The sequence below is a fragment of the Mycobacterium sp. UM_11 genome (assembly GCF_001414075.1).
Lineage (GTDB): Bacteria > Actinomycetota > Actinomycetes > Mycobacteriales > Mycobacteriaceae > Mycobacterium.
Window position 1 is genome coordinate 1 of sequence record NZ_LATC01000033.1, and the last position, 47,807, is coordinate 47,807.

General features: G+C 67.3%; 48 protein-coding genes and 1 pseudogene. 34 read left to right on the forward strand and 15 right to left on the reverse strand.

What is annotated here, in order from left to right; translation table 11 throughout:
• Positions 1–72: 72 nt before the first annotated feature.
• The 7 genes from WU80_RS10845 to WU80_RS10875 all read left to right on the forward strand — a co-directional run bounded on the left by WU80_RS10845 (position 73) and on the right by WU80_RS10875 (position 6,709).
• Positions 73–1,308: a cytochrome P450 gene (locus tag WU80_RS10845; RefSeq protein ID WP_055402432.1), complete on the forward strand. Its 1,236-nt coding sequence runs from the start codon at positions 73–75 to the stop codon at positions 1,306–1,308.
• 48 nt (positions 1,309–1,356) lie between these two features.
• Complete coding sequence (locus WU80_RS10850; RefSeq protein ID WP_055402434.1) at positions 1,357–2,181, forward strand: SDR family NAD(P)-dependent oxidoreductase; 825 nt, start codon at positions 1,357–1,359, stop codon at positions 2,179–2,181.
• Between the two features lie 56 nt (positions 2,182–2,237).
• The gene (locus WU80_RS10855) at positions 2,238–2,855 is read left to right on the forward strand and encodes a TetR/AcrR family transcriptional regulator (RefSeq protein ID WP_055402436.1); all 618 of its coding nucleotides are present in this window, start codon (positions 2,238–2,240) and stop codon (positions 2,853–2,855) included.
• Between the two features lie 5 nt (positions 2,856–2,860).
• Positions 2,861–3,556: a hypothetical protein gene (locus tag WU80_RS10860; RefSeq protein WP_369808511.1), complete on the forward strand. Its 696-nt coding sequence runs from the start codon at positions 2,861–2,863 to the stop codon at positions 3,554–3,556.
• Between the two features lie 2 nt (positions 3,557–3,558).
• On the forward strand, positions 3,559–5,463 hold the full coding sequence (locus WU80_RS10865; RefSeq protein WP_055402440.1) for a YhgE/Pip domain-containing protein: 1,905 nt from the start codon (positions 3,559–3,561) through the stop codon (positions 5,461–5,463).
• Between the two features lie 68 nt (positions 5,464–5,531).
• A complete protein-coding gene (locus WU80_RS10870; RefSeq protein ID WP_082459817.1) occupies positions 5,532–5,972 on the forward strand; it encodes a VOC family protein in 441 nt (146 codons plus the stop codon).
• A complete protein-coding gene (locus tag WU80_RS10875) occupies positions 5,969–6,709 on the forward strand; it encodes an SDR family NAD(P)-dependent oxidoreductase (protein ID WP_055402444.1) in 741 nt (246 codons plus the stop codon). Before WU80_RS10870 ends, WU80_RS10875 begins: the two co-directional genes overlap by 4 nt.
• Here WU80_RS10875 and WU80_RS10880 read toward each other — a convergent pair.
• Both WU80_RS10880 and WU80_RS10885 read right to left on the reverse strand, forming a co-directional pair.
• On the reverse strand, positions 6,702–7,859 hold the full coding sequence (locus WU80_RS10880) for a Zn-dependent alcohol dehydrogenase (RefSeq protein WP_055402446.1): 1,158 nt from the start codon (positions 7,857–7,859) through the stop codon (positions 6,702–6,704). The genes WU80_RS10875 and WU80_RS10880 overlap by 8 nt on opposite strands.
• Positions 7,860–7,868: 9 nt before the next feature.
• Positions 7,869–9,095, reverse strand: a complete 1,227-nt coding sequence (locus tag WU80_RS10885) for a cytochrome P450 (RefSeq protein ID WP_055402448.1) — start codon at positions 9,093–9,095, stop codon at positions 7,869–7,871.
• A 126-nt stretch (positions 9,096–9,221) separates the two neighbouring features.
• Here WU80_RS10885 and WU80_RS10890 point away from each other — a divergent pair, with 126 nt between their 5' ends.
• From WU80_RS10890 to WU80_RS10915, 6 genes are all read left to right on the forward strand, one after another.
• On the forward strand, positions 9,222–9,605 hold the full coding sequence (locus WU80_RS10890; RefSeq protein WP_231633796.1) for a Rieske (2Fe-2S) protein: 384 nt from the start codon (positions 9,222–9,224) through the stop codon (positions 9,603–9,605).
• Positions 9,602–10,642: an amidohydrolase family protein gene (locus WU80_RS10895; RefSeq protein ID WP_055402450.1), complete on the forward strand. Its 1,041-nt coding sequence runs from the start codon at positions 9,602–9,604 to the stop codon at positions 10,640–10,642. The genes WU80_RS10890 and WU80_RS10895 overlap by 4 nt, the downstream gene beginning before the upstream one ends.
• Positions 10,639–11,787 carry an amidohydrolase family protein gene (locus WU80_RS10900; RefSeq protein ID WP_055402452.1) on the forward strand — a complete coding sequence of 383 codons (1,149 nt, stop codon included), beginning with the start codon at positions 10,639–10,641 and terminating at the stop codon, positions 11,785–11,787. Before WU80_RS10895 ends, WU80_RS10900 begins: the two co-directional genes overlap by 4 nt.
• Positions 11,788–11,923: 136 nt before the next feature.
• Complete coding sequence (locus WU80_RS10905) at positions 11,924–12,895, forward strand: alpha/beta hydrolase (protein WP_055402454.1); 972 nt, start codon at positions 11,924–11,926, stop codon at positions 12,893–12,895.
• A gap of 95 nt (positions 12,896–12,990) precedes the next feature.
• Positions 12,991–14,133, forward strand: coding sequence for an acyl-CoA dehydrogenase family protein (locus WU80_RS10910; RefSeq protein ID WP_055402456.1), 1,143 nt, complete (start codon positions 12,991–12,993; stop codon positions 14,131–14,133).
• Positions 14,130–15,374, forward strand: a complete 1,245-nt coding sequence (locus WU80_RS10915; protein WP_055402458.1) for an acyl-CoA dehydrogenase family protein — start codon at positions 14,130–14,132, stop codon at positions 15,372–15,374. The genes WU80_RS10910 and WU80_RS10915 overlap by 4 nt, the downstream gene beginning before the upstream one ends.
• Here WU80_RS10915 and WU80_RS10920 read toward each other — a convergent pair.
• Positions 15,371–17,338 carry a SpoIIE family protein phosphatase gene (locus tag WU80_RS10920; protein ID WP_055402460.1) on the reverse strand — a complete coding sequence of 656 codons (1,968 nt, stop codon included), beginning with the start codon at positions 17,336–17,338 and terminating at the stop codon, positions 15,371–15,373. The genes WU80_RS10915 and WU80_RS10920 overlap by 4 nt on opposite strands.
• Positions 17,339–17,555: 217 nt before the next feature.
• Between WU80_RS10920 and WU80_RS10925 the strand changes: the two genes are divergently transcribed.
• Genes WU80_RS10925 through WU80_RS10935 form a run of 3 tightly spaced genes read left to right on the forward strand, consistent with a single transcriptional unit; the run spans position 17,556 to position 19,885 of the window.
• Positions 17,556–18,056 (forward strand): hypothetical protein, encoded by a 501-nt coding sequence (locus tag WU80_RS10925; RefSeq protein ID WP_055402462.1) that lies wholly within the window; start codon positions 17,556–17,558, stop codon positions 18,054–18,056.
• Between the two features lie 13 nt (positions 18,057–18,069).
• Positions 18,070–19,560 (forward strand): molybdopterin-dependent oxidoreductase, encoded by a 1,491-nt coding sequence (locus WU80_RS10930; RefSeq protein ID WP_055402464.1) that lies wholly within the window; start codon positions 18,070–18,072, stop codon positions 19,558–19,560.
• 1 nt (position 19,561) lies between these two features.
• On the forward strand, positions 19,562–19,885 hold the full coding sequence (locus WU80_RS10935) for a hypothetical protein (RefSeq protein ID WP_055402466.1): 324 nt from the start codon (positions 19,562–19,564) through the stop codon (positions 19,883–19,885).
• A gap of 5 nt (positions 19,886–19,890) precedes the next feature.
• Here WU80_RS10935 and WU80_RS10940 read toward each other — a convergent pair whose 3' ends face one another.
• The gene (locus WU80_RS10940; protein WP_231633797.1) at positions 19,891–20,292 is read right to left on the reverse strand and encodes a hypothetical protein; all 402 of its coding nucleotides are present in this window, start codon (positions 20,290–20,292) and stop codon (positions 19,891–19,893) included.
• A 153-nt stretch (positions 20,293–20,445) separates the two neighbouring features.
• Between WU80_RS10940 and WU80_RS10945 the strand changes: the two genes are divergently transcribed.
• On the forward strand, positions 20,446–20,925 hold the full coding sequence (locus WU80_RS10945; RefSeq protein WP_231633798.1) for a DUF421 domain-containing protein: 480 nt from the start codon (positions 20,446–20,448) through the stop codon (positions 20,923–20,925).
• On the opposite strand, the gene WU80_RS10950 is transcribed toward WU80_RS10945, so the two are convergent.
• Positions 20,917–22,122, reverse strand: a complete 1,206-nt coding sequence (locus WU80_RS10950; RefSeq protein WP_055402470.1) for an amidohydrolase family protein — start codon at positions 22,120–22,122, stop codon at positions 20,917–20,919. The genes WU80_RS10945 and WU80_RS10950 overlap by 9 nt on opposite strands.
• Before the next feature lie 81 nt (positions 22,123–22,203).
• Positions 22,204–23,229 (reverse strand): hotdog fold thioesterase, encoded by a 1,026-nt coding sequence (locus WU80_RS10955; protein ID WP_055402472.1) that lies wholly within the window; start codon positions 23,227–23,229, stop codon positions 22,204–22,206.
• Between the two features lie 194 nt (positions 23,230–23,423).
• Between WU80_RS10955 and WU80_RS10960 the strand changes: the two genes are divergently transcribed.
• A complete protein-coding gene (locus WU80_RS10960) occupies positions 23,424–24,281 on the forward strand; it encodes an SDR family oxidoreductase (protein ID WP_055402474.1) in 858 nt (285 codons plus the stop codon).
• Between the two features lie 75 nt (positions 24,282–24,356).
• On the opposite strand, the gene WU80_RS10965 is transcribed toward WU80_RS10960, so the two are convergent.
• Positions 24,357–25,796, reverse strand: coding sequence for an aldehyde dehydrogenase (locus WU80_RS10965; RefSeq protein WP_082459818.1), 1,440 nt, complete (start codon positions 25,794–25,796; stop codon positions 24,357–24,359).
• Positions 25,797–25,922: 126 nt separating this feature from the next.
• Here WU80_RS10965 and WU80_RS10970 point away from each other — a divergent pair, with 126 nt between their 5' ends.
• The 11 genes and pseudogenes from WU80_RS10970 to WU80_RS11020 all read left to right on the forward strand — a co-directional run bounded on the left by WU80_RS10970 (position 25,923) and on the right by WU80_RS11020 (position 33,824).
• Positions 25,923–27,191 carry an aromatic ring-hydroxylating dioxygenase subunit alpha gene (locus tag WU80_RS10970; protein ID WP_055402476.1) on the forward strand — a complete coding sequence of 423 codons (1,269 nt, stop codon included), beginning with the start codon at positions 25,923–25,925 and terminating at the stop codon, positions 27,189–27,191.
• Positions 27,188–27,526, forward strand: coding sequence for a hypothetical protein (locus WU80_RS10975; protein WP_197281196.1), 339 nt, complete (start codon positions 27,188–27,190; stop codon positions 27,524–27,526). Before WU80_RS10970 ends, WU80_RS10975 begins: the two co-directional genes overlap by 4 nt.
• Complete coding sequence (locus WU80_RS10980; RefSeq protein ID WP_055402479.1) at positions 27,523–28,785, forward strand: amidohydrolase family protein; 1,263 nt, start codon at positions 27,523–27,525, stop codon at positions 28,783–28,785. Before WU80_RS10975 ends, WU80_RS10980 begins: the two co-directional genes overlap by 4 nt.
• Complete coding sequence (locus WU80_RS10985; RefSeq protein WP_055402481.1) at positions 28,769–29,221, forward strand: MarR family winged helix-turn-helix transcriptional regulator; 453 nt, start codon at positions 28,769–28,771, stop codon at positions 29,219–29,221. The genes WU80_RS10980 and WU80_RS10985 overlap by 17 nt, the downstream gene beginning before the upstream one ends.
• Positions 29,222–29,327: 106 nt before the next feature.
• Positions 29,328–29,606: pseudogene (locus WU80_RS10990) on the forward strand (2Fe-2S iron-sulfur cluster-binding protein); the annotation flags it as partial.
• A gap of 17 nt (positions 29,607–29,623) precedes the next feature.
• Positions 29,624–30,367, forward strand: coding sequence for an SDR family NAD(P)-dependent oxidoreductase (locus WU80_RS10995; protein WP_055402524.1), 744 nt, complete (start codon positions 29,624–29,626; stop codon positions 30,365–30,367).
• Positions 30,368–30,386: 19 nt separating this feature from the next.
• Positions 30,387–31,655 carry an aromatic ring-hydroxylating dioxygenase subunit alpha gene (locus tag WU80_RS11000; protein WP_055402485.1) on the forward strand — a complete coding sequence of 423 codons (1,269 nt, stop codon included), beginning with the start codon at positions 30,387–30,389 and terminating at the stop codon, positions 31,653–31,655.
• Between the two features lie 4 nt (positions 31,656–31,659).
• The gene (locus WU80_RS11005) at positions 31,660–31,995 is read left to right on the forward strand and encodes a hypothetical protein (RefSeq protein WP_055402487.1); all 336 of its coding nucleotides are present in this window, start codon (positions 31,660–31,662) and stop codon (positions 31,993–31,995) included.
• 28 nt (positions 31,996–32,023) lie between these two features.
• A complete protein-coding gene (locus WU80_RS11010; RefSeq protein ID WP_055402489.1) occupies positions 32,024–32,863 on the forward strand; it encodes a TauD/TfdA family dioxygenase in 840 nt (279 codons plus the stop codon).
• A 2-nt stretch (positions 32,864–32,865) separates the two neighbouring features.
• The gene (locus WU80_RS11015) at positions 32,866–33,408 is read left to right on the forward strand and encodes a carboxymuconolactone decarboxylase family protein (RefSeq protein ID WP_231633799.1); all 543 of its coding nucleotides are present in this window, start codon (positions 32,866–32,868) and stop codon (positions 33,406–33,408) included.
• A gap of 11 nt (positions 33,409–33,419) precedes the next feature.
• Complete coding sequence (locus WU80_RS11020; protein ID WP_231633800.1) at positions 33,420–33,824, forward strand: hypothetical protein; 405 nt, start codon at positions 33,420–33,422, stop codon at positions 33,822–33,824.
• A 10-nt stretch (positions 33,825–33,834) separates the two neighbouring features.
• Here WU80_RS11020 and WU80_RS11025 read toward each other — a convergent pair whose 3' ends face one another.
• Genes WU80_RS11025 through WU80_RS11045 form a run of 5 tightly spaced genes read right to left on the reverse strand, consistent with a single transcriptional unit; the run spans position 33,835 to position 39,588 of the window.
• On the reverse strand, positions 33,835–35,337 hold the full coding sequence (locus WU80_RS11025; RefSeq protein WP_055402493.1) for a class I adenylate-forming enzyme family protein: 1,503 nt from the start codon (positions 35,335–35,337) through the stop codon (positions 33,835–33,837).
• Positions 35,334–36,269, reverse strand: coding sequence for an acyl-CoA dehydrogenase family protein (locus WU80_RS11030; protein WP_055402494.1), 936 nt, complete (start codon positions 36,267–36,269; stop codon positions 35,334–35,336). Before WU80_RS11030 ends, WU80_RS11025 begins: the two co-directional genes overlap by 4 nt.
• The gene (locus WU80_RS11035; RefSeq protein ID WP_055402496.1) at positions 36,266–37,414 is read right to left on the reverse strand and encodes an acyl-CoA dehydrogenase family protein; all 1,149 of its coding nucleotides are present in this window, start codon (positions 37,412–37,414) and stop codon (positions 36,266–36,268) included. Before WU80_RS11035 ends, WU80_RS11030 begins: the two co-directional genes overlap by 4 nt.
• Before the next feature lie 6 nt (positions 37,415–37,420).
• Complete coding sequence (locus WU80_RS11040) at positions 37,421–38,527, reverse strand: acyl-CoA dehydrogenase family protein (protein WP_055402498.1); 1,107 nt, start codon at positions 38,525–38,527, stop codon at positions 37,421–37,423.
• Complete coding sequence (locus WU80_RS11045; protein WP_055402500.1) at positions 38,524–39,588, reverse strand: acyl-CoA dehydrogenase family protein; 1,065 nt, start codon at positions 39,586–39,588, stop codon at positions 38,524–38,526. Before WU80_RS11045 ends, WU80_RS11040 begins: the two co-directional genes overlap by 4 nt.
• Before the next feature lie 76 nt (positions 39,589–39,664).
• Here WU80_RS11045 and WU80_RS11050 point away from each other — a divergent pair, with 76 nt between their 5' ends.
• Positions 39,665–40,534: an LLM class flavin-dependent oxidoreductase gene (locus WU80_RS11050; protein WP_055402502.1), complete on the forward strand. Its 870-nt coding sequence runs from the start codon at positions 39,665–39,667 to the stop codon at positions 40,532–40,534.
• Here the strand turns inward: WU80_RS11050 and WU80_RS11055 are convergent.
• Both WU80_RS11055 and WU80_RS11060 read right to left on the reverse strand, forming a co-directional pair.
• A complete protein-coding gene (locus WU80_RS11055) occupies positions 40,497–41,216 on the reverse strand; it encodes an SDR family oxidoreductase (protein WP_055402504.1) in 720 nt (239 codons plus the stop codon). The genes WU80_RS11050 and WU80_RS11055 overlap by 38 nt on opposite strands.
• 10 nt (positions 41,217–41,226) lie before the next feature.
• Positions 41,227–42,048: a FadR/GntR family transcriptional regulator gene (locus WU80_RS11060; protein WP_055402506.1), complete on the reverse strand. Its 822-nt coding sequence runs from the start codon at positions 42,046–42,048 to the stop codon at positions 41,227–41,229.
• 98 nt (positions 42,049–42,146) lie between these two features.
• On the opposite strand from WU80_RS11060, the gene WU80_RS11065 reads away from it, so the two are divergent.
• Positions 42,147–44,531 carry a CoA transferase gene (locus WU80_RS11065; RefSeq protein ID WP_055402508.1) on the forward strand — a complete coding sequence of 795 codons (2,385 nt, stop codon included), beginning with the start codon at positions 42,147–42,149 and terminating at the stop codon, positions 44,529–44,531.
• Between the two features lie 17 nt (positions 44,532–44,548).
• Positions 44,549–44,740, forward strand: coding sequence for a ferredoxin (locus tag WU80_RS11070; protein WP_055402510.1), 192 nt, complete (start codon positions 44,549–44,551; stop codon positions 44,738–44,740).
• Positions 44,741–44,744: 4 nt separating this feature from the next.
• Here WU80_RS11070 and WU80_RS11075 read toward each other — a convergent pair whose 3' ends face one another.
• A complete protein-coding gene (locus WU80_RS11075) occupies positions 44,745–46,031 on the reverse strand; it encodes a cytochrome P450 (RefSeq protein WP_369808512.1) in 1,287 nt (428 codons plus the stop codon).
• A 103-nt stretch (positions 46,032–46,134) separates the two neighbouring features.
• Here WU80_RS11075 and WU80_RS11080 point away from each other — a divergent pair, with 103 nt between their 5' ends.
• Together WU80_RS11080 and WU80_RS11085 are read left to right on the forward strand one after the other, a co-directional pair.
• Positions 46,135–47,262: an aromatic ring-hydroxylating dioxygenase subunit alpha gene (locus WU80_RS11080; protein WP_055402513.1), complete on the forward strand. Its 1,128-nt coding sequence runs from the start codon at positions 46,135–46,137 to the stop codon at positions 47,260–47,262.
• A gap of 11 nt (positions 47,263–47,273) precedes the next feature.
• A partial coding sequence (locus WU80_RS11085) for a class I adenylate-forming enzyme family protein (protein ID WP_156371787.1) occupies positions 47,274–47,807 on the forward strand: 534 nt, incomplete at its 3' end.

Sequence of the window (47,807 nt, forward strand, 5' to 3'; positions counted from 1 at the left end):
CGGCAGCGTCAGATGTGTATAAGAGACAGCCTCCGCGTCGTGTATCAGGTCCGCAATGAAGGAGTTTCGCGAGTGAGCACAACCACGGTAGACGAGTCCGCCAAGCTGTTGGCCGACCCCTTGGCCTACACCGACGAGCGGCGACTGCACGCGGCGCTGACTCACCTGCGCACCAGCGCACCGGTGTCCTGGGTCGAGGTGCCCAACTACCGTCCGTTTTGGGCGATCACCAAGCACGCCGACATCATGGACATCGAGCGCGAGAACATGCTCTTCACCAACTGGCCACGGCCCGTCCTGACGACCGCCGAGGGCGACGAGATGCAGGCCGCCGCGGGCGTGCGCACCCTGATCCACCTCGACGACCCCCAGCATCGAGTGGTCCGCGCGATCGGCTCCGATTGGTTCCGCCCAAAGGCGATGCGGGCGTTGAAGGTTCGCGTCGACGAGCTGGCCAAGATCTACGTCGACAAGATGATGGCCGCGAGCCCGGAATGCGATTTCGTCCAGGAGGTGGCGGTCAACTACCCGCTCTTCGTGATCATGTCGCTGCTGGGACTGCCCGAGGCCGACTTCCCCAGGATGCTCAAGCTGACCCAGGAGTTGTTCGGCAGCGACGACTCCGAATTCAAACGGGGGACCACCAACGAGGACCAGCTGCCCGCGTTGTTCGACATGTTCCAGTACTTCAACGGGGTAACCACCGCGCGCCGCGAGCACCCAACCGAGGACTTGGCGTCCGCCATCGCCAACGCCCGCGTCGACGGGGAGCCGCTGTCCGACATCGACACGGTGTCCTACTACCTCATCGTCGCGACCGCCGGCCACGACACCACCAGCGCCACCATCTCCGGTGGGCTGCAGGCACTCATCGAGAACCCCGACCAGCTCGAGCGGTTGCGCGACAACCTCGACCTGATGCCGCTGGCCACCGAGGAGATGATCCGCTGGGTCACCCCGGTCAAGGAATTCATGCGTACCGCCACCGCGGACACCACCGTGCGCGGGGTGCCCATCGCGGCGGGTGATTCGGTGCTGCTGTCCTACGTCTCGGGCAACCGTGACGAGGATGTCTTCGTCGACCCGTTCCGCTTCGACGTCGGGCGCGACCCCAACAAGCACTTGGCGTTCGGCTACGGGGTGCACTTCTGCATGGGCGCGGCGTTGGCCCGCATGGAGGTCAACAGCTTCTTCACCGAGTTGCTGCCCAGGCTCAAATCCATTGAGCTGACCGGTGATCCGGAGTTGGTCGCTACCACGTTCGTCGGCGGCCTCAAGCATCTGCCGGTGCGTTATTCGCTGGCCTGAGCGGCCCGCTTAGCGCGTGATCGCTACACTCCGTGCGGAGGTCTCGCAATGAGGCGCAGGACGATCGTCATCACGGGCGCCAGCGACGGCATCGGCGCGGCCGCGGCCCGTCGCCTCAGCCGCACCGGCGATCGGATCGTCGTGGTGGGCCGCTCGGAAACCAAGACCGCCGCGGTGGCCGCCGAGTTGGACGCGGACTACTTTGTCGTCGACTACGCCGACCTTTCCCAGGTGCGCGCGCTGGCGGACAAATTGCGTTCGCAATACCCGCGCATCGACGTTTTGCTCAACAATGCGGGCAGGATGGCCAGCAAGATCGAGCTGACGCCCGACGGCTACGAACGCACCTATCAGGTCAACTACCTGGCGCCGTTCCTGTTGACCACCCGATTGCTGGATGTGCTGCTGGAGTCCCGCGCGACGATCGTCAACACGACCAGCTCGTCGCACAAGCTGATCTTCCGTGCCACCGTCGACGACCTGGAGAACACCGCCGGCCGCAGGCCCGCCGCAGCCTACGCGTTGTCGAAGCTCGCAATCGTGTTGTTCACCAAGGAGTTACACCGGCGCTACCATGCCGGCGGCCTTTCCGTCGCGGCGGTGCATCCCGGCAATGTCAACTCCAACATCGGCATTGCCTCGGGTTCGCGATTTCTGGTGTTCATGCAGCGGTACACCCCGGCGGTGCTGTTCATTTCGAGCCCGGACCAGGGCGCCGAGCAGTTGGTGCGGCTGGCGTCGAGCACGCCCATTTCCCAGTGGACGCCCGGCGCGTACTACGCCAAGCGCAAGATCGCCAACACCAGTCGCCTGGCGGACAACCCACGATTGGCCGCCGAACTGTGGGAGCGGACGGCGTCAAGGCTGGGCTGACGCCACCCGGGGGGTGATCTTCGATACCCGCTAGTATCTAACCGATACTGAAGGGTATGCTGCTGCACATGTCGCCTGTCAAACCGCTGCGCACCCGCCCCACCCGCGGCGAGGTCCGCGACCGGATCCTCGATGCGGCGTCGAAGGTGTTCGCGGCCGAGGGGTTCGCCGGCGCCACCATCGACGCGATCGGGCAGGCCGCGGGCTTCACCAAGGGCGCGGTCTATTCCAACTTCGAGTCGAAGGACGAGCTGTTCCTGGCCCTGCTCGACCGCGAGTTCGAGCTGCGCGGCGAGCAGATCGCGATAGCGCTGGACCGCAGCGACGGTGACACCGCCGCGGCCGCGCGCGAGGTGAGCCGGTCGGTGCTCGACTCGGTCCGCGACCATTCCGACTACTACGTGCTGCTGGTCGAGTACTGGCTGCGCGCTCAGCGCGATCCGCAGCTTCGGGAACGCCTGATCGAGCGCCGCCGCGCCGCGGCCGACCAGGCGCTGCACATCGTCGAATCGACCGACACCGTGCCGGGCGACCGGCGGCTGACCGACATCGCCCAGCTCGTCGTCACCCTCAACCTGGGCGTCGCGATGGAGGAGGTGCTGCGTCCGGGAACGATCAACCCCGATCTGCTCGCGCAACTGATCACCGCACTGCTGGAATCGATTCCGGTTTGAAGGCGATGAGGGAAAGCCACACCATGGATGCCAACGACGAACCGGACGACGTCGCACCGGTGATCACCGCCGCCGGATTGGGGGTCGACGGTGAGCACGGGCCACTGTTCTCGGGGGTCGACCTCGCCCTGACGCCGGGTTTTCACGCGATTCAGATGCCCGGGGGTCCGGGTCAGACAACGCTGTTGTTGACGCTCGCGGGCCGATTCAAGGCGACTCACGGCTCGTTGACCGTGCTCGGCGAGACGACGCCGCGCGCGATCCGCCGCCTGTGCGCGATCGCGGCCTTCGACGACATCGACGAACTCGAAGAGTCGGTGACCGTGGCGACCGTACTCGCCGAGCAACGCCGGTGGCTGGCGCCGTGGTATTCGCTGGTGCCGCTGCAAGCCGGCCAGGCCGAGCTGACGGAGGTCTTCGGCGACATACCGACGCCGTCCTCGGACACCTACATCGTCGAATTGTCCGACCTGGAACTGTTTTTGCTGCGCATCACGCTTGCGCTGCTGTCGAATCGTCCGATTCTGGTGGTCGGCGATCTCGAGCAGGTGCGCGACAACTCCCGGCGAGCGATCGCGGTGGATCGGCTGGGTGTGATCGCGAGAGAGCGCACCGTCGTCGTCGGAGTCACCAACCCGCTCGGCACCGACGCACCCGAGCACGAGCTTCACGATCGCCGCGTTTTGACCGGAGGAGATTGACGATGTTGGCTGGACTCGCATTCGGCTCGGAGATCAAGCGTTTCGGTCGCAGCCGTTTGACGCGCGTGGCGATCGTCGTGCTGATCTTGCTGCCGCTGGTGTACGGGGCGCTGTACCTGTGGGCGTTCTGGGATCCCTTCGGCCACACCAACAAAATGCCGGTGGCGTTGGTCAATTCCGACCGCGGTGCCGTCGTCTCCGGTGAGCAGTTCAACGCCGGCGATGAGATTGCCAAGAGCCTCACCGCGGACGGCGGGTTGGACTGGCACGTCGTAAACCTGGCCGAAGCGCGCAACGGAGTCGACCACGGCAAGTACTACTTCATGGTCGAGTTGCCCCCGGACTTCAGCGCGGCGATCTCGTCGCCGGTGACGGGACAGCCGAAGAAGGCCAACCTGATCGCCGTCTACAACGACGCCAACAACTACATCTCCACCAGCATCGGCCGCACCGCCATCACTCAGGTGCTCAACGCGGTGTCCAGCCGGATCTCCGGCCAGGCCGTCAATCACATGCTGTCGGTGGTGGTTTCGTCGGGCGCGGGCATCAAGCAGGCCGCCGACGGCGCGGCCCGACTCGACGACGGTGCCGGGCAGCTGGCCGCCGGCCTCGACACGGCCCGGTCCGGCTCGGCGCGCCTCGCCGCCGGGGCCCAGCAATTGTCCGACGGAATCAACCAGGCCACCGACCCGCTGCTCACGGTGACCCGGGCCCTGTCACAGATCGGCGGCGACACGCAGCAATTGCAGCAGGGCGCGGCCGCGCTGCAGCAGGCCAACGACCAGATCGGCACCATCGCCACGGCACAGGACGGCGCCGCGGATGCGTTGTCGCTGGTGATCGACCAGCTCGCCGCGCGCCAGGATCCGTTGGCGAACAACCTGCGCGGCATCCAGGATCAGCTGCGGGGCCATCAGTTCACGCCGCAGATCCGCCAGCGTCTCACCGACGCGCAAAACGCCGCGATCGCGATGACCTCCGCCATGCGCACGCCCGGCAGCCCGCTGGGTTCGGCCCTCGACCAGGTCGGCACCAAGGGGCAGGAGCTGACGAGCAAGCTCACCCAGCTCCGTGACGGCGCCCAGCAGCTGGCCGCCGGCAACGCCGAGTTGGCAAGCGGCATGGTCAAACTCGACGACGGGGCACACCAACTCAAGGCGGGGTCGGCCGAGCTGGCCGGCAAGCTCGGCGAGGGGGCGAGCCAGCTGCCCAACTGGACGACTCAGCAAAAGGACGCGGTCGCCGACACCATCGGCGGGCCGGTGCAGCTCGCAGCCTCGCACGAGAACGCCGCGCCCAACTTCGGCACCGGCATGGCCCCGTTCTTCCTGACGCTGGCGCTGTTCTTCGGCGCATTGGTGCTGTGGATGATTTTGCGGCCCTTGCAGAGTCGTGCGATCGCCGCGGAGGTGCTGGAAATCCGGGTGGTGCTCGCCAGCTATTTGCCTGCGGCCGCGATCGCGCTGTTCCAGGCGATCATTCTCTACTGCGTGGTCCGGTTCGCCCTCGGCATGCACGCCGTGCATCCCGTCGCGATGCTGGGGTTCATGATCCTCATCTCCGCGGCATTCGTGGCCGCCACCCAGGCGATCAACGCGCTTGTCGGCCCGGCGGTGGGACGCGTGCTGATCATGGCCCTGCTGATGCTGCAGCTGGTCAGCGCCGGCGGCATGTACCCCGTGGAGACCACGTCGCGGCCCTTCCAGGTCCTGCATCGTTTCGACCCGATGACCTACGGCGTCAACGGGCTGCGCCAGCTCATCCTCGGCGGCATCGACGGGCGGCTCTGGCAGGCGATCACCGTGCTGGTTGCGATAACGGCTGTCGCGCTGGCAATCTCATCGCTGTCCGCACGACGAGATCGCCTGTGGAACCTCAGCAGGCTGATCCCGGCGATCAAGATGTAGGCAAACGTTCCGCGTCAACGATCGACGCTGCATGATGGTGGGCAAGCTCTGCAATCGAGAGGAAGCCCATGTTAGGTGTGCATCATTCGGCGATTTGCACCTCCGATGTTGAACGGTCGCTCCGATTCTGGTGCGAAGGCCTGGGACTGAGCCAGTTGATGGATTACGACTTCGTCGGCGATTGGCCGGGACTGTTCGGGGCCGGCAGCGATCGGCTGCGATCGGTGTTTCTCGGCGATCCGCAGACATCGGGCAGCGGGTTTGTCGAACTGGTGGAGGTGACCGGTGCCCTTGAGGCACTGCCGGATTCGACCGCGTTACGGCACGGGTTCATGTTGCTCTCATTGCAGCGTGAAGTCGACGAAACGCTCGCCGCTTTGGCCGCGTTGGGTTTCACCGACGGCGTGCGGCGCATCGACGTCGTGGCCCCGGACGGAAGGACCGTCGCGATGGCGGTGATCGAAGCGCCGGACGGGGTACTCGTTGAGCTGATCGGCCGCGCGAAATGAGCACCGCGCTGGTCACCGGCGGCGCGTCCGGAATCGGGCGTGAAGTGGCCGGCCGGTTGCGCGCCGCGGGGCACGGCGTCGTGGTGTGGGACCTGTCCAACGCCGACATCGCCTGCGACGTCAGCGATCCCGACGCGGTGATGGCCGCGATGGACCAAACCGTCCGCGAGCACGGCGCGCCCACCCGCGTCGTCACGTGCGCGGGAGTTGGGGCCTCCGGGCTGCTGCTCGACCAGTCGCCCGCGGAATGGAACCGGGTGCTGGCCGTCAATCTGACGGGCACGTGGCTGACGATCCGGGCGGCGGCGCGGGCGATGATCGACGCGGGGGTGGGCGGCTCGATCGTCGCCGTCTCCAGCATCAGCGGCACCCTGGCCGACCGCGACATGGGCGCCTACTGCGTGTCCAAGGCGGGAGTGGACATGCTGGTGAAGGTGGCCGCCGCGGAGTGGGGTGCGCACGGCATCCGGGTCAACGCCGTCGGGCCGGGCGTGACGCGCACGCCCATGCTGGCCAAACCCGAGCAGCTGCCCGGCTGGGTGGAAGCCCTGTCCGAACGCACGGCCCTGGGCGGCCTGGGAGCCGCGACCGACGTGGCCGCAGCCATCGTCGGTGTCCTCGAATTGCCCTGGGTGACAGGTCAAGTCGTGCATGCCGACGGCGGGCTGGCGTTGCACAGCCCCATCGACGCGTACGGCCAGCTGCAGCGGGTGATGGGCGGAAAAGGCCTCAGCTGATGCCGTAATCGATGATGCCGCGGATGATCTTGCCGTTGCGGAGGTCGTCGTACGCGTCGTTGATCTCGTCGAGGCGATAGCGCCGGGTGATCATCTCGTCGAGCTGAAGCTGCCCGGTTTGATAGAGCCTGGCCAGCCGGGCGATGTCCGCCTTGGGATTGCACGAGCCGAATATCGTCCCGGCCAGCGTCTTGTTCATCAGGATGAAGTCCTGCAGGTCGATCTTCACCGACCGGGTCAGCTGCGAGGTCATGCCGGTAAGCACGCACGTGCCGCCCTTGCGCGTCAGTTGCAGGGCGTCGCGGACGTCGGCGGGCGTGATCAGCGACGGCGAAACCACCACCGCGTCGGCCATGACCCCGTAGGTCAAGTCCCGCACCATCTCCTGCGCCTCGGCGATCGTGGCCGCGCTGTGGGTGGCGCCGAACTGCAGCGCCGATTTCTGCTTGAAGTCCACCGGGTCGACGGCGACGATCTGCGCGGCGCCGCTGATCCGCGCGCCCTGGATCGCGCCCGTCCCGATCCCGCCGACCCCGACGACGACGACGGTGTCACCGCCGCGCACGCCGGCGCGGTTGGCCGCCGAACCGTAACCGGTGGGAATGGCGCACGACAGCAGCGCGCTCGGCGCGAGCGGCAGGTGCGGCTCGATCTTCACCAGCGACCTGGTCGACACCACGGTGTGTTCGGCGAACGCCCCCACCTTGGCCAGATGGCCCAGGGGCCGGCCGTCGGCGGTGTGATGACGGAAGGTGCCGTCGGTCGGCATTCCCGGGGTCAGCGTGAAAGCGCCGACGTCGCAGATGTATTCCATGCCCGACGCGCACCAGCGGCACTGTCCGCACACCGCGACGAACGACATCACCACATGGTCGCCGGGCGCGAAATCCGTTACGCCGTCGCCGACTTCGCGCACGATGCCGGAGCCCTCGTGGCCCCCGATCATCGGGAACATGGTCGGCAGGCCGAGGGACCGCATCACCTCGTTGGGCGCCGACATGTCGCCGTTGAGGATGTGGTCGTCGGAGTGGCACAGCCCGGCCGCCGCCATCTCGACGAGGACTTCGCCGGCGCGGGGCGGGTCGAGTTCGAATTCCTCGACGGACCAGGGCCCGCCGACGTCGTGCAGAATCGCTCCCTTGGTTTTCAAGCGGCTTCCCTATGCGGCCGGGGCGAACGTGACCGGAAGCTTGTTGGGGGAACGGAAGGTCAGCCCCACGATCTTGGACTCCTGGCCGGTTCCGTCGTCGGCCACGAAGGCCAGATCCTTGACGCGGTCGAACAGGCTGTTCAGCATGACCCGGGTCTCGAGGCGGGCCAGATGCATGCCGAGGCACATGTGGATGCCGCCGGCGAACGCGATGTGCGCCTGGCGCGGCCGGTGGATGTCGAAGGCGTTGGCGTTGGTCCAGCGGCTCTCGTCGCGATTGGCCGAGCCCATGCACATGTCGATCTGCGCGTCGGGTGGGATTGTCTTGCCGCCGATTTCGACCTCCTGGGTGGTGGTTCGCATGACCATCGTCAGCGGGGTTTCGAAGCGCAGCCCCTCCTCGATCGCCATCGGTATCAGCGAGCGGTCGTGATAGACCTGCGCCAGCTGCTCGGGATGGGTCAGCAGCAGGTACAGCAGGTTGCCCGACGATCGGTAGGTGGTTTCCAGTCCGGCGGGCAGCAGCAGCCGCAAAAACGCGATGATGGCCTCGTCGGAAAGCTTTTCGCCGTCGATCTCCGCGGCCACCAGGTCGCCGATGATGTCATCGGTGAGTTTGCGCCGACGCTGCTCGACCTGCTCGAGGAAGTAGCCGTGCAACTCCGCCGCCGCGTTCAGCCCGGCGACGATGTCGGTCGGGATGGAGATGAGGTCCAGGGACAACCGCCGGAAGAAGTCGAGATCCTCGGGCGGGAGGCCGAGCAGCGTGGAGATGATCCGGGTGGGGAACTCGAACGTCACCGCCTTGACCAGGTCGGCGTGCCCGTCGTCCTTGATCTCGTCGACCAGTCGGTCGCACACCGGTCCGATGACCGAGGGCTCCCAGCGTTCCAGCGCGGTGGCGCGGAAGGCCTTGGCCACCAGATTGCGGTGGTCGTGGTGTTCCCGGCCGCCCATCGCCAGGATGGTGTGGCCCATCACCAACCCGATGGTCTCGTCGTATTTGTGTGAGCTGAAGATCCGGTCGTCGCGGAACGCCTGGAACAACGGGTCGTAACCGAACAGCACCCACTCGTCGTTTGGCCGCATCTCTTCGGGCATCTGCGAGTGGTCCGCCAGCGCGCCATGCCAAACCGGGTCCGTGCGCCGCATGTATTCGAAGAACGGATACGGGCTGGTTTCGCCGGTGAAGTCGAGGGTGACGGGCTGGTTGGCGGGGTCGGTGCTGAGCGTCATCAGCGCTCCTCCTGAACAGCCGCTGAGCGGATCGGTACGCGGGGAATATCGCTATCATAGTATAGATAGCAACTAAGCCCAACGGGCTTGTCGTGGTTACCGTAACGGGCACAGTATTGATGCTGCGTGGCGTCGGAGGCGGTGATGCAAATGCCGGAGCGGCGATTTGTGTGCGCACAGGACGAGCTGCCGCCTGGCGGAATGAAGCTCGTCGACGTCGGGAAGTTCGGCGTCGGCGTGTACAACGTGCGCGGCGAGTTCTACGCGATCGTGAATTACTGCTCGCACGAGGGCGCCCCGCTGTGCCTCGGCCTGCTCGGCGGCACCAACGAGTTCGACCCGGACGAACCCGGTGGGCTGCGGCGCGTCCGCGACGGGCAGATCGTCCGATGCCCTTGGCACAACTGGGAATTCGACATCACCACCGGGCAAAACCTGGCCGATCCGACGCGGCGCATCCGCACCTACCGCGTCGACGTCACCGACGGGGAGGTGTACCTCACCGCATGATCATCGATGCAAACGTGCAACCGCACTTCCGCTCCAACGCCGAGATCCGGCGTTACCTGCCCGCCGCGCACCAGCTGCGGGCGATCCCCGACGTCGAACAACAGTGGTACTCCGCGCCGGGCGGCGACTATCGGCAGGACCTCTACGGCGAGCACTACCCGGGATCGGACCCCGAGACCGTCGGCCGGCACCTCTTCGACGACGCCGGTGTCGACTACGCCATCCTCAACCCGCTGACCCGCGGGAACATCGCCGACTACCTGCTCAACAGCCGGATCTGCGCGGCGGTCAACGACTGGCTGCTCGACCGCTGGCTCGAGCCCGACCCCGCCGATCGGTTCCGGGGCACCATCCGCGTCAATCCGGAAGACCCCAGGGGCGCCGTCGCCGAGATCGAGCGGCTGGCCGCCCACCCGAAGCTGGTGCAGGTCGGCGTCCCGATGCAGTCACGGGAGCCGTATGGCAAACCGATGTTCGAGCCGATCTGGGAGGCCGCCGCCGCCCACGGGCTGCCGGTGGCGGTGCACATCAACGGCGGCAACGGCGTCGATTACCCGCCCACCTTCGCCGGGCACGCCCACACCTATCCGGGATACGCGGCGTTCATGCCGCTGAATTACTTCGTGCACCTGGCCACCCTGATCATCGAGGGCGTGTTCGGCAGGCACCCCGGCCTCAAATTCGTCTTCGCCGACGGCGGATACGACATCCTCACCCCGTTCATCTGGCGGCTGGACACCTTCTGGGTGTCGATGCGCGATCAGACGCCCTGGGTCGACCGCTACCCGAGCGAATACCTGCCCGACCACGTCAGGTTCTGCTCCTCGGCGTTCGACGGGCCGACGGATGCCGCCGACGTGCGGCGCTGGATGGACTTCACCGACAAGACCGACCTGCTGATGTACGGGTCGGCGTATCCCCATTGGTCCACCTCAACCCCGGAGGGCGCCGCCGAGGGCCTCGACGCCACCCAGCGCGACAAGGTGTTGTGGCGAAACGCCAGCGAGCTGTACGGACTGAAGGAGCGTGTCCGATGACCACGATCGAACGAGTCGCTTCACCGACGGGCCAACACGACGAGATAGCGGTCAGCATCGTCGACACCGACGTGCACCCCTTGCCCGTCTCGACCGACGTGCTCAAGTCGTACGCGGCGCCCGAATGGGTGGACAAGATCTGGCCGACCGGCAACGCGGTCACCCCGGTGCCGCATTTCTACGACACACCGGATTCGTACAAGACGTCGTCGCTGCGTATGGACGCGTGGCCGCCCAACGGCGGGGTCGCGGGCAGCGACCCGGACTTCGCCGCCAAGCAGTTGCTGATCGACGCCGGCGTCAGCATCGCGACGCTCGAGCCGATGTGTGACGCCCAACTGCCCCAAGCCGAACACGCGCTGAAGTCGGCCTACAACGATTGGCTTGCCGACGTGTGGCTCGACACCAACAACGCGCACGGCCGCTGGCGCGGATCGATCAGCGTCAGCGCGCAGACGCCCGAGCAGGCGGCGCGCGAGGTCGAGCGCTGGGCGGGGCATCCGTACATGGCGCAGGTCCTGATGACGCCGCAGACCCGCGGAATCCCTTTCGGCAACCCGCATTTCGACCCGCTCTATGAAGCCGCGTCGCGCAACGGTTTCCCGGTGGCCACGCACCTGATGGGGCAGACGCCGTTCGAGCTGATCCCGCTGTACCCGGTCGGCAACCCGGCGCACTGGCACGACTTCTTCGCCGCCTGGCCGCTGCTTTACGTCTCGCACCTGATGAGCCTGGTGTTCGACGGCGCATTCGACCGCCACCCCGACCTGCGGATCGTGTTCGTCGAGGGCGGCTTCACGTGGGCGATGCCGGTGATGTCGAGGATGGACCGGATTTGGGAGGCCCGCCGCGGCGACTTGCCGAACGTGCGGCGCCGCCCGTCGGAGTACGTGCGCGAACACGTCCGGTTCACCACCCAGCCGCTGGAAGACACGGACACCGTGCAGTTTCGGCAATACCTGGAAATGATGGACCTGGGCGACAACCTGATGTTTTCGACGGACTACCCGCATTGGAGCTACGACTCGCCGGACTACGCGATCAACCGATTCCCGGCCGACCAGCGCGAGCGGATCATGCGCGGCAACGCGACCGCTCTCTACGGGCTTCCGCCGACGGTCAAGGCGCTCCCCGGAGAACGCTGAGCTTGGTTACCACCCCGGCAACGAGCACCGCGTCATTTGCGGCGCGCAATCGCAGGTCTACCTTGAAGAGGGTCTCGTGCGCGGCCCGCGCCGCGACCGGCCGAGCAAGCATGACCAGCCCGGAAGATGAGAGGGTATGACACAAACGAATCTGACGCGGCCGCAGGGCCTTACCCGCATCGACCCGGTGCTCCGGGAGGCCGCCGCCGCGCTGGGCGTCGCCGAATTCCGCGCCGAGACCCTGCCCGCCGAACGGGAACACGCCAACCGGCTCGCCGCCGAGCGCGCCGCGGAGGTCGACACCGCCGGCGTCTCGGTCGAAACGCGCACCATCACCGGACCGGGTGGACACCAGCTGAGTCTGCGCATCTACCGGGGTCCCGACGTTGATGGGGCCGCGTCGGGTTCGCCCCTGGTCTTGTACGCGCACGGCGGTGGCTTTGTGACCGGGAACCTGGACACCGACCACGCGCGCTGCGTGGAGCTGGCCAGGGCAGCGGGTTGCCTGCTGATCTCGGTCGACTACCGGCTCGCGCCGGAGCACCCGTGCCCGGCGGCCCTGGACGACGTCGAGGCCGGCTTTTACTACGCCATCCGCAATTGCGCCGAGCTGAACGTGGACGTGAACCGGATCGCGGTGATGGGCCGCGACGCGGGTGCGGCGCTGGTCGCGGGCCTGAGTCAGCGCATGTTCGACGACGAGGGCCCGCAGATCCTGGTGCAGATCCTGCATCAGCCGATGCTCGACTCCGACGCCACCCAATCGCGGCGCGAGTTCCAGCGCACACCGGGCCTCAACGGGCCGGCGGTGAGCCGGGCGTGGGGTCATTACCTCGGGCACGCCAGCGCCAGCGGTCAACACGTTCCCGCGCACCGGGCGAACCTCGAGGGCCTGCCGCCCACCTTCATCAGCTGCGCGGAGATCGACCCGTGCCGCGACGAAGCCATCGACTACGCGAACAGACTGTTGCACGCGTATGTGCACACCGAATTGCACGTCATCGCAGCGGCATTCAACGGGTTCGACTCGGTGGTCCCGGATTGGCTTGTTTCTCAGGAGAACCGGGCCCTGCACGCGCGTTCGCTGCGCCGCGTGTTCGCCATGTAGCGGCGAGCTTCGCTATCGACGCAACTCCGGTATCTCTTACCGTAGTGCCCGTTGCTACCATCGAAAACGCCGGTGAACTCTCCCCGAGAGGCAGCATGACCACAGTCGACTCTCCCGAAAAGACGCTGTTCACCTCCACGACCCAAGCCTTTCTGGAGAAGGAAGCGCCGCTGCGCCGGGTGCGGGAGTTGCACGCCGCCGGGGTGTCGTTCGACCCGGCCTGGTGGCGGCGCGCCGCGGAGCTCGGTTGGACGGGCCTGTTGGTGCCCGAGGAGTTGGGCGGCGGCAGCGTCTCCGACAGCGGCGTGGTGGACCTGGCCATGGTCGCCGAGCAGCTCGGCAAGACGGTGGCCCCCGGGCCGTTGTATCCCGTCAGCGTGGTGCTGTCCGCGCTCGTCGAATGCTCAGACCGCGAGCCGCACGCGGCCACCGTCGAGGCGCTGATGTCCGGTGAAGCGGTGGCGTCGTGGGCGGTCTCGGAGCCGGGCCAGGGCTGGGCGCCGCTGAATCCGTCGGTGACGGCCACCCCGACCGATTCGGGCTACCGGATCGACGGCACCAAGGACCGGGTCGAGGCGGGCGCGCAGAGCGCGGTGCTACTCGTGGTGGCGCGCTGCGGCGACGAGCTCCGCCAGTTCCTGGTTCCCACGGATGCGGCGGGCGTGACGATCGAGCCGCAGCAGTCGGTCGATTTGGTCAAGCAGTACGCCCGGGTCCGTTTCGACGGTGCGGTGGTGCAGCGATCGGCGGCCGTCGGCACGGCCGCCGAGACCTCCGCGCTGATCGAGCGCCAGAGCCAAATCGCCCAGATCCTGCAGTGTGCCGAGGTGGTCGGCGTTCTGCAGACGGTGTTCGACCTGACCGTCCAGTGGGCCCTGGACCGCCACACGTTCGGGCGGCCGCTGGCGTCCTATCAGGCCCTCAAGCACAAGTTCGCCGACATGAAGCTGTGGCTGGAGGCATGCCGCGCCACCACGGCCGCGGCGGTCGCCGACGTCGCCGCCCACGCGCCCGGTGCCGGCCTGTCGGCCAGCATCGCCAAGTCCTACGTGGGCGAGATGGCCGGCCAGATCGTGCAGGCCTGCGTGCAGATGCACGGGGGCATCGGTGTCACCTGGGAACACGACCTGCACCTCTACCTGCGCCGGGTTACGTTGTACCGCTCCATGTTCGGGACGCCGGAGGAGCACAACCTGCGCGTGTACGAACACGAGAAGGCGGGTCGGGAGAACCGATGACCCCCACCGAATCCGCTGCCGAGTTCGCGGCCCGGGCCAGGGCCTGGCTGGCCGACAACATGCCGCCCGTCGACCCCGAGTCGCCCCCGCCGGCCCCGCGTGACGACGAACGATCCTGGCTGCGGGCCCGAGAACTCCAAAAGCGGTTGTACGAAGGCGGATTCGCCGGCATCTGCTTCCCCCGCGAGTACGGCGGGCTCGGGCTGGACTACGAGTATCAGAAGGCCTTCGACGCGGAATCGCTGACCTACGAGATGCCGCTGATCCTCAACACCCCCACTTTCACCATCTGCTGCGCCACCCTGCTCGACACCGGCAGCGAGGAGCAAAAGAAGCGCCACATCGCCGCGGCGCTGCGCGGTGACGAGGTGCTGGTGCAGTTGTTGTCTGAGCCCAGCGGTGGTTCCGACCTGGCCGGCGTCCTCACCCGAGCCGAACGTCAGGGCGACCGCTGGATACTCAACGGGGCCAAGACCTGGAGCACCAGCGCGTTCGCCGCCGACTACGCGCTGTGCCTGGCCCGCACCAATTGGGACGTGCCCAAGCACGAGGGCTTGACGATGTTCCTGGTCCCGATCGCCCACCCGGGAATCACGTTGCGCCGCATCACGATGCTGAGCGGTTCCACCGAGTTCTGCGAGGAGTTCCTCGACGGGGTGGACGTCGGCGACGACGCCGTCGTCGGGGAGGTCGATGGCGGCTGGGCGGTGGCGTCGCGGCAGCTGTATCACGAGCGCCGGGCGGTGGGGCAGGGATCCGAGTTCGCCAGCGGCAGCGGCAGCGAGGGCGGCAACACGATTCCCGTTGACTACGTGAGCCTTATCGAGAAGACGGGCCAGGCCGGTAACGAACGCGTGGAGCAGCTGGCCGGCCGCGCATTGGTGCAGCGCGCGGTGGCCGACCAGCTGATCGGCCACGTGTACCGCAGCGTCCGAGACGGCGCGCTGCCGCCGGCCGGCGGCACGCTCATCCGGCTGTTCCATGCCGAGACCGTGTTCGTGAATGTCGACACCGCCATGGCGATCGCCGGGAGCGCCGGCGTTGTCGGGGAACCGGGCGAGGGCCTGGAAACCGGGCTGCGCTACCTGTCCCGCCAGACCGTCGCGATGGGTGGCGGGACCACGGAGATGGCGCGCAACGTCATCGGTGAGCGGGTGCTGGGCTTCCCCCGGGAATTCGCGGCCGACCGCGGCGTGCCGTTCAAACAGGTGAAGCACGGCCCGCGGCCGGGCCGCCCCTAGCCCTCCGCGACGAGGTTCTCGGCGAGTCCGCCGGCGACCGGGATCTGGACCAGCGACAGCACATGATGCGCCGGGGTCCCCGGCGGGGCCACCAGCACGTACTCGCTGCCCTGTCGTTGTGCCCGCTCGCGGGCGGCGGCCAGCGCGCTGACCCCGGCCGAGCCGAGATGGGTCACGCCGCCGAGATCGATCGTCAACGGCGCGACGCCGGAACGGCTTTCGACCGCGATCTTTCGATCCAGGGTGGAGGCCGTGCCGGAATCCACGTCGCCGCTGACGGCGATGCGGCCGGGTTCGGTGACCACACAGGCAAATTCGGAGTTGATCGACCGCCGGCGATCCGCGTGACTGACCAGCGTGTCGGTGACGAAATTGGCCGGCCGCGACAGGCGGTGCGTCAAGCTGGCGGTCGTCCCGCCTGGCCCATGGCTGACGTGCGCGCTGGACACCAGGGCTTCGGCCATGGCAAGGCCGCGTCCGCGGCCCTGCTCGCCTTCACGGTGATCCTTCCACTGCCCGTGGTCGATGACCGACGCATACAGGTTGCCGTCGCCGGACAGCGATGCATCGAGGACGATCCCGTCGGAAACCTCTGCGCCGTAACCGTGTTCGACCGCGTTCTCGACGAATTCCGAGACCGCGTGCACGATGTCGGAAATGTCGTCGGGGGAGGCGCCGATGTCGGAGAGCCATTGACGCAGGCGGCCGCGGACCGCGCGGGCGGCCTGAATCGTCGCGTCCACCGTCATCTGCAGCGGTGGCGGCGGCGTCCGCCGTTGCGCGGCAAGCAGTGTGATGTCGTCGTTGTAGCCGGTCGGGCGCAGCAGCAATTCCAAAGTCTCCGAACAGATTCGGTCGATGCGCCGCCGCGAGGAGTCGATCACGAAACCGCCCTGGCCGCCCGCGATGTTGCCCGCCAATTCGGCGAATTCGGCGGTGCTGGCCATCAGCGGCCGGCCCGGGCGTTCGATCAAGCCGTCGGTGTAGAGCATGACGGCGTCACCGACGCCCAGGATTTCCGTGCGCACCGGAAAACCTGTGCCGCTGCCCAGCGGGCCGGCACCGGACGGCTCGAGATAGCGCGATTCGGCGTCCGCCGCAACGAGCAGCGGCGGTGGGTGCCCGGCGGTGCAGTATTGGAACTCGCCCGTGGTGAAGTCGAGCGATCCCGCGCACATCGTGGCGGACCTCGAGCCCGGAACATGTTCGTGGAAGCGGTCGACCGCCGCCAGCGCCTCGGCGATCGGATAGCCGGCCAAGATCTGCATCCGCAGCGCGGTGCGCAATTGCGACATCACCGCGGCGGCTTCGACGCCGTGGCCGACGACGTCGCCGACGACGAGAACCAATCGATCCCCGAGGGGTATCGCGTCGAACCAGTCGCCACCGGCGGCGGTGTCCTGCGCGGCGACCAGGTACTCGGCCGCGACGTCGGCGCCGGGAACCACGGGCACGGACGGCGCCAGCAACGCCTGCTGCATGACGGTCGCCGAATCGCGGACATTGCGGTACCGCTCGGACAACTCCTCCATGCGGGACTCGGCGGCCAGCCGCGCCCGCACCCGGTCGGTGACGTCGACGAAGGCGAGTTGCACCCCCTCGATCGAGCCGTCGTCGGCGCGGCGCGCGGTGACGATGAAGTCGAAGAAGTGTTCCTGTGCGGTCCCCGAGCCCTCGAAGTCGGCCTGCACCCGCCACTCGGTTCCCGATTGGGGTTCGCCTGTTTGATACACCCGGTCGAACATCTGCAGGATTTGCTGACTCTCCAGCTCCGGATAGACCTCGCGCACCAAGAGCCCGATGCTGTCGACCGGGGGACTCAGGGCCCGGTAGGCGGCGTTGACCGCGACGAATCGGTGGTCGGGCCCCTCGAGGCCAACCAACAGCGCGGGGACGTTCTCGAAGATGCGGCGGACGTCGTCGGCCGCACCCACGGTCTTGTCCCAGTTCCTCTCGGCGGCCATTGACCGTCCCTCCTACGGACCCTTCCTCGGACCGAGTCCCGCAAGCTGGTCAAAACGCTGAGCACTCGCCAGGCACAGGCATCAAGCGTATCAACGGCGGACTCGTGCTCGGCGCATCAATTTTCCTCGCGTGGCGTGCGGCTACACCGAGGTCAGCCCGGGCGCGGCAATTAAGCCAGGACCGTTTGTAATTACTCAGCGCGGGTATCACGCGGCCATGGTCAATGTCGTCCCAGGGCGGTTGATCTCGCTGTGGCGAAGCATCTGGTCCTCACCGGTGCTCACCCTGGATGGCTGGGTCGCGTTCAACCTGCCGCGAACCGTGACCGCGTTGGGCGCTTCACTGCTGGTGGGCCTGCTGGCGGTGCACGCCTACGTCTTCGCCACGGAACCCGGGACGCCCGGGTACTTCGCCGTCTACGCGGCGCTGCTGGCGATCTGTTGCCTGACGGCCGCCGCCGCGATGGCGTTCGCCCTCAAACCGCATGTGCCGCAGGCGGGCTGGTACCTCGGCAGCCTGACCTGCCTTGCCTTCCTCGCCATCTACCTGGTCAGCCGGTGGTTCCGCCTGCCGGGGCTGGAGGCGTTGACGGGCCGCTGGGACCTGGCGCCGGGGACGTTGGCGCTTGCGTGCGCCGCCGGCTTCATCGCGGTGCACACGACGGTGCTGTCCGGCATCAACGTGGCCTACCCGCAACGCCAACAGTGGTACGACTGAGGAGAGCCCAGGCATGACGACGCTCGACTACCCGGCGTGGCTGCGAGTGGACCATTGGCTCAACGTCCTGTTCGTCACGCTGATCATCCGCAGCGGCATCGAGATCCTCGCCACCCACCCCAAGTTGTACTGGCACGACGACAGCAAACCCGGCAGCGAATGGGCGCGCTTCACCCGCAAGGTCATGCCGCGCGACCGGCTGTACGACACCCTCGACGAGGAAGAGTCATACAGCTCCCTGGTCGCGCTGCCCGGTCACAAGAAATTGGGGATGGGCCGCCACTGGCACTTCTTCACGGTGATCTGCTGGATTCTGCTCGGGTTGTCGTATTACGTACTGCTTTTCGCGACCGGGCAGTGGCACCGTTACTGGCCGTATTCGTGGTCGATTTTTCCCGAGGCCGCCAATGACATCGTCACGTACCTCTCGTTCAACCTGCCGCCACTGCTGCCCGGTGAGCCCCTGGACGCCATTCAGAAACTGACCTACGCCGGCGTCGTCTTCGTCCTCGCGCCATTCCAGATCTTGACGGGCGCCGCGCAATCCCCGGCGATCGAGGCGCGCTTCCCGTGGTACGTGCGGATGTGGGGCGGTCGGCAATGGGCCCGAAGCCTGCATTTCCTGGGGTTGCTGGCCTTCGTCGTCTTCATCGTGATTCATCTGTCGATGATCTTCTTCTGGGGCTGGGGTCAACTGACGGCGTCGATGATCTTCGGCTCGGTTCGCAACATCAATTGGGCGACGGCGCTGTCTTTCGTGATCATCGGAGCGATCGTCGCCATCCACATCGCGGCTACCAAGTGGAGCCTTCGCAGTCCTCGATCGGCGCAGCGCGTGCTAGGTGCGGTGACCACAGCCGCTCGGCGCCTGTTGCTGCGGCCGCTCAACTCCCGACAGAACTACCCGCCGGGCAAGATCTCCCCGCAGCACCGGGTAAACGGCAAGCCCCCGACGAGCGTCGACTTCAAGGTGATGGCCGTCCATAACTTCGTCGACTGGCGCCTGCGGGTGGGCGGCCTCGTCGAAAACCCGGTGACTCTGGACCTGGCCGCGCTGCGATCGCTCGCCGAGCCGGAGACGCAGCGCGTCATGCACAACTGCGTTCAGGGCTGGACCAGCATTGCCGAATGGAAGGGGCTGCACCTAGGTCGACTCGTTGAGCTGGTCCGGCCCCTGCCGCAAGCCAAGTACATCTGCTTCCTCAGCATGCAAGACAACAGCACCGATGAACCCGCTTCAGAGGGCGGAGGCCAGTTCTATGAAGTCATTGATATGGAATTTGCTCACAAGCCGCAGACGCTGCTGGCCTACGAAATGAACGGGACGCCCTTGCCGATCAAGCACGGCGCGCCATTGCGACTGCGGGTTGAGACCCAGGTGGGCTTCAAGATGACGAAGTGGATCAACCAGATTGAGTTCGTCGAGGACTACTCCGGCATTGGGCTCGGCCTGGGAGGCTGGCGCGAGGACCACGTCTTCTACGACAAAGACGTGGAGATATGAGATGACCTGGGGCACTTATGAAAACGTCGGGACGCGGCCCGAGCTAATCCCTTTGGATCGGGCGGCGCGGGAGCGTGTGCTGGAGCAGATCGCGGTTAAAGGCGGACATTGCGAGGCCTGCGACGCCACCGACTTTACGGTCGGCGATGCGATGATCATGGGCTTTCTGTTTCTGGACGAGGACGCAGACGCCTACATGGTGGCGCTCACCTGCTGCAACCCCGAATGCCCCAAGCCCAGGACCGCGATCAGGTTGTCCGGCAACGACTTTCTCTCCGACGAGCAACAGGCTCGCGCCAAGGCACTCCGCTCTTCGATCGCGTGACCGGGCTAGTTGCGCAGTAGACGCCTCGCCTTCGCACGCCGCCGACTGCCGGCGCGGTCATCCTGCGAACCCGCGAAGGTGGGCCGAGCCAACTTGAATCTCTCGATCAGGGGCAATGCCGCACGCATGTCGTCACACAACACCCGGAAGCGGCGCTCGTCGGCCTCGGCGAGCCGGCCCATAGAACTGTAATGCGCCATGCGGGGGAGGCGTCCGGCGAGCGCCGTGCCCCAGCGGACGCTGAGGTCGTAGATGTCTTCGTCGCCGAAGATGTCGGCGGCTTCCTTGTGCTCGGCGAGTTCTTTAAGTCTTTCGAGTTGCTCACCGATGAACGCGATGTCGTCGTCGATGTTGACATACGCGCGACTCTGCGGCGCCATGCTCATGCGGCTCCACTTCTTGCCCACTTAAGCGTCTGTTGCTCCGGGGAGTACCCGCGTCCGCGCCGCTGGAACATCAAGTGCATCAAAAACAGTTGCCAATGAGAACTATTGTCGAAATATCGACAGATTCGGCAGCGCCGAAAGTGGAATCGGGTGATGTAGATGCACGGCCTCTTGATGGAACTGTTCAACGGCTGGCGGCCGGCGCTGTACGCGGCGATCAAGGCGCTGGCGCTGTTTCTCACCGCCGCTGCGGCTTTCCGGCTGACGCTGCGGCGCACGATCGCGGAATTCACGCCCTTCGACTGGATTACCGCGGTCGCGGTGGGCGCAATCGTCGGCCGCACCGCGACGGCAGCGGGCACCTCGTGGCTGACTGGAGCGGCCGCGTTGCTCACGCTGATCGCCGCCCACGACATCGTCGCTCGCCTGCGGTTCATACCATGGGTGCACAGACTCGTTGATCCGCCGGTGCGGGTGCTCATCCGCGATGGCCAACTCGATGAACGAAACCTGTTGCGATGCAGGCTGACTCACGACGACATGGACGCGATCTTACGTCAGCACGGTCATCAGACAACCGCCGATGTGAGGCTTGCGTTATTCGAGACGAAAGGCGTGGTGTCGGTCTTCGGCACCGACGACCGATCAGGCTGAAACCGGCTTCTTCGAATCCGCAGAGACCTTCATCAGCTTCATCAGGTTGCCGCCCATGATCTTCGCGACGTCTTCCTGCTCGAAGTCGGTGAGCTCGTCGACGAAGGAGATCGGGTCCTTGAGGCCTTCGGGATGCGGCCAGTCGGATCCGAAGAGGACCCGGTCGGTGCCGACCATCTTGACGATCTCGGCGAACCGGTCCTCCCAGAACGGGGTGATGTAGACGCAGCGCTTGAACGCCTCGATGGGGTCCTCGCTGAACGCCTGCGGCATCTTCTTGTAGACGCCCTTGAGGCCCTTGAACAGATCCGGCACCCAGTCGGCACCGTTCTCGATCGACAGGATCCGCAGCTCCGGGTTGCGCGACAGCGCGCCGTGGCACACCAGCGCACCCATCGCGTCGATGATCGGCCGGTGGCCCATCACCAGGCTGCGGAACGGGGTCGGCTTGAACGGCAGGAACTCGTCGCCGGGCTCCCACACGTTGGCGAATTCGGAATAGCCGCTGTCCGAGGCGTGCATCGAGACGGGAAGCTCGGCCTTGATGCAGGCCTGCCAGAACGGGTCGAACTCTTCGAGGCCGAACGACCGGCTGCCCTTGTAACCGGGCACCGGCGCCGGGCGCACCAGGACGGTGCGGGCGCCGCGCTCGAGGACCCATTCGAGTTCTTCGAGCGCCCGCTCGACGATCGGCAGGGTGATCACCGGCGTGGCGAAGATGCGGTCTTGGTAGTTGAACGACCACTGCTCGTACATCCACTGGTTCAGCGCGTGGATGACGTCGTGGGTCATCTCCGGGTCGTCCTTCATGCGCTCCTCGACCAGGCTGGCCAGCGTCGGGAACATCAGGGCGTAGTCGATGCCCAGCTCGTCCATGACCTCGAGCCGCGCGCCGGGTTCGCGGAAGGCTGGGATGGCCTTCATCGGCTCCCCGAGGATCTCGCGATAGCTCTTGCCCTGCGCGCCGTTGCGGAAGTAGTCCTCCTGCGCCCCGGGGCGCGCCACCACCTCGAACGTGGGGTTCGGGATGTACTCGCTGATGTGGCCGCGGACCACGATCTTGGTGCGGCCGCGGACCTCGACGTAGTCGATGACGCGCTTGCGGTTCTCCGGCAGGAACTTGGTCAGCGCCTCCTGCGGCTCGTACATATGGTTGTCCGCGTCGAATACGGGAAAGGAAAGTTCGCGGGACGGCATGGCGATCTCCTTGGCGGAAGTTTCGAATTCTCGGTAAGTGGTAATGACGTTACCACCATTGCGCGACGCGGTGTAGTGCGCCTAAGCGTCCGCTGGGAGTCCGGTGGGTGTCGGCCCGTTGATGATCGCGAAGTTCACCGTCGCGGTCGCGGCGAGTTCATCGCCGTCGCCGTATATGTCGACCTGCATGACCATCGCCCGGCGGCCGGCTCGCAGCATCCGCGGCACCGCGCGGGCGGCACCCTGTTTGATCGGCCGCAGGTAGCGGACGAACAGGTCGGCGGTCGTCATGGTGGTTCCCGGCTGCAGGTGTTCGAGCCCGAACTGTCCCCCCGCCACGTCGACGAGCGTGGCGATCAGCCCGCCCTGTAAGGCGCCGGAAGTGTTTGTCACGTGGGGACTGACGGGCATGGTCATAGCGAACTCGCCGTTGTGGGTGCCTGGGCGCATCCCGATTTGGGCGAACAGCTCGGCCAGCGAAGGCTGCACAGATTCGTCATCGGTTTCCCGGATGCCGAGGGCGCGGCTGCAGAAGTCATAGAGTTGGCCCGCGCTGACCGGTGAACCGTTCAATTCCGTTCCCAGCCAATGCAATCGTTGTGCGCCCATCACCGTCTGCATGACGACCGCGGCCGCCGCGCCGACGTCGAGCCCCGGGTTGAAGACCCCCTCGGTAATGCCCTGACCCACGATGTCGCGGATGAGTCGATGCAGCGGCGAGAGCACCCGGGCGTAGTCGCGGGGGCGGGTCTCGGCCAGGTGCTGGTTGTAGAGAGTTAGCGCACGATTGAGGCTGTCCTGGGTGCTCGATTCCGGTTGCTGGCTGACGCGGTCAATCACCAGCTTCAGCGCCGCCGTGCTGTCCAGCCCGTCGGTCTCGGTGCGCCAGATGTCCACCGATTGCGCAATGGTCCGGTCGAACAGCGCCAGCAGCAATTCGTCCTTGCTGCTGAAGTGCTGGTAAAAGGCGCGCAGTGACGTCTTGGACCGGGCGACGACCTCCTGCACCGTGAAGTCGGTGCGTCCCGTCTCGCCCAAGATCTCGACGGCCGTCTTGATGAAGCGGTCGCCGCGCGTGACTTCCACATCATCGCCAAGCTGGGTCATGAGCGTTTCATCCCTTCCTGGGCGCGGTGCGCACTATGAGAATGAGGTTACCGCGGGTACCGGTATATCCGAGAATCCGGCTATTCCGGTCGGCACCTGGTTCGGCGCCGGCGCGACGGCGCGGTGCGTCGTCCCGGCCGCCTTGCCGTGACAATCAGCCCTACCAGCGACGATTCAGGGATTACGCTGCTGGAATGGCAGCAAGCGTGTCCGGGAAAGTTGCATTCGTCACCGGTGGCGCGTCCGGCATCGGTGCGGCGCTGACCACCGAGTTGGTTGGCGGGGGCGCCGAGGTTTGGATCGCCGATCGGCAGATCGGCCCTGCGCAGGAGTTCGCGCACCGCCTCAACAGCGGCGGCGGTAAAGCGCACGCGGTTGAGCTCGATGTGCGCGACTACTCATCGTTCGAGCGGGCCATCGGCGAGGCGGTGCGGCAGTCCGGGCGGATCGACTACCTGTTCAATAATGCGGGCATCGGAGTCGCCGGTGAGGTTGACAAATACACGCTCGACGACTGGAACGACGTTTTCGATGTGAACCTGCGCGGTGTCGTGCACGGTATCCAAGCGGTGTATCCCATCATGATCCGGCAGCACTCCGGGCATATCGTGAACACGGCCTCCATGGCCGGTCTCATGACAACCGCGGGCCAGGCGAGCTACACCGCCACCAAACACGCCGTCGTCGCGTTGTCGAAATCGTTACGGCTGGAAGCCGAGCGCCACGGGGTGCGTGTCTCGGTGCTCTGCCCCGGCGTGATCCGGACTCCGATCCTTACCGGCGGCAAGTACGGACGGACCGAGATGGCAGGCATCAGCAACCAGGAAATCCTCGATATGTGGGAGCGGTTGCATCCGCTGGCGCCTGAGAAGTTTGCCGAGCGCGCGCTTCGTGCCGTGTTGCGTGGTGACGCGATCGTCGTGGTGCCCGGGTGGTGGAAGGCATTTTGGTACCTCGAGCGGCTATCGCCCGCGTTGTCGATGCGTGCCGCAAAAGCAATGCTCAAGCGCGTTCGCGCAATGGAGCAGGCGTCGGCGCCGTCGGTGGGTTGACATCGACTGGCCGCGGCGCCTGTCCCTCTCGTCGCCCGCCGTTGGGCGGCCCAAATCCGTTGCGACTGAGGGTGATCAGGAGACCGCGATGGATTTGGTTTCCAGGTAGCTGTCGATGCCCTCGGGGCCCAGTTCTCGTCCGTAACCGCTGCCCTTCACGCCGCCGAAGGGGGCGAACGGATCCATGGTGTAGCCCTGGTTGACGCCGAGGGTGCCGCTGCGCACCCGCGCCGCGATCGACAAGGCGCGGTCCGTGTCGGCGCTCCACACCGATCCGGCCAGGCCGTACTCGGAGTCGTTGGCGATCGCGACCGCGTCGTCCTCGTCGCGATACGGGATGACGGTGATCACCGGCCCGAAGATCTCCTCGCGGGCGATGCGCATCGTGTTCTCGGCGGAGGCGAACAGGGTGGGTTTGACGTACCAGCCCCGGTCCAGCCCGTCGGGCATCTCGGTCCCCCCGATGACGAGGCGGGCGCCCTCGTCCTGGCCGACCCGGATGTAATCGCGGACGCGTTTCTGTTGCCGGCGCGAGACCAGCGGCCCCAGCTGCGTGCCTGCATCGTTGGGATCGCCCACCCGCAGGGCGGTCATCTCGGCGGCGAGCGCGTCGACGTACTCGTCCTCCCGATGGCCGGGGACCAGCACGCGGGTCAGGGCGTTGCAGATCTGGCCGCTGTTCGACAGGCTGGCCGACCGCACGCCGGCCGCGACCGCCTCGGGTGCGGCGTCGTCGAGGATGACGGCGGCCGACTTGCCGCCGAGTTCGAGACTGACCTTCGTGAGGTTGGTCGCGCAGGCGGCAGCCACCGCCCGGCCCGCCGCCGTCGACCCCGTGAACGACACCTTGTCCACGCCGGGGTGGGACACCAGGAGCTGACCCACCGCGCTGTCGCCGGGCAGCACGCTGACCACGCCCGGGGGCAGGTCGAGTTCTTCCAGCATCTCCGCCAAAAGCAAAGCGTTCAAGGGTGATTCGGGCGCGGGCTTGAGCACAACCGCGCAGCCGGCGAGCAGCGCGGGCACCAGTTTGGTGACGATGAGGAATTGGGGCATGTTCCACGGCACGATCGCGGCGACGACGCCAACGGGTTGCTTGTGCACGTGCACGTCGGCGCCGAAGAAGCCCCGGCGGGTCTCCTTCCAGGCGTGCCGCTCGGCCAGGTCGCAGAACGCTCGCATCATCATCGCGGGCAGGCCGACCTGCGCGCGCTGGGAAAAGGTGATGGGGGCGCCGATCTCGGCGGTGATGACGCCGGCCATCTCGGCGCGCCGTTGATCGTAGATCTCGGTGAGGCGCCGGATTGCCGCGATCCGTTCGGCCGGCTCCGTCCGGCCCCAGGGCCCCTCGACCGCCGAGCGGGCGGCGGTGACCGCCGCGTCGACGTCGGCCGGCCCGGCGGCGGCCACTTCGGCGATGGGTTGCTCGGTGTGCGGGGAGATGACCTCGAATGCGTCGGCGTGCGCCCGCACCAGGCCGCCGTTGGCGATCCGCAACCCAAGGCCATGCTCCATCGAGGACTCCCGTCGGCAATATCAACTACTTGCGATTACGCGGTCGAGCATATACCGTCGGCCCCGACGGGGTCCCACCGAATCACTGAAACCGGTGGCCGCGTGGCTATTCGGATAGGAGCGATCATGGCTCGATTCCCCAAGCCGCCGGAGGGCAGCTGGACGCAGCATTACCCCGAGCTGGGAACCGGACCGGTCTCGTATGAGGATTCCATCAGCCCGGAGATCCACGAGTTGGAGCGCGAAGCCATCTTCAAGCGCGCCTGGCTCAATGTTGGCCGCGTTGAACAACTTTCGCGTACCGGCAGTTACTTCACCAAAGAGCTCAAAGCCGTCAACACCTCGATCATCGTGGTGCGCACCAAGTCCGGGGAGATCAAGGCGTATCACAACGTGTGCCGCCACCGCGGCAACAAGCTGGTGTGGAACGACATGCCGCTGGAGGAGACCAGCGGTGTGTGCCGGCAATTCACCTGCAAGTACCACGCCTGGCGGTACGACCTGGACGGCAATCTGACGTTCGTGCAGCAGGAGGAGGAGTTCTTCGATCTCGACAAGGGTCGCTACGGGTTGGTGCCGGTGCACTGCGAGGTGTGGGAGGGCTTCGTCTTCGTCAACTTCGCCACGAAGCCCGAACAGTCGTTGCGCGAATTCCTCGGGCCGATGGTCACCGCGCTGGAGGGCTATCCGTTCGACAAGATGACCTCGCGCTGGTACTACCGCTCGGAGGTCAAGGCTAACTGGAAGCTCTACATGGACGCGTTCCAGGAGTTCTATCACGCGCCGGTGCTGCACGCGAACCAGTCACCCACGGCGTACTCAAAAGCGGCCGCCGAGGCGGGTTTTGAGGCCCCTCATTACCGGTTGGACGGCCCGCACCGGTTGGTCAGCACGTCGGGCGTGCGCGCGTGGGAGATGTCGGCGGAGATGCGCAAGCCGATCGAGGACATCTGCCAGAGCGGGCTGTTCGGTCCGTGGGACAAACCGGAGCTCGGGGCGATGCCCGCCGGGCTGAACCCCGCGAAATGTGATCCGTGGGGCCTGGACTCGTTCCAGCTGTTCCCCAACTTCGTGATCTTGTTCTGGGGCCAGGGCTGGTATCTGACCTACCACTACTGGCCCACCTCCTACAATTCGCACATCTTCGAGGGAACGCTGTACTTCCCTCAGCCGCGCACCCCGCGTGAGCGCGTCGCCCAGGAACTGGCGGCGGTCTCGTTCAAGGAATACGGGTTGCAGGACGCCAACACCCTCGAGGCGACGCAGAGCATGATCGAGTCGCGGGTGGTCGAGGAGTTCGTGCTCAACGACCAGGAGATCCTGCTGCGACACCTGCACAAGGAGACCGCGGCGTGGATCGACCAGTATCGCCGCACCTTGCCGGCGGGAGTGTGAGCGCGATGTCGCCCATGCTGCCAAGCGAATTCGCCGACCTGGAGGCGTTCACGGACTGGTGTCTGGGTTCCGAGCCGGAGCGCTACGCCAAGAGGTTGGCGAGCACCATGACGGAGATGAAGGCCTTCTACGACGCCATCACGCCGCGGGCGGAAGAGGCCCTGGCGTACTGTGACAAGTTCTCCTTGGACGACCTGCCCGACGACGTGCTCAATCTCATGCACCTGCTGTATTCGATGATCATGGTGTCGTTTCCGGTGGAGTGCTGGAAGCAGCCGCGGGTGCCCGACTCCGGTGCGTCCACCCTGGATTGCGTGTCCGAGCCCGTTCCATGACCACCGTCTTGCGGGCGGCGCGGTGGGCCGACGTGGTCGACGGCCGGGTGCGCTCGCCGGCGGTGGTGGTCGTGGAGGGCGAGCGCATCGCCGCCGTCAATCCCGAAGGTCCAGTGCCGGATTCGGCCACCGTCATCGACCTGGGCGACGTGACGCTGCTGCCGGGGCTGATGGATATGGAACTCAACCTGCTGATCGGCGGCCCCGGTGGACCCGAGGGTTTGCCGTCACCGATGCACGGCGTCCAGGACGACCCGGCCTACCGCACCTTGCGTGGCGCGGTCAATGCGCGCACCACGCTGGACGCGGGCTTCACCACCGTGCGCAACCTTGGGCTGATGGTCAAGACCGGTGGGTACCTGCTCGACGTGGCGCTGCAGCGCGCCATCGACCAGGGCTGGCACGCGGGGCCGCGGATCTATCCCGCCGGCCACGCCGTGACGCCGTACGGCGGGCACCTGGATCCGACGGTGTTCCAGCGCCTCGCGCCCGGCATCATGCCGCTGTCGGTGGCCGAGGGCATCGCCAACGGTGTCCCGGACGTGATCGCCTGTGTGCGTTACCAGATTCGGCACGGCGCGAAGCTGATCAAGGTGTCCGCCTCCGGCGGCGTGATGTCGCACAGCACGGCCCCCGGCGCCCAGCAATACTCCGACGCCGAGTTCGCCGCGATCGCCGACGAAGCCCACCGGGCCGGGGTGCGGGTGGCCGCGCACGCCGTCGGTGACGCCGCGATCCGGGCGTGCATCCGGGCCGGGATCGACTGCGTCGAACACGGATTCCTGGCCAGCGACGAGACGATCCAGATGATGGTCGATCACGGCACCTTCCTGGTCTCGACCACCTATCTGACCGAGGCGATGGCCGTCGACCGCATCGCACCGGAGCTGCGCAAGAAGGCCGAAGAGGTGTTCCCCCGGGCAAAGGCCATGCTGCCGAAGGCGATTGCCGCGGGGGTGCGCATCGCGTGCGGAACCGACGCGCCGGCGATTCCGCACGGCCACAACGCCAAGGAGCTTGCGGCGCTGGTGCGGCGGGGGATGACGCCGATGCAGGCGATCCGGGCCGCCACGGTGGTGGCCGCGGAGCTCATCGACGCCGACGACGAGCTGGGCCGGCTGGCGCCCGGGTACCTCGCCGACATCATCGCCGTGCCCGGCGATCCCTCGCGGGACATCGACACCACGCTCGAGGTGTCGTTCGTCATGAAGGGCGGCGAAATCTTCAAGCAGGGAGGCGGCGATGGAACTCACCGATAACATCTTGTGGTTGCTCAAGCAGGCCTTCTATTACTCGCTGACCACGATCAACGATTCGATGCGGGTGCACGGGGTCAGCACCGCCCAGATCGGCGTGCTGCGCCAACTCGCCAACGAGCCCGGCCTTTCCGGCGCCGACCTCGCGCGACGCCTGTTGATCAGCCCGCAGGGCGTTCAGCTCGCGCTGACCGCCCTGGAGCGCCGCGGCCTGGTGGAAAGAAAGCGCGACCCCCAGCACGGCCGCATCCTGCAGGCCTACCTGACGCAGGAGGGCCGCAACGTCGCGGGGACGGTCGTCAACGATGCCATCGCCGCTCACGAGAGGGTTTTCGGTGTCCTCACCGTGCAGGAGCAGCAGACCCTGCGGGAGCTGTTGGGCCGCGTGGTCGAAAAGGGCACCGGCCATGAGCTTTTCAACGATCACGTCGACAACTGAAGAGCGAATATCTAGTACTTGATAATGATCGCAAGTAGTTGATATTGTCGGGGGGATGTCAGAGCCCACTGCGACCACCGGGGCGGGGTCGCGCGACAGCGACGGGGTCGTGACCGAGAAAGTGACCATAGAGCTGGACCGGCGCACCACGACGGTGCCCTACAGTGCGGGCGACACCTTGCTGCAGACCGCCCGCATGGCGGGTTTGGCCGCACCGTCGTCGTGCGAAACCGGTTCCTGCGCAACCTGCATGGCGCGCCTGGTCCAGGGGAGCGCCCGGATGCTCAACAACGACGCGCTCGACGACGACGAGGTCGACGAGGGTTGGGTCCTGACCTGCCAGGCGTTGCCGACCAGTCGCACGGTGCACGTGGTGTACGAGTGAACGGTCGGGAAACGGCGATGGGCCGGGTGGCGGTGGTGACCGGAGGCGGCTCGGGCATGGGCGAAGCCACCTGCCACGAGCTGGGTCGGCGGGGGCATCGGGTCGCCGTGCTCGACGTCAATGAACAAGCGGCGCAACGTGTCACCGAGGACCTGCGTGCGGGGGGCATGACCGCGGTCGGCGTGGGCGCCGATGTCACCGACCGGCCCGCGCTCGAGCAGGCGTTCGCCAAGGTTCGTACCGAATTGGGTGCGGTCACGGTGTTGGTGACCAGCGCCGGCCTGTTCGATTTTTCGCCCTTCGCCGACATCACCGCCGAGGCCTGGGCACGGATCGTCGACGTCAATCTGACGGGCACCTTTCATTGCTGCCAGGTCGCGTTGCCGGACATGGTCGACGCCAATTGGGGCCGGATCGTGATGATCTCGTCGTCGAGCGCTCAGCGCGGCTCACCGTTCGCCGCCCATTACGCGGCGTCCAAGGGCGGCGTGATCACGCTGACCAAGTCCCTGGCGCGCGAGTACGCGTCGCACGGGATCACGGTCAACACCATCCCGCCCTCGGGCATCGAGACGCCGATGCAGCATCGGGGCCAAGCCGCCGGCTATCTGCCTTCCAACGAGCAGATCGCCGCCAACATCCCGCTGGGCCACCTGGGCACCGGGGCCGACGTCGCCGCGGCGGTGGGGTTTCTGTGCTCGGAGGAGGCCAGGTTCATCACCGGCCAGGTCTTGGGCGTCAACGGTGGGGCGGTGTTGTGACGTCGATCAGGAGGTTGCGATGACGCGGTCAGGCAGGCCCGCGGAGGGGTCCTGGACCGAGCACTATCCCGAATTGGGCACCGGTCCGGTGTCGTTCGGCGACTCCACCTCGCCCGAGTTCTACGAACTCGAACGGGAGGCGATCTTCAAGCGTGCTTGGCTGAACGTCGCCCGGGTCGAGGAGGTGCCCCGCGTCGGCAGTTACCTGACCAAGGAGATCGACGTCGTCGGGACGTCGGTGATCGTGGTGAAGGGCCGCGACGAGCGCATCCGCGCCTTCCACAACGTCTGCCGGCACCGGGGAAACAAGTTGGTATGGAACGACTTTCCCGCCCAGGAGACGAGGGGAACCTGCCGGCAGTTCACCTGCAAGTACCACGGGTGGCGCTACGACCTCGAGGGCGCCCTGAAATTCGTGCAGCAGCAGGGCGAATTCTTCGACCTCGACCCGTCCGAGTACGGGCTGCGGGGAGTGCACTGCGACGTCTGGAACGGGTTCATATTCATCAACCTCGACGCCGAGCCGCGGCAGACGTTGCGGGAGTTCCTCGGGCCCATGGTCACCGGCCTCGACGGTTACCGCTTCGACAAGTTGACCGAACGCTACGAGTGGGTGGCGCACAACAACAGCAACTGGAAGATCTTCGCGGACGCGTTTCAGGAGTACTACCACGTGCCCTCCCTGCATCCGCAGCAGGTGCCGCCCGACGTGCGGGACCCCAACGCCGGATTCACGTGCGGGCACTTCCAGCTCGACGGGCCGCACCGGCTGGTGTCAACCGCCGGGCGGCGGCGGTGGCTGCTGCCCGAGGAGTACATGTACCCGATCGAACGGGTCACCAAGAGCGGGCTGGTCGGACCGTGGCGCACACCGGATATCGGTGAGCTGCCGCCCGGCCTCAACCCGGGCGGCATCGAGCCGTGGGGGATCAGCAATTTCCAGATCTTCCCCAACATCGAGATATTGATCTACGGCGGCTGGTATCTGCTCTATCGGTACTGGCCCACCTCGCACAACACGCATCGCTTCGAGGCCTACACGTTTTTCCACCCCGCCCGCAGTGTGCGCGAACGCATCGAACACGAGGTGGCGTCGGTGGTGCTCAAGGAATTCGCGCTGCAGGACGCGGGGATGCTCGGAGGCACGCAGGCGGCACTGGAATACGGCATCGTCGACGAGTTTCCGCTGGGCGACCAGGAGATCCTGGTGCGCCATCTGCACAAGGTCGTCGTCGATTGGGTGGATGCCTACCGGCGCGAACGCGCCGCCGAGCCGGCGGGGGTGTAGCCCGATGTCCGGTGCCATGCTGCCCAGCGCGTTCGCCGAGTTGGAGAAATATGCCCAAAGGTGGTGTCTGGCAACCGAAACCGAGCGCTGGAACGCCAGGGTCACCAGCACGATGCCCGAGATGCACGAGTTCTACGACGCGTTCTTCCCGCGGCTCGAAGAGGCGATCGACTATTGCGACAAGTTTCCCCTCGACAGCCTGCCCGACGACGCGCTCAACCTCCTGCGCATGATCTATTCGCTGATCATGGTCGCGATGGCGGTGGAGATCATGCACCAGCCCGTTCCCGTCAGCGCCGCGGACGCGGTCATGATCCGGACCGTCGAGCCGGCGCCGTGACCCGGCTCTTAACCAGAAAGGACGGACCATGAGTCTGCTCACCATCACCAAGCTCACGGCGTCCGTCGGCGCGGAGGTGACCGGCCTCGATCCGGCCCGCCTGGCTTCCGACGAGGGCGGGGCCATCCTGGATGCGTTGGAGCACAACGGCGTTCTGGTGTTCCGCGGTCTGGGGCTCAGCCCCGAGGTCCAGGTCGAGTTCTGTCGCCGGCTGGGGGAGGTCGATCACTCGGCCGACGGCCACCACCCGGTCGCCGGCATCTATCCGATCACGCTGGATCCGTCGAAGAACTCGTCGGCCGCCATCTTGAAGGCGACGTTCGACTGGCACATCGATGGCTGCACGCCCCTCGACGACGAGTACCCGCAGAAGGCCACCGTGCTGTCCGCGGTGCAGATCGCCGATTGGGGCGGCGAAACCGAATTCGCCAACTCGTACGCCGCCTACGAGGAACTGACCGACGAGGAGAAGCGCCGCTTCGGTTCCCTGCGCGTGGTGCACTCCCTGGAGGCCTCGCAGCGGCGGGCCCATCGGAACCCCACACCCGAGCAGGTGGCCGCGTGGCGATCCCGGCGCACCCATGAACACCCGCTGGTGTGGACCCACCGCAGCGGCCGAAAGTCGCTGGTGCTGGGCGCGTCGGCCGACTACGTGGTGGGCATGGACCTCGACGAGGGCCGGTCGCTGCTCGAGGAACTGCTCGAGCGGGCCACCGGGGCGGACAAGGTGTACAGCCACACATGGTCGGTGGGCGACACCGTCATCTGGGACAACCGCGGGGTGCTGCACCGGGCCGCTCCCTATGATCCGAGCTCGCAGCGCGAGATGTTGCGCACGACCGTGCTCGGCGACGAACCGATTCAATAGCCGTGACCGGTCCGCGCCCAATCCGGTTGACGCCCTTGCCCGCCGAGGAATGGGACGAGCGCACCCGCACGTCGTTGGCGTCACTGATACCCGCGGAGCGGGCGAATCCCGGCGGCGCGGGCAACGTGTTGTCGACCCTGGTGCGTCATCCCGACCTGACCCGCGCCTACCTTCCGTTCAACGCCTACCTGCTCAAGCGCTCGACGCTGTCGCCGCGGATTCGCGAGGTTGCGCTGCTGCGGGTGGTCCACCTTGCCGACTGTCACTACCTGTGGTCACACCACCTGCCCATCGCCGAACGAGCCGGGCTGAGTTCGCGGGATATCGACGGCATCCGTTCCGGGGAGGGCCTGGATCCGTTGGACCGGACGGTGCTTCGCGCCGTCGACGAATTGACGGCCGACAGCAACGTGACGCAGTCCACCTGGGACGAGCTGGGCCGCGCCTTCAGCGACCGGCAACGCATGGATCTGGTGTTCACCATCGGCGGATACCTGTTGCTGGCGATGGCCGTGAACACCTTCGGCGTTGCGGACGAGTCGTAAGGTTGTCTGCTGTGTTGACAAAACCGCTGACCGCCGCGGCGGCCGCCCTTGCCGGTGCCGTGGCCTTCGTTCCCTCGGCAGCCGCGGATCCGGACAACTACGTGGCCTTCCTGTCCCCGTCGCGCAACATCAGCTGCGAGATCGACTACCAGCGCCGCGGCATCCCCGACGGGGCGTTCTGCTTCAGCATCACCCCGCCGCAGTCGGTGACCATGGATGCCGCCGGTGTTCTTTCGCGCTGCGCCGGCGAGGGTTGCCTGGCCAATCCGCCGGAAGGCACGCCGAGCCTCGGCTACGGCCAGACGGCTGGAGCCGGGCCGTTTAGCTGCCGGTCCGAGACGGCCGGCGTGACGTGCACGGTGACCTCGGGGCGCGGCTTCACCATATCCAACGCCGGGATAACGGCCGTGGGCTGACTTTCGGCCCTCAGCCGCCCCGCGCCTCGATCATCGCCGAGCGGTTGACCTTGGTCGCCGCGGTGCGGGGGATGGCATCGACGAACTCGACGGTCTTGGGGGCCTTGTAGTGGGCGAGCCGGCCCTTCGCGTACTCGATCACGTCGTCCTCGGTGAGCGTCGCGCCGGCGGCGAGCTGCACCACCGCATGCACCCGTCGTCCCCACTGCGCATCGGCGAGGCCGATCACGACGACGTCGGCGATCTCGGGGTGGCCCGCCAATGCCGACTCCACTTCCGCCGGAAACACATTCGCTCCGCCGGTGATGATCATGTCGACCCGGCGGTCGACGATGTAGAGGTAGCCGTCCTCGTCGAGGTAGCCGATGTCGCCCGCGGAGCGGAAGCCGTCCTCGGTCGACGGCAGCGGCGCCGCGCCGCCCACGTAGCGGGACCCCGCGCTCATCGGTGCGCGCAGATAGATTTCGCCGTGCTCGCCCGGGCCGAGCTGTCTGGTGCCGGCGTCGAGAATCCGGATCTCGGTGTCCCGGAATCCGCGGCCGACGCTGCCCGGATGAGCGAGCCACTCGTCACCCCGCAGCGCGGTCAGCCCGAGGTTTTCCGTCATGCCGTATGCCGACACGATCTGCTGCGGGCTCAACAACTCGAACCAGGTATGCATGAGCGACGGCGGCATCACCGCGGCGCCCTGCAGGATGAACACGATGCTGGACAGGTCGCGTTCCCGGACATCCGGCCGGGCCGCTATCCGCGCGAGCATCGTGGGCGTGGCCGTGAAGTTGGTGATCTTGAAGCGTTCGATCACGTCCAGAACCAGTGCGGCATCGAACTTTTCCAGTATCACCAGATGATCGCCGGTCAACAGGAAGAAGAAGGTGGCGAAGCCGTTGGTGTGATACATCGGCGCGGGCACCATGATGGTCTGCGGCTGCGCCACCGGCGTCCAGTTCGACAGGAACGGCTCGCCGTGCTGGGGCGTCCAGAGCGACGGCGCCAGGCTGAGGATCACCTTCGGTGTGCCGGTCGAACCGCTGCTGCAGATGCCGTTGACGTTGGGGGACACTGCCACCGGCATCGGGTCGTCGGACTCGGCCGCGGCCTGCTCCTCGAGGCGCCACCGACTAGCCTCATCGACGACGACGGCCGGAGCGATCACCTCGCGCACCCGATCCCGCTCCCATTCGGGCAGGTCCCAGTGCATGGGAACGGGAACCGCGCCGATCTTCCAGCAGCCGAGCGTGGCGAGGACCAGGTGTGTCGAGTTCGGAATTGCCAGCGCCACAAGGGAACCGAGCTCGGCGCCGTCGGCGGCCAGCGCGCGCCCCCACTGGTTGGCACGGGCGTCGAGCTCACCGAACGTCAGCGACTCCGCGGCGCCGTCGAGGGCGACGATGGTCACCCCCGGCTCGTCCCGACGCTGCGCGGCGAGCTCGGAAAGCTTGACCCCGAACGGGATTCCGTCAGCTAGCGGATTCGCCGCGCATTCGGCGGCGATCGGTTCGGTGGTGCTCACGCCGATACCGGCCCGCTGAACAGCGTCTCCAGCGAGCCGTCCGGGACACCCGGGATGAGCCGCAGCGCCAGCCCCTCGGCACCCAGCGGCAAGCGGATCAGCGGTTGGGTGTGCCGGTCGAGCACGCTCACGTCGGACTCATCGCAGAAGCCCAGGGCGCCGAGCAATTGATGGGAGGTGCGCAATACCTGCCGGGCAGTGTCGGATGCCTTGAGCCGCAGAACCAGTGCGTCCGCCGACCGAATCTGCGTCGGCAGCGATTCCGGGCGGCAGATGGTGTACTTCGCCAACTCGTGCAGTCCACGCACGGCGACGGCGGCCTCGGCGACGGCGAACCTGACGGCCTGGAAGTCCGCCAGCGGCTTGCCGAACTGGATTCGGGAGCGCACGTGATCGGTGACGATCTGCAGCGCCTGCTGCACCGATCCCAGAATCCGCCATGATCCCAGCACGAGATGAAGGTTAACGTCGTCGGCCGGAATCGTGCCATCGGGTGCGTCGAGGGAAGCGGGCACCAGGAACGGCCCCAGTTTGGCGTTGGTGCGCGACGCGGCCCGCGGGCGGTACCGGTTGCCGTCCAAGTCGGCGGCGACCCAGTCGCCGGGCAGGTCGCCGTGGTCGATACGCGGCGCCTCGGGATTGACCAGGGCGAGGCGCGCGCCGTCGATCGAGAGCAACTCCTCGACGAGGGGATAGGGCAACACGGTCGCGCCGGCCGCGCGGCACAGCACGGCCGCTGCGAGCAGGTCGTCGGGCGCCGACCGGACATCGAGCTCGAACGCGCCGACCTCGGTCAGGGCCGCGCGGGCGGCGTCCCGGACACCGTCGTCCGTTTCGGCGCGCAACGCCGCCGGCGGGCCGCCCAACCGGGCGAGCCGCTTGGCCGCGACGGCGGCAAAGTCGCTGATGTCTTGTGGCAGATCGGTTTTCACCGGTGTTCTCCCAACACGTCCCGGGCCACCAGCATCTTCTGCACCTCGATGGTGCCCGATGCCACGGTGGCCGCCTGTGCGTAACGCCAATGGTCTTCGATCGCCCCGTGCAGTGCGGCACCGGCGCCGCTGTCCAACGCGACCGGGCCCAGGACGTCGAAAAGTAGTTCGGCCACCTGCTGATCACAGGTCGTGGTGGCGATGCGGGCGGCGCTGGCCGCCGCGCCGGCCGCGGGGTCGTCCTGCAACGACACCGCGCGATACGCCAGCAGCCGGGCCACCCGCAGATCGACGAGCGCCCGCACCCACCGGGAGCGCAGCGATTCCGGCAGCGCGCCCCAGTCGTCGCCGAGCGCGGTGCTCATCCGGTCGAGCAGCGATTCGCAGCGCGCGTAGCGGGCGATGCCGACCCGCTCGAAGGCCAGCGCCTCGCGCATGACGCGCCAGCCGTCGCCGACCTCGCCGAGAACGTCGCCGGGGAACGCCTGCACGTCGTCGAGGAACATCTCGTTGAGGTGATGCGGTCCCAGCATCGACCCGATGGGCCGGACGGTGAAGCCGGGCCGGTCCATCGGGATCAGAAAGAGCGTGAGGCGCTTGGGTTTTGGCGCCTCGGGATCGGTGCACGCCGCCAGCACGCACCACGACGCCATCAAAGCGTACGACGTCCACACCTTCTGGCCGGTGATGCGCCAACCGTCCCCATCCGGGATGGCACGCGTGCGCAGCGAGGCCAGGTCGGTACCGGCCTCCGGCTCGGAGAAGCCCTGGCACCAGATCACGTCGCCGGCGGCGATGGCGGCCAGGTGCTTGGCCTTCTGTTCGGCCGTTCCGTAACGCATCAGTGCCGGACCCACCCAGTTGATTCCCATGTACTGCGGGCCGCGGGGCTCGTGCTGGGCCCACATCTCCTCGCGCAGCACCGTCTGCTGCCAGACCGAACCGCCGCCGCCGCCATGCTCTTTCGGCCAGGCCAGCGCCAGCAGGCCCTCGGCCGCCAGCAGTTTGCAGAACGTCTCGGTGGTGGCCAGGTCGCGCGGGTTCTCGGTGCAGGCGCCGAGGAAGTCGGCGGGGATGTTGTTGGAAACCAGCTCGCGCAGGTGCTTTCGCAGCTGCGCGGCGTCGTCGCCGAGGTCGTAATCCATTCGTCGTCATCCCTTCGGCAGCCCGAGCAGCCGCTCGGCGATGATGTTGCGCTGGACCTCCGATGTGCCGCCGTAGATGGTCGCGGCCAGCGCGTCCTGGCGTTCGAAGAGCAGATCCGGATCGCTGAGCGACTGCGTCCCCTCGGCGACGGCGGCGAGCTCCCAAACACGCTGCAAGGTAACCGATCCCAGCAACTTCATGGTGTCGGCCTCCGGGCTCGGTCGTCCGGCCAGCTCGTTGCCCAGGGCGCGGTAGCCGGTGGCCCGCAGCGCTTCGGCGTCCGCGAGCAGGGAGCCGAGTTCCGTGCAGATGTCGGCGGTCGGCTGCGCCCCGCGCACCGCATCCAGCCCGCGCTTGATCTCGACCCAGTTCATGATCCAGATCATCTGGCGTTCGTGGTGCAGCGACGACAAGGCGACGTTCCACCCGCCGTGCAGGGGGCCGAGCAGGTTTTCCGCGGGCACCTCGACGTCATCGAGGAAGACCTCGCAGAAAGTCTCGTCGGAGATCGAGGCCATCCGGATGGGCTCGATGCGCACCCCCGGGGAGTGCAGGTCGAGGATGAGGCACGAAATGCCACGGTGTTTCGGCGCCGCCGGGTCGGTCCGGGCGTACAGCGTGCACCATCGCGATTCGTGGGCTTGGGTGGTCCAGATCTTGTGACCGTTGACGCAGAAGCTGTCCCCGTGGCGTTCGGCGCGCGTGCGCAGGCCGGCGAAATCCGAACCGGCTTCCGGCTCGGACATGCCCAGCGCCCACCACTCGTCACCGCGCAGCAGCGGAACCAGGAGGCGGTCGACCTGGGCCGGCGTGCCGAACTGACGGATGCCGGGCGCGGCGACGTTGGGGCCGGCGATGTTGGGCAGCTTGGGCGCGGACCGCATCGCCGCCTCGAGCCGCACCTCCATGGCGTCGCGCAGGCCCAGCGACCGGCCGCCGTGTTCGCGGCTCCAGGTCGGTTGTAGCCAGCCGGCCTCGAAGGCCGCCCGCTGGTAATCGCGCCGCAGCTTCAGGTCCCAGCGGTAGTCGCGATAGTTGTCGTAATAGTCCCTCGGCAGGAAGTCCGTCAGCCACGCGCCGAATTCGTCGACTATCGAAACCGGCGCGGTCATGCCGCGCCTCCCGCGAAACGGCGGCCCACCTCGTGATAGAGCGCGCGGCTGTCGCCCAGCATGGCGGCGGCCTGCCAGGCATGCCGGACGTAGAGGTGGGCGTCGTGCTCCCAGGTCTGCCCGAGCGCGCCGTGCACCTGGACCGCGGTTCGCGCGCAATTGCCGGCCGCATCACCGGCCGCCGCCTTGGCCAGCGCCGCGGCGGTCCAGGCATCGGCCGGGGGTGTGGCCGGGTCGCCGAGGCGGGCGGCGGCGGCGTAGGTGAGGCTGCGGGCGCGCTCCAATCCGACGTAGTTGTCGGCGAGCGCGTGCTTGATTCCCTGGAACGCGCCGATCGGTGTGCCGAACTGGCGGCGCGTCTTCGCGTGCTCGACGGCGCGATGCAGGGCGGCGCTCGCCGTGCCGACCAGGTCGGCGGCCGCGGCGACCATGGGCGCCGTCAACGCCTTTTCGATGCCGACGGGCGCGGTGGCCAGCGGCTCGGCTTCGACCTCGACGTCGGCCAGCGGCTGGGCGGGGTCGGTCGATTCCCCCGCGACCACGGTCACCCCCGCGCCGCAGCGGGCGACCGCCACCACGGTGCCGTCATCGGAGTGCGCCAGGGTCACCAGCAGTTCCGAACGGGACAGGTTGGGGACCGCGACCGCTCGCCCACGCAGGCGGCCGCCGCGCAGCGTCATCGGCGCGCCGGGCAGCCGAGATCCCCGGGAGTGCACGGCCAGGGTGGCGACGACACCGCCCGCGATGTCGTCGAGAACCGCGTCGAGACCGGCGCCCCGCAACGCGCCGGCGGCCAGGCCGACGCTGCTCAGCAGCGGAATCGGTGCGATCGCGGCGCCGCATTCCTCTAGCACCACAGCGAGCTCGACCGGTCCGTAGTCGCCGGCCCCGGGCGCCGCCAGTTCCGTCCAGCCGAGGTCCACCACCGTCTTCCACAGCGTGCGCCACCGCTCCGGATCCGTCATTGCCTGGCGAGCGGAGTCGGGCGGGCACTCCGCGCGGAGGATGTCGCGCACGGTGTCGCGCAGCGACAGCTGCTCCGAACTCAGTCCGACATCCATAAGACCCCTAACATAATAAAAATAGTAAACTAGCGGCCCGGTTCGCAATCGCACGGGAACACGCATAGGTGGGCGCATGGTCGAGTGGTATTTGTTCCTGCCGCAGGTGCGGCTGTCGGTGGCCGACATCGCGGAGCGGGCACGTCACGCCGAGGCCAGCGGCTTCGACGGCATGGCGTTCATCGATCACCTCGAGGCGCCCGGTCTGCCCGACGAAAGCATCTGGGAGGCAATGGGCGTCGCCAGCTGGGTGGCGGCCAAGACCGAACGGCTGCGGATCGGCCACCTGGTGCTGTGCGACGCGTTTCGGCACCCCGCCGTGTTGGCCAAACAAGCCGTCACCCTGTCCGACGCGTCTGGGGGCAGATTCGATCTGGGCCTCGGCGCGGGGTCCTGGCCCGCGGAGTTCGCCCGATTCGATGTCGGCCGGCGGGATGCGGTGGCCAGGGTCGAGCAGCTGGAGCGGCACCTGGCGCTGCTGCGGCGGTACTGGGGTGACGATCCGCAGGCAGGCCCCCCGCAGGCCCCCCGCAGGTCTCATCCGATCCCGCTCGTCCTTGGCGGCACCGGGCCCCGGATGATGAAACTCGTTCGCACATACGCGAATTGGTGGAACCTACCGGCCAACCACCTCGACAGGCTGTCCACGCTGGTCCCCGCCGCGGGGACGGCCCGGGTCTCGGTTCAGCAGATGGTGGGGTTCGTGCGGGCGGGTGGTGATCCGGACCAGGTGCGCGAAGTGAGCACGCGCCGGTTCGGCAACCTGGGGTCCGGGCTGGTGTGCGGCGACGCCGACGAGCTGATCGCCCACTTCACCGGGCTGGCCGCCCAGCGGGTGGAGCGGTTCTATGTGTGGTTCGCCGACTTCGCCGTTCCCGATTCCCTGCACGAGTTCGGCGAAACGGTGATCAAGGCGTTTGCTGCCGCCGGCGCCGGGCTTCCGTAGGCACGACGGGCGGCCGGGCGAACGGCCCGCGCGGCACCGCGCTGAGCCGGATCTCCGGCAGGTCGACCGACGGGTCGACGGTGTCCAGCCACGCGACGGCCTCGGCGACGTCGGACACCTGGATCGCGTGCATCTCGAAGGGAACGTCCTGCAGCATTTCGGTTTCCACCGGGCCCGGGGTGACGATGTGCACGGCGATGCCGTCGCGGTCGACTTCGGCCGCCAGGGCGCGGGCGAACGCGTTCATGCCGGCCTTCGACGCCGAGTAGGCGGTCCGGGCCATCATCGGCTCGTGCGCCGCCGACGACGACACGAACACGAACCGCGAGCCCGCCCGCATCCGCGGCAGCGCGGCGGCGGTCACCACGAAGCAGGAATCCAGGTTGGCCGAGATGATGGTCCGCCACTGCTCGAACGTCTGCTTGCGGGCGTACGTCCCGCCCAGTGTTCCGGCGGCGTGCACGAGGAGGTCGATCCGCTCCAATGCGCTTGTGGCAGCGGCAAATCCGTCCGGGTCCGATGCATCGGCCACGATGTGGCGTGCGCCGATCTCCGCGGCGGCCGCCCGCAACGGGGCCTCGCGGCGCGCCGCCAGCACCACGTCGTAGCCCAGCTCCACCAGCTTGCGAGCGCACCCCTTCCCGATCCCGCCGCTGCCGCCGGTGACCAATGCGGTTCTCAAGGCTGCCTCTTTAGGGTTGGCGGAAGTCCCGCGTCCGCGACAGCGCCTGCGGCGACAGCGCGTGAATTCGTTGATCGTGCCGGTCGGAGAGCACATAGGTCTGCGTGTCGGCGAGATGACGACCCGCGATGCGGCGCGCCCGGTCGACGTCGCCCTCGGCGATGGTCTCGGTCAGCTTGACGTGCGTGCTGAGCACCGCGCGGCGTTGAGCCAGCGACGGGTAGGTGCCGCGTGCCGCGCTCTCGTCCGCCCACTGTTGTTCGTGGCTGGTCCACAGCGTTTCCAGGCTGCCGACCACCGCGATGATGGTGTGGTTGCCGCAGCCGCGAACCACGAGATCGTGGAATTCGCGGCCGATTTCGGTGAACAGGCCGCCGTCCTCGATGTTGTCGGCCATGGACTCGTTGACCCGGTTGAGCTCGGGGACCAGGGTGTCGGCCCGGTCGGGGCGGCGCGCGGCCAGCGCGGCGCACGCGGGCTCGAGTTCCTGCAACGCCATGCCGAGGTCGGCCACCGCGACGGACTCGCTTTGCAGCAGCAGCCCGAGCATGTACGCGGCGCTGGTCTTCGCCGGGGCGTGCACGACGGCGCCCCCGCGGTTACCCCGCCGGACCGAAACCAGCCCCTCGGTTTCCAGGATTCGCAGCGCTTCGCGCAAAGAAACCAGGCTCACGTTGAACTGCTCGACGAGCACCTCTTGGCGCGGCAACAGGTCGCCGTCGGCGAGCTCGCCGTTGATGATCTGGCGGCGCAGCTCGTCGGCTACGATTTCTGCGATCCGCGGCGCCGACAATCGGCGACGGGCGTCGTGGCCAATTCCCAAGGCGGTCATCCGATCCTCGAAATAACTCAACTCGCTGGCTTAGCTATTTTAGCAGTAATGGTATAAATAGCTTCTTCGATCGCGTGCCGGTCGGGAGGGCGGTGTAAGTGAGCGAGCGGTCCGACAGCCACCCGGCACCGCTGCATGACCTGCGTGTCATTGAGATCAGTGACCGGATAGCCGGCAGCTACTGCGGCAAGCTACTGGCCGACGCCGGCGCGCAGGTGCGCAAAATCGAACCGGCGCAAGGAGATTGGCTCCGCCGGTACTCCGCGACGCAATCGACGGTGCCGGACGGGCAGAGCTCGCCGTTTTTCGCCTACCTCAACGCCGGCAAGCGCAGCATGACTTACCCGCCGGACACGCAGCGGTTCTCGGACGAACTGGCCGGCGCGGACGTGGTCGTGGTCACCGCGGGCCGGGCGCGGGCCGCGGCGCTGGGCGTCGACCCGCAGCGGCTGCTGGCCGCCTCGCCGCACGCGATCGTCGTCACGATCTCCGACTTCGGCTGGACGGGCCCCTATGCCGAGCGGGCCGCCAGCGAATTCACCCTGCAAGCGTGGGCGGGCTCGCCGGGCTTCCGTGGCGATCCCGCCGGGCCGCCCATCTCCATCGGCGGCGACCTGGGGGAGTACATGGGCGGCGTGTACGCGGCTTTCGGCGTACTGGCCCTGCGCCGCCGGGTGGAGCGCGGCGGCCCCGGCGAGCACCTCGATCTGTCGATGCTCGAGGCGTTGACCGCGATGCAGAGCAGCGAATGGCTGCACTCCCAGCTGCTGCGCGTTCCGCCGATCCGTCGCACGCTCGAGGTGCCATCGATCGAGCCCGCGAAAGACGGCTACGTCGGGATCACCATGGTCACCGGTCAGCAATGGCTCGACTTCGTCGCGATGGTCGAGTGCCCCCAGCTCGAGGAGATCGAGCAGCTGCGCTTCCAGATCGGCCGGTGGGCCTACCGCGATCTGATCCGCGAACAGATCGGGCCATGGCTGGCCGAACGGACGGTCGAGGAGGTCGTCGAGCTTGGCCAATTGTTCCGGTTGCCCATCGCGGCGCTGGGCAACGGCTCCACGATCTGCCAGCTGGAGTACGTGACGCAACGGGGGGTGTTCATCGCCAATCCCGCCGGCTTCCACCAGCCCCGACCGCCGTGGCTGATGTCGGCGTGCGCGCCCGCCCCGCCGCGGGCCGCCCCGGCCCTGGGTGCAGACAACGACGAGAACCCCTGGCGGCCAAGGGGATCCGAGGTGAGCCCGGACGTGCGTGGGCTGCCCCTGGCGGGTGTGCGCATCGTCGACCTGACCGCGTTCTGGGCCGGTCCCGCGGCCACCCACCTGCTGGCCGCCTTCGGTGCCGACGTTGTCAAGGTGGAGTCGATCCAGCGGCCCGACGGCATCCGATACTCCGGCGGCATGCGCACCGATGTCGACGATTGGTGGGAATACGGCTGGGTGTTCCACGCGATGAACACCAACAAGCGTTCCGTCACATTGGATTTGGGTCGCGACGACGGCCGTCGCCTGTTCACCGAGCTGGCCGCCCGCGCGGACGTGGTGATCGAGAACTTCTCACCGCGGGTGATGGACCAGTTCGGCCTGACCGCCGAGGCGCTGCTGAACGTGAACCCCAAGCTCGTCGTTGCCCGGATGCCCGCGTTCGGACTGGACGGGCCGTGGCGGGACCGGGTCGGGTTCGCCCCGACCATGGAACAGATCGCCGGCCTGGCCTGGGTGACCGGGTTGCCCGATGCCCCGCCGGTGACCCCGCGCGGTGCCTGCGATCCGTTGGCCGGGGTGCACGCCGCGTTCGCCGTGCTGGCCGCGCTGACCTTCGCCGAACGCACCGGTTCGGGCCAGCTGGTCGAGCTGCCGATGCTCGAGACGGTGCTGAACGCCACCGCGATTCAGGCGATCGAAGCCGAGGTCTTCGGGACGACGATGACCCGCCGGGGCAATCGCGGTCACGGCGAGGCGATCCAGAACATCTACCGGTGTGCCGGCGACGACGACTGGATCGCCGTCACCGTGCGCGAGGACGCGCAGTGGCGTGCCCTGGTCGAGTTGATGGGCCGACCCGCGTGGTGCGACGAGGGGCTGGCCACCGTCGCCGGGCGGCGGCAGCGGGCGGACGACGTCGATCGCCGGCTCGCGGATTGGTTTGCCGGCCAACCCCTTCAGTCGACGGTGGAGCGGCTGGCCGCCGCCGGTGTTCCCGCCGCGCCGGTGGTGTCGCCGTCGCTGGTCACCGACAATCCGCAGCTGCGCCATCGGGGGTTTTTGGAGACCTTGCACCACCCGAGCACGGGCGCGGGCCTCTATCCCTGCCCACCGTTCGCCCGGCTGGCCGGTCAGGACGAGTGGCTGCGGTGTCCGCCGCCGCGGTTGGGCGAGCACAATGAGGAGATACTGCGCGAACGGTGCGGGCTGACCGACGAAGAATTGATGCGCCTCGCAACCAGCGGGGTGATCGGGACCCGACCCAAGGGCCTGTAAGGAGTGGAGGGCATCTGATGCGCGTGACGGTTGATGAAAACCTGTGCGAGGCCAATGGCTTCTGCGAATCGCTGGCGCCGGAGGTTTTCGAACTGGGGGACGAGGACGTCGTGCAGATCGCGGAGGGCCCCGTGCCGCCGCGACTGGAGATCGACGTGCGCGCCGCGGTGGACCAGTGCCCCAAGGCCGCGCTGCGGCTCACCCAGTGAGCCCCTAGCGCCGCTCGGCCAGCGAGATCGACATTGCGTCGAAGATGGACATGTTGGTCATCAGGTTCGGGTGAGCGACCGTTGCCGGCCCGATCTCGATCTCGTCGCAGCGCAACAACAGCTCGTCGAACACCGCGCGGAGTTCGGCGCGCGCCAGCATCGCGCCGAGGCAGTGGTGCGGCCCGCCGCCGCCGAAAGCCACGTGCGGGTTGGGTTGCCGGCCGATGTCGAACGTGAACGGCGACGAGAAAACGTCCTCGTCACGGTTCGCCGACCGCAGCGTCGACACCACTCGCTCGCCCTTGGCGATGCGCTGGCCGTCCATCTCGACGTCGACTTTGGCGGTGCGCGTCCAGTAGGCCACCGGGGACGCCCAGCGCAACACCTCCTCGACCGCGGTCGGCCGCAGGCCTTCGTCGGAGCGATAGCGCTCGACCTGCTCCGGGTTGGCCAGGAAGGCCTGCAGTCCGATCGCCAGGGCGTTCTTGGTGGTGTCGCTGCCGGCGAAGGCCAACACGAAGAAGAAGAATTCGAGTTCGTTGGGGGGCAACCGGAATTCCACGCCGTCGTCGCCGGTGATCACCGCCGACGCGAGGGTGCTCCAGATGTCATCGGTGGGATTGCGCCGCTTCTCGGCGGTCAGCTCCATCGCGTAGTCGAAGACGGACGCGAAGAGCTCCACTTCCACGTGCCCGCTCGGGCTCGCTTCCGGGGCGAGCGCCTTCAGGATGCGGTCGAAGAGGTCGAAGACCCGCGGTCGGTCCTCCTCCGGGATGCCGATGATGTCGCCGATCACCGTCATCGGCAACGCGTCGGCGACGTCGGAGATCCAATCGCCACCGCCCGCGGCGAGTAGGTCGTCGATCATCCGCGCCGCCCGGGCCCGGATGCCGGCCTCCAGCTTGGCGATCGCCCGCGGATTGAACGCGTTGGAAATGAGTTTGCGACGTTTGTTCAGGTCCGGGGGGTCCAGCGTGATGATCGTCGGCGACGACGAGAACATGGCAACCGGCTGAATGAGCGGCCCGTCGGCCGCGGTGAACGAGTCGGTGTCGCGGTGCAGGCGGACGGCGTGCCGGTGTTTGGTCGCCACCCAGAAATCGCGGTGGACGGTCTGGGCGACGCCGGGGGTCAGTTCGTGTCGGAACAGGGGCCGGCTGCGCCGTAACTCCGTGAACAACTCGTCGGGAAACCCGTTGCGCCACAAGCCGAAATCGGAAAGATCCACTGCCGCAGCCGTCATCTGTAACCCCGCTCTGCCGGACGCGTTTGGTCCCGCGTTGACGTTCAATGCTTAAAATAGTAAAAATAGACCTTGTCGTCGAACCGCGGTGAGTGATGGGCGGCCCAGTTGCGCTCGGCTCGCCTCGGTCAGGGCGGGATATGGAGAGCTCGTGACGCATACAATTTCGGACCCGGCGTCGGATCCGGCCGGAGATCCGTCGGAACGTGAGTTCGGACAGTCCGGCATCGCGCTGTCGACCTATCGGTTCCCGACGGGCTGGTTCATCGTCGCCTTCGGCTCCGACCTGGCCGCGGGTGACGTCAAGCGGGCGCATTACTTCGGTGAGGAGCTCGTCATCTTCCGCACCGAGTCCGGCCGGGTGCACGTGATGGACGCCTATTGCCAACACCTCGGCGCCAACCTCGGTGTCGGCGGCACGGTGGAAGGCGACAACATCGTCTGCCCGTGGCACGGCTGGCGCTGGCGGGGCGACGGCACGAATGCTCTGATTCCCTACAGCAAGATCGGTTGCAAGAACAACGTCCGTATCCGCACTTACCCGACCGTCGAGTGGTACGGCTTCGTGCTGGCCTGGCACGAGCGCCACGGCCGGGCGCCGTATTGGCAGCCCCCCGTGCTGCCCGAGCTGGAGACCGACGAGTATTACCCGCTGCACCCGCACACCCAGATGCTCAACCGGGTGAAGGTGCACCCGCAGATGATCATCGAAAACGCCGCCGACCCCTACCACGTGCAATACGTGCACAAGGCCGCCAACCCGGCCACCACCGCGTCGTTCGAGGTGTCCGGCTACCACTTGCACGCCACCGTCAACGCCCATTTCGGCGGCGGGCGCGCGTCAACCTGGCTGACCCCCAACGGGCCAGTCGACGCCAAGATCATTTACGACAACTACTCGCTGGGGCTGGGGGTCGTCCGGTTCCCCAGCGAGCTGGTGGCCACGGTCCAGGTGACCGGGCAGACGCCGGTGGACGAGGACTACACCGATTACTTCTACACGCAGGCCTCCGTCCGCGAGCCCGGCGACACGGGCGACGTGCCGACCGGTCGCGCTGCCAAATTCCTGGCGCTGCAGCAAGAGGTCATCAAACAGGACTTCTTCACCTGGGAGAACATGAAGTACTTGGAGAAGCCGAACCTGGCTCCCGAAGAGGCGCATGACTATGCGGCCCTTCGTCGCTGGGCCCACCGCTTCTATCCGGGCCCGCAGCCCGCGCCGTCCGACTTCGGCTACACCGCGGCCGGTGAGCCCGACCCGGCGGCCGCAAAAGCCTGATCGGCGAGCCGATGCATGCCGACCGGAGCGCGCCGTCAGGGCCCTCCGATTTCGGCGTCGAGAGCTTCACCGTCCCCGCCGTGCTCGATCGGCGCGCCGAGCAGCATCCCGACCGGGTGATGATGTCGATCGGCGGTGTCGACGTGACGTTCGAGCAGATGCGGCAGCGGTCCTGCGCCGCGGCGAACATGCTGACCGACTTGGGTGTTGGACGCGGCGACGGCGTGGCCTTGTTCACCGGCACGTGCCCGGAATGGGTCTACTTCTGGTTGGGTGCGGCGCGCATCGGCGCGGTCAGCGCGGCGGTCAACGCCGCGAACAAAGGCGACTTTCTGGCGCACACCCTGCGGCTGGCCCAGGCCAAGGTGATCCTCACCGATGCCGAGCGCCGGCCCCGGGTCGACGAGGTCGTCGGCGCGCTGGATCAGGTGCCCACCGTTGTGCTGCAAGGCGATTCGCTCGAGGCGGCACTGAACAGTGACGCCGGCCGGCCGGTCGCCGACCTCACCGCGGCGCTGGGGGAGGTCTGTCTCTTATACACATCT

Coding starts and splice junctions, on each gene's coding strand:
- WU80_RS10850 (WP_055402434.1), top strand. CDS start 1,357: ATGAGGCGCAGGACGATCGTCATCACGGGCGCCAGCGACGGCATCGGC.
- WU80_RS10855 (WP_055402436.1), top strand. CDS start 2,238: ATGCTGCTGCACATGTCGCCTGTCAAACCGCTGCGCACCCGCCCCACC.
- WU80_RS10860 (WP_369808511.1), top strand. CDS start 2,861: ATGAGGGAAAGCCACACCATGGATGCCAACGACGAACCGGACGACGTC.
- WU80_RS10865 (WP_055402440.1), top strand. CDS start 3,559: ATGTTGGCTGGACTCGCATTCGGCTCGGAGATCAAGCGTTTCGGTCGC.
- WU80_RS10870 (WP_082459817.1), top strand. CDS start 5,532: ATGTTAGGTGTGCATCATTCGGCGATTTGCACCTCCGATGTTGAACGG.
- WU80_RS10875 (WP_055402444.1), top strand. CDS start 5,969: ATGAGCACCGCGCTGGTCACCGGCGGCGCGTCCGGAATCGGGCGTGAA.
- WU80_RS10885 (WP_055402448.1), bottom strand. CDS start 9,095: ATGACGCTCAGCACCGACCCCGCCAACCAGCCCGTCACCCTCGACTTC.
- WU80_RS10895 (WP_055402450.1), top strand. CDS start 9,602: ATGATCATCGATGCAAACGTGCAACCGCACTTCCGCTCCAACGCCGAG.
- WU80_RS10900 (WP_055402452.1), top strand. CDS start 10,639: ATGACCACGATCGAACGAGTCGCTTCACCGACGGGCCAACACGACGAG.
- WU80_RS10905 (WP_055402454.1), top strand. CDS start 11,924: ATGACACAAACGAATCTGACGCGGCCGCAGGGCCTTACCCGCATCGAC.
- WU80_RS10910 (WP_055402456.1), top strand. CDS start 12,991: ATGACCACAGTCGACTCTCCCGAAAAGACGCTGTTCACCTCCACGACC.
- WU80_RS10915 (WP_055402458.1), top strand. CDS start 14,130: ATGACCCCCACCGAATCCGCTGCCGAGTTCGCGGCCCGGGCCAGGGCC.
- WU80_RS10920 (WP_055402460.1), bottom strand. CDS start 17,338: ATGGCCGCCGAGAGGAACTGGGACAAGACCGTGGGTGCGGCCGACGAC.
- WU80_RS10925 (WP_055402462.1), top strand. CDS start 17,556: ATGGTCAATGTCGTCCCAGGGCGGTTGATCTCGCTGTGGCGAAGCATC.
- WU80_RS10930 (WP_055402464.1), top strand. CDS start 18,070: ATGACGACGCTCGACTACCCGGCGTGGCTGCGAGTGGACCATTGGCTC.
- WU80_RS10935 (WP_055402466.1), top strand. CDS start 19,562: ATGACCTGGGGCACTTATGAAAACGTCGGGACGCGGCCCGAGCTAATC.
- WU80_RS10945 (WP_231633798.1), top strand. CDS start 20,446: ATGGAACTGTTCAACGGCTGGCGGCCGGCGCTGTACGCGGCGATCAAG.
- WU80_RS10950 (WP_055402470.1), bottom strand. CDS start 22,122: ATGCCGTCCCGCGAACTTTCCTTTCCCGTATTCGACGCGGACAACCAT.
- WU80_RS10955 (WP_055402472.1), bottom strand. CDS start 23,229: ATGACCCAGCTTGGCGATGATGTGGAAGTCACGCGCGGCGACCGCTTC.
- WU80_RS10960 (WP_055402474.1), top strand. CDS start 23,424: ATGGCAGCAAGCGTGTCCGGGAAAGTTGCATTCGTCACCGGTGGCGCG.
- WU80_RS10965 (WP_082459818.1), bottom strand. CDS start 25,796: ATGGAGCATGGCCTTGGGTTGCGGATCGCCAACGGCGGCCTGGTGCGG.
- WU80_RS10970 (WP_055402476.1), top strand. CDS start 25,923: ATGGCTCGATTCCCCAAGCCGCCGGAGGGCAGCTGGACGCAGCATTAC.
- WU80_RS10980 (WP_055402479.1), top strand. CDS start 27,523: ATGACCACCGTCTTGCGGGCGGCGCGGTGGGCCGACGTGGTCGACGGC.
- WU80_RS10985 (WP_055402481.1), top strand. CDS start 28,769: ATGGAACTCACCGATAACATCTTGTGGTTGCTCAAGCAGGCCTTCTAT.
- WU80_RS10995 (WP_055402524.1), top strand. CDS start 29,624: ATGGGCCGGGTGGCGGTGGTGACCGGAGGCGGCTCGGGCATGGGCGAA.
- WU80_RS11000 (WP_055402485.1), top strand. CDS start 30,387: ATGACGCGGTCAGGCAGGCCCGCGGAGGGGTCCTGGACCGAGCACTAT.
- WU80_RS11005 (WP_055402487.1), top strand. CDS start 31,660: ATGTCCGGTGCCATGCTGCCCAGCGCGTTCGCCGAGTTGGAGAAATAT.
- WU80_RS11010 (WP_055402489.1), top strand. CDS start 32,024: ATGAGTCTGCTCACCATCACCAAGCTCACGGCGTCCGTCGGCGCGGAG.
- WU80_RS11035 (WP_055402496.1), bottom strand. CDS start 37,414: ATGGATTACGACCTCGGCGACGACGCCGCGCAGCTGCGAAAGCACCTG.
- WU80_RS11040 (WP_055402498.1), bottom strand. CDS start 38,527: ATGACCGCGCCGGTTTCGATAGTCGACGAATTCGGCGCGTGGCTGACG.
- WU80_RS11045 (WP_055402500.1), bottom strand. CDS start 39,588: ATGGATGTCGGACTGAGTTCGGAGCAGCTGTCGCTGCGCGACACCGTG.
- WU80_RS11050 (WP_055402502.1), top strand. CDS start 39,665: ATGGTCGAGTGGTATTTGTTCCTGCCGCAGGTGCGGCTGTCGGTGGCC.
- WU80_RS11060 (WP_055402506.1), bottom strand. CDS start 42,048: ATGACCGCCTTGGGAATTGGCCACGACGCCCGTCGCCGATTGTCGGCG.
- WU80_RS11070 (WP_055402510.1), top strand. CDS start 44,549: ATGCGCGTGACGGTTGATGAAAACCTGTGCGAGGCCAATGGCTTCTGC.